This window comes from Rhizobium johnstonii 3841 (genome assembly GCF_000009265.1).
Classification (GTDB): Bacteria; Pseudomonadota; Alphaproteobacteria; order Rhizobiales; family Rhizobiaceae; genus Rhizobium; species Rhizobium acaciae.
Genome location: NC_008379.1, coordinates 287,294 through 344,394 on the forward strand (window position 1 = coordinate 287,294; position 57,101 = coordinate 344,394).

The following is a 57,101-nucleotide window of genomic DNA, read 5'->3' on the forward strand; positions in this document are numbered from 1 at the left end:
GATGATGCGGTCGACGAAGGGAATGTCATTGCCCTTGTTGATCAGCACGATCGGCACGCCCTCGGCGGCGCATTGCTCGCAAATCTCGGTCGGCGGCGCGTCCGAGGTGACGATGACACCCGAGACGGCGTAGTGCAGCAGCTGGCCGATGACCGTCGAGGTATCGGCCTCCGGCGAGGTCGGGAGCAGGATGGGGCGGAAATTGCGGGCAAGCAGCACCCTTGCCAGATTGTCGATCTGCAGCGTGCGGAACGGATTGTCGAGGCCAGCGGCGACGAGGCCGACGAGATCGGAGCGTTTGTTGGTGAGGCTTCGGGCAAGATAATTCACCCGGTAGCCGAGTTCCTTGGCGGCCTGATAGACCTTCTCGCGCGTCTTCGGCGAGACACTGGCATCCGGCGTGAAGGCGCGCGACACGGCCGCGCGCGAGACGCCGGCCACACGCGCCACGTCGAAGGAGGTTACCTTGCGCGGTCCCTTATCCTTGTCTGCCAACTGCTTTTTCCTTGACCGCCGATGGCCGCATCAGATCGGGCAGATCCGTGCAGATGCCGAGAACCGGAAGCTTCATGAGGTCATCGAGAATGGCCGGCCGTTCCTCGTGCCAGAGCACGATCTCGCGGCCCGCATCGAAGGCGCGGTGCATCAGCGCGTCGGTCACCAGATCCTGCGGACGTTCGCCTGCCCTCTCCCAGCACAGATGCAGGATATCGGCGCCGGCCTCGTCGCCGAGCGCGTGCGGATCGTGGCCGACCCGGATCAGCACCGAAAGCGGAAAATCGCAGGCCGCGTCGCTAAGTTCGCGCACCTGCGCCGTATCGAAGGAGCCGAGACAGGCGAAACGCTGATTCATCTTGGCAAGGTGCTGCCAGCAGCGCATGCCGGTCCCAGGTGCCTTCAGCTCGACATAGAGACCGGTCCCGGTCTCGCGGCCGAGCGCGGCCACCTCCGAAAAACTCGGCACGTCGACGCCGTCGAGGCCGGCGAGCTCTGCCGCCGTCATTTCGGAAATGCGGCGGTCGATGCCGAAGACGCGCTCGAGATGGTCGTCATGCGAGACGACGACCACGCCGTCCTTGGTCAGCTGCGTGTCGAGCTCCCACATTTCCGCACCGAGTTCGGTGGCGCGGCGGAAGGCGGCGATCGTGTTCTCGCGTTCATGGCCGCTGGCGCCGCGATGGCCGATGCAGAAGGGAAGCCGGCCCTTGCCCGATGGCCAGCCGTAACGTCCGAAAAATGCCGAGAAATCGCGGGCCATCAGAGCCTCCTGCCATTTTCGTCGAAGATGAACACGCCGCGGCTGTCGATCGCCCAGCGGACCTCGTCGCCCACATGGATATCGCTGCGCACCGGCTGGATCGAGCGCAGCAGCGGTCCGCCGGCAAGAGCCACGTCGTAGAGGTTCTCGCGACCCTGCGTTTCGGCAAATGTCACCTTGCCCGGCACGGCGATGTCGCCTGCCGGCGTAAAATGCTCCGGCCGGACGCCGAGCATCAGCTTCGTGCCGTCGGCGGCACCGACAGAATCCGGCAGCGGCACGCGGATCTCGCTTTGCGGGATGATGAAGGCGCCCTTGTCCACGACGCCGCGCAGGAAGGTGATCGGCGGATTGCCGAGAAAGCCGGCGACGAAGGCGGTCTTCGGATCATTGTACATTTCGGCCGGCGTGGCGATCTGGACGATCTCGCCTTCCTTCATGATGGCGATGCGGTCGCACATGCTCATCGCCTCGACCTGGTCGTGGGTGACGAGAATGGCGGTGATGCCGGTTTCGCGTTGCAGGCGGCGGATTTCCGATCGCATTTCGAGGCGCAGTTTGGCGTCGAGATTGGCGAGCGGCTCGTCGAGCAGCAGCACATCGGGCTTGCGGATCAGCGCGCGGGCCAGGGCCACGCGCTGCTGCTGGCCGCCGGAAAGCTCGGCCGGCCTGCGGCCCATCAGGTTGCCGATCTGAACGAGGGCGGCGATGCGGTCGACTTCCTTGCGGATTTCGGCGGCCGGCATGCCTTTCACCTTCAGCGGAAAGCCGATGTTCTCGGTAACCGTCATGTGCGGATAGAGCGCATAGGACTGGAAAACGACGCCGACATTGCGGGCCTGGCTCGGCAGGTCGGTGACGTCGCGGTCGCCGAAGAGGATGCGCCCGCCGCTCGGCCGGTGGATGCCGCAGACGGAAAACAGCGTCGTCGATTTGCCGCAGCCGGAAGGGCCGAGCAGCGCCAGCATCTCGCCGTTGCCGACTTCGAGCGTCATGTTCTCGATGACCTTGGTGGAGCCGAAGCTCTTCGAAAAATTGTCGAGGAGGATGCGCATCAGCCTTTGCTCCCGCCGCCATAGATGTTCATGAGATATTTGTTGAAGAGCGCGTAAACGATCAGCACCGGAACGAGGTAGAAGACGCCGACCGCTTTGAACATGTTGAAATCATAGTTGTTGTCGTCGGCGAGGAAGGCCGCGAGATAGACCGAAAGCACCTGCACCTGGTTACCAGGCGCCAGCACCTGCGGCAGAATGAACTCGCCCCAGCCGGAGAGGAAAGAGAAGAGGCCGAGCGCCATGATCCCGGGCTTGACCTGCGGCAAGACGAGGCTGCGCCAGACCCGGAAGCGCGAGGCGCCGTCGACGACACCGGCCATTTCGATTTCCCACGGCACCGTGTCGTAGAAGCCCTTCATCAGCCAGATGCCGAGCGGCAGGTCGATCGCCGCCTTCACCAGGATGACGCCGATCAGCGAATTGTAGAGGCCGATCATCTGCAGCACGATGAAGATGGCGATGATCAGCGTCACCGACGGGAAGGCATGCAGCACCATGACGCCGGCAAGGAAGAAGCCGCGCGCCGGCACGTTCAGTCGTGACAGAACATAGCCCGCCATCGACGAGACGATAAGCACGAGGCTGGTGGTGCAGGCCGCAAACAGCAGGGTATTCACAGTCACCTGCCAGATGTTCGCCTTGCCCTCCGTCGTCTGCCAGAGGAATCGCCAGTGACTAAGCGTCAAGCCGGAGGGCAGCAGCGCGTCCGCCTGCTTCACCGTCACGGTGTCGAGGAAGAGATAGACATACATCAGCAGCAGCGGCAGGCTGACGATAGTCAGCGCCGTTATGACAGGCCAGCTGCGGTAATTTGCCGAAGGCTGCGATCGTTCGGCCATGGTCAATCCTCGATCAAGGGCTTGGCGACAAGCGTGCCGTAGTTGAAGACGCGCAGATAGAGGAGCGACAGCATCACGCCGATGACGACGAGCACCAAGGCCATGGCGGCACCCAAGCCGTATTCGAGGTTGCCGGCATAGTTTCTCAGGGCAGTGTGATAGGCCGACAGCGCCCAGACCTCGGTCGCATTGCCCGGTCCGCCATTGGTGGCAAGCAGGATTTCATTGAAGGAGGCAAGCAGCGACAGCGTCTGGTAGCAGGTGACGAAGAGGATCGGCCAGCGCATCTGCGGCAGGATGATGTAGCGGATCTGCTGCCAGCGCGAAGCGCCGTCGACCTCGCTCGCATAGAACTGGCTCTTCGGAATGGCCTTCATCGCCGAGGAAAAGACCAGCATGCCCATCGAGGCGCCGATGAAGCCGTTGATCAGCACGACGAAGAACCAGGCGTTATAGGCGTTGTCGAGAAGATAGTTCTTCGGCGGATAGCCGAACTTGCCCATCAGGATCGAAATGAAGCCGGTGTCCCAGGCGAGCCATTTCCACAACATCACATAGATGACGACAGGGGTGATGCGCGGCAGCAGCCAGATACCACGGAAGATCGAGGCTGGCGTCGGCGGCATGTAATGCGTCCAGATGGCCAGCAGCAGCGCATAACCGACATTGAATAGCATCAGCACCAGCGCGACGTAGAGCACGGTATTCAAGAGCACGCGCGCCATGTCGGGTGAGGTGGTCATGCGCGAGAAATTGTCGGTCGTCCAGACCCAGCCGGTATAAGTGGCCTTGGCGACGGTTTCCTTCTGCTCGGGTGTGAGTTTGAACCCCAGACTGTCCAGCGCAGAAAAGAGCTGTTCCTTGCTGTCGAAACGGGTGTTGAGAACAGAGCGGTTGAACTGTTCGGAAATCTGTTTGACGTCGCGCGTCGAAGGCCGGTCGGCGAGATCCTTGATCATGCGCTCGACGTCGCGGCGCGCCGTGAACACCTCACCTGCATGTTTGGCGCGTAACTCCGTGGCGATCCCAGGCGCAAGCCCGAGAGCCTCGACGGCTTTGAGGCCCGTCTCATCGATCGTGTAGCGCGGTTCGGCCATTTCGGCGGCGATGTCTGGGATTGCCGACTTTAGCGCAATCATGGAGTTGGGTGCGATCTGATAGACACCGCCGGAAATACCGGTCGCCGTCGTCATACTGGTCATCGAAAAGACCGCCGTCAGAACGACCGGCATCAGGAAGAAAAGAACGATCATGATCGCCGCAGGCGCGATCATCACCAGTCCGAGCGTTCTGGACGATTTCATGGAAGCCTCCTCGCGGACCGACCGGGCAGCGTTGCCGCCGCCCGGAAGAGTGCTTCGATTTATCGGATGACGATCTTGTCGCCGAGCGTGCTCTTGAGCTCGCTCTCTGCATCACCGACCGCGGCGTCTACGGTCTTGGCGCCGGTCCAGGATGCCTCGAGGTTCTTCCACATGATGTTCCAATATTTGCCGAAATCGGAATTGTTCGGCATCGCATTGGCATGCGGCAGCAGGCGCTCGGTGGCTTCGCGCGTCCAGCGGTCTGCCGAGTAGAAGTCGACCGTCGATTCCGACTTGGAGATGCCGAGATGGGCCGATTTGACCGCATGCAGCGCGTTGGTGCGCGGCTCGGAAGCGATCTTGACCAGCTGGGCGGCGATCTCGGTGTCTTCCTGGTCGTGACCTGCAGTCAGCAGGTAGACGAGCGGATGGGTCAGCGTGTTGGCCTTGCCGCCCTCACCGGCGGGGATCAGCGTGAAGATCACGTTGCCGAAGAAGTCCTTCAGGCCTTCCTGGTTGACGAGGCGGGCATAGTGCCAGGTGCCGCCGTCCCAGATGCCGGCCTTGCCGGTGGCGACTTCCTTCCACCACTGATCGCCCGGCATGCCGATATGGTTCTTCTTGGTAACACCGGTCTTCACGGCATCGGCGAAGAACTGATAGGTGCGGGTCATCGCGGCCTTGTCGAAAACGAGCTTGCCGCCTTCTTCCATCGTGCCGCCGAAGCTGGTGTAGAACTGCCAGTAATCAGGGCCGTTGCTGGTGCGCGGATAAAAACCGTAGCCGGCCTGGACGAGGCCCTTGTCCTGCATCTTCTTGGCGTCTTCGAGCAGGTTCTTCATGGTGTACTTGCCGTCCTGGACGCTCTGCGGCAGCGCATCCAGATCTGCGTCGCTGTAGCCGATCGCCTTCATGTAAGGCTTCCAGAAGAACATCGGACGGGATTCGGCGTCCTGCGGGATGCCGTAGACGGTGCCGTTATAGGATGCGATCTGCAACAGGTTTTCATAGATGTCGCTGAGCGGCCAAGAGTCGAGATCGACATAATCCTCGATCGGAACGATCAGCCCGGCCTGCGACCAGGGTGCGATGTCTTCATGGCCGCTGACGACGATATTCGGAGCGGTCTTGGCTTCGGCGGCAAGGGTCAGCGCCTGCTTGAAGTCCTCCCAGGCCGAATAGGGCTTCTTCTCGACGGTGATCTTCAGCTCTTCGCCCTTGAGGGCGGCTTCGCGTTGCAGCTGCTGGGCTGCGATCTCGATGGCGTCGAGGCGATAGACGTCGTTCGGGCCGGTACCGCCGGCCCAGACGCTGATGTGAACGTCCTTGGCGAGTGCAATTGCGGAGGTCGAAGCCAGGATCGCGGCTGCGACGGCAAGGGATTTCAGTGTCGGCAAAATGGTCATCTTCTTCGTCTCCCTAGAAGAGCAGTGTGAGGCCTCTTAACGGGTCAGCACTGCTGATGATGACCGCTCCGAAACCCCACGAAAACGTGGCGTATCCCGCTCTAGGGGTTGAACGTAACGGCCGAATGACAAAATTGAGCACGTGTGCAAAATTATTATGACGATGTCCGCACGACTTGCAAGCGGCGGTTTTTGACAGGCGTCTTTTACGCTTCAAATTGCGTATTTCCTGGGCTAGCATCGCGTCATGAGCCTTGAATCCGTCCGCGCCTTCCTCAGCGCCCACGCACCCGATATCGAAATCATCGAAACCGCCGAGAGTTCCTCGACGGTGGCGCTTGCCGCCGAAGCCCATGGCGTCGAGCCGGCCCAGATCGCCAAGACGATCTGTCTGCGTGTCGGCGAGCAGATGATGCTGGTCGTTGCCGGCGGCACGGCACGGCTCGACAATCGCAAGTTCAAGGACACGTTCGGAGGCAAGGGGCGCATGCTCGATGCCGAAGAGGTTGTGGCCGTCACCAGCCATCCGGTCGGCGGCGTCTGCCCCTTCGGCCTGCCTTCGCCGCTGCCTATCTATTGTGACATCTCGCTGAAACGCTTCGATGAAGTCGTGCCGGCCGCCGGCTCGACGAACTCGGCCGTGCGCATCGAAACCGGACGGCTGGCGGAGCTGACCGGCGCCAGCTGGGTCGACGTCTGCCAGTAATGGAGGCGAGGAGCTTCACACGGCGGAAAGAGTCCCTATATTACATCTCGACATGCCGTGATTGCGCATGACAGGAGATCAGGAATGCCGAGTGCCGTTTCGCGTTTTGCCAAGATCGCGGCCATCGCCGCTCTGACGAGCGCTACCGTTTTTGCTTCCCTTGACGATGCCGAGGCGCGCCGCGCCGGCAGCGGCGGTTTCGGCAGCCGCGGCACGCGCACCTTCCAGGCACCGCCTGTCACCAGCACTGCGCCTGGGACCGCAGCACCGATCGAAAGGTCGATGACGCCGCGTTCGCAGACCACGGCACCTGCCACCGCGCAGCAGCCTCTCGGCGCCCAGCGCCCCGGTTTCTTCGGCGGCTTCGGCCGCTCGATGATCGGCGGCCTGATTGCCGGCGGCCTTCTCGGTATGCTGCTCGGTCACGGTTTCGGCGGCGGCTTCGGCTTGCTCGGCATGTTGTTGCAGATCGCGCTCATCGGCGGCGCTGTCATGCTCGCCATGCGTTATTTCGCCAACCGCCGCCAGCCTTCCTACGGCGTCGGAGGCCAGAGCCGGTCCTATAACATGTCGCCCACGAGTAATTCGTCCTTCCAGATCCCGACGATCGGTTCGGGGGGCGGTTTCGGCGGGCAGTCGCGCGGCAATCGGCCGAGCGACGAGATCGGGCTGGCGCAGGCCGATCTCGATCAGTTCGAGGAATTGCTGACCCAAGTGCAGACCGCTTACGGCGCCGAGGATTACGGCACCTTGCGCCGGCTGACGACGCCCGAGGCGATGTCCTATCTCGCCGAGGAGCTTGGCGAAAACGCCACCAACGGTGTGCGCAACAGCGTCTCCGACGTCAAGCTGCTGCAGGGCGATATTGCCGAGGCCTGGCGCGAGGACGGCCAGGAATATGCGACGCTTGCCATGCGTTATTCCTCGATCGACGCGATGGTCGAACGCGACAGCGGCCGCGTCGTTTCCGGCGACGACCGCCGTCCGAGCGAAAGCACCGAGGTTTGGACCTTCGTGCGCAAGTCCGGCGCCGACTGGAAGCTTGCGGCGATCCAGGGTGCCGAGCAGCGCGCCGCCTGAGGCGGCGCGTCACGTCGGCATTCTGTACTAATTCACTTCGACCGGTTTGGAGCGCATGCGGGAAACCGTCTCGCGTTCCGCCCGCTTGCAGCGCATCGGCGGCAGGCCGCGATCCATCAGGTCCATGTCTTCGAGCACCATGTCGCCCATTTTCTTGAAGGCGCTGTCGAGCGCGCCAGCCCTATGCGCCGAGCGGATGAAACCTTTCAGCCTCCGCACCGGATGATCGGGCGGCAGCGGTTCCTCAGGGTATACGTCGCTCGCTGCGACGATATGGCCTGACGAGACCGCCGCCATCAGCGCATCAAAATCGACGACATCGGCGCGGCTGAGCAGGATGAAGGCCGCGCCCCTGCGCATGCGGGCGAACGCCTCGGCACCGAGAAATCTTCTGTTCTCGCTGGTGACGGCGGCGACAACGAAGACGAAATCACTCTTCGTCAGGACGTCCTCCATGCTTGCCGGCTCGACACCGTTTTCCTCAAGGATCGATTGCGGCAGCCAGGGGTCGAATACCCTGATGCGGGCTCTGAAGCCGGAAAGCACCCGGCGCAGCGCCTTGCCGAGATCGCCGAAGCCGACGATGCCGATCTCTGAACCGGCGATCAGCCGCGTATTTGCATTCCCCTCCCCTCCCCAGAGTTCTTTGCCTTGGCGAAACGCGACATCCGCGTCGACGATGCCGCGCGCTAAGGCCAGGGCGAAACCGAGACCGATTTCGGCGACCGGTTCGGCAAAGACCTGCCCCGTCGTCACGACGTGGATACCGCGCTGGAAGAGCACCTCATAAGGCATGTTGTTGAGAAGATTGCTTTCGACGTTGAGGATGGAGCGCAAGGCCGGCATACGTCCCAGGGTTTCCACCGAAAGTGGCGGCTGGCCGATGATGTAACGCGCCTTACCGAGGATTTCGTCGCCGAGACCGGCGATGTTCTCGGGATCGGCCTCGACGATCTCGTATTTGGCGTGCAATTCTGCGCGCGCCTTGTCGCTGAAAATCAGATCGAGCGTGCGCGGCTCGGGCGCGCTGATCGCCAGCGGCCGTTCGGTATTCGTCATGGGCGTCTCCTCCATCGCGGCGGTCTGCACCGTTTCTGCCGGACGATTGATAGCCCCTGTGCGGAGTTGTTTCCAGTGCGATCTTGAGGCGCGGCGCGTCGGGAGAAGCTATCGAAAGCGGCATCTGCCTATCAGATAAGCAGTTGAATTGGCTCGGTATTTCGTGGAGTTTTCGTTGACGGCGCGAATTCTTTGAACTAGCGTGATGCCCGCGACTTGGAACCATGAACGTGTTCGGCGGCCGCGGGATATTCGAAAACTCACGAGGGAATGAGCAATGAAATCAGCACTCAAGAGCGGCCTCCTTGCCTTGGCTGCCGCAGCGCTTCCAGCCGTCGCCTATGCCCATCCCGCCATCGGCGAAGCTGCCGGCTTCAGCCATGGCTTTGCCCATCCGATCTCTGGCCTCGATCATGTTCTTGCCATGGTGATGGTCGGTGTTTTCGCATTTCAGCTCGGCGGCCGCGCCACCTGGCTTGTGCCGACGACCTTCGTTCTGGTGATGGCATTCGGCGGTGCCCTCGGCGCTGCTGGCATCAATGTTCCCTTCGTTGAAACCGGCATCGCGCTTTCCGTCGTCGTCCTCGGCGCCGTCGTCGCGCTTAACGTCAAGGCGCCGCTGGCCGCAGCAGTCGGCCTCGTCGGTCTCTTCGCCATCTTCCACGGTCATGCACATGGCGCCGAAATGCCGGAAAATGCCGCCGGTGTCGCCTATGCCGCCGGCTTCATGATCGCAACCGCACTGCTGCATGTCGCCGGCCTAGCGCTTGGTTACCTCATCGGCCGCGCCGGTGAACGGCAGGGGCGGGGCATATTCGTGACGCGCACGGCCGGCGGCATTGCCGCCATTGCCGGCGTCGGCCTTCTGGCCGGCTTGATTTGAGCCTGACGGCAGTTCTGAGCAAAAACCAGGCGGCGGCCTAGACATCTCAATTCGACAGAACGCCCGGCATGCGTAACGCATCGCCGGGCGCCTTTCGTTGTCGCTGCAAAGCGCTACGGATTTGACCCAAGTCAAATTCAGCCGCGTCGTGTCCGGCTATATCTAGCCAACGATCAACGAAGGGACATCCAAATTGACGCAGGCCAGCCTTGCCGATTGCCGGAGGAACGCGAAGGTCGATATAGTGATTTCAGAAATTTCTGAAATCACAGACGCAACGGAAACGACCATGAACCTTCCGCCCCTCGTCCAGTCCTTCGTTCTCCACTTCGGCGAAATGGGGTCGCGCTGGGGAATCAATCGCACGGTCGGCCAGATCTATGCCCTGCTCTTCGTCTCGCCCGAGCCGATCTGCGCCGAGGAAATCGCCGAGTCGCTCGGCATCTCGCGCTCCAATGTTTCGATGAGCCTGCGCGAACTGCAGGCCTGGAACCTCGTCATCTTAAAACACAAGCCGGACGACCGCCGCGATTTCTTCACCACGCCGGACGATGTCTGGCACATATTGAGGACGCTTGCCGAGGAGCGGAAGAAGCGTGAAGTCGATCCGACGCTGTCGGTTCTGCGCGAAATCCTGATGCAGCGGCCGGCCAGCGACGCCGAGCGCCACGCGCAGGAGCGCATGAGCGAGATGCACACGCTGATCGAGCAGCTGACGCATTGGTATGAAGACGTAAAACAACTTGAAACAGAAAGGCTCGCAACGCTACTCTCGCTGGGCGCGAAAGTGACCAAGCTTCTGGAGGCCAAGGACCGGGTCGTTTCGCTCGGCCGCAGCCGCCGGCCAAATCCTGCGAACAAGAGTTAGCGCCATGGGCATTGCTTTCTTCGACGCGAGGGACGGACGGGGCGCCGAGCCGGTGCCGAACGGTGATACTGTCTCGCCTGTCGCCGGCCCCGATGATGCGAAAGGCGGGCTGCGCAGAGCAGCGATGCTGCAGGCACTGGCCGCCGCCGTCTGGGTCCCGCAGGCCGCATTGTTGGCCGTCTCGGTCGACCGCATCGCCGATGGCGGCGGATTGTATGACGTTCTCTGGCCAGCACTCGGCATCCTTCTTCTCGGATTTGCAAGAAGCTGTCTCGACGCGGCCGGCGGCCGCCTGGCTTTTCAAGCCGCCCGTGCCGAGCTCAGCCGCCGGCGGCAGATCGCCACGGCGGCACTTTCGATGTCGTCACCGGTCGATCGTAGCCGGCCTGCCTCGGGCAAAGCCGCAAGTGTCATTGGCGAACAGGCCGAACTGATCGTGCCCTACCTCGCCCGTTTCCAGCCGGCACGCATGAAGGCGAGCCTCGTGCCGCTCATTATCCTTGCCTTCATCCTGCCGGTCTCCTGGATCGCCGCGCTGGTTTTGCTATTTGCCGCGCCGCTGATCCCGATTTTCATGGCGCTGATCGGCTGGCGTGCTCAGGCGGCCAGCGAAAGGCAACTCGTCGCGACCGGCGGCCTTAACGGCTTCCTGCTCGATCGGCTGCGCGGACTGGCGACCATCCGTGCGCTCGACGCTGTCGATGCAACGGCACTGCGCCTGCGGTCGGAGGCGGAGTCGCTGCGTACGCGCACCATGGCGGTGCTGAAGATCGCTTTTCTGTCCTCGGCGGTGCTCGAGCTTTTCGCCGCGCTCGGCGTGGCGATGATTGCCGTCTATGTCGGTTTCAGCCTGCTCGGCGAGATCCGCTTCGGCACTTGGGTAGGCCGGCTCGACCTGACAGAAGGACTGTTCATCCTGCTGCTCGCACCGGCCTTCTTCGAGCCTCTGCGCGAACTCTCGGCCGTCTGGCATGATCGGGCGGCTGGCGAAGCCGCGCTGAAGGCACTGGACACCCTCGCTGCCGGCGGCCTGTCCATTCGAGGAGCAGCCGACGTCGCGCCTGCGGTATCTGCCGTCGCCGAAGCGCCGCCGATCCGCATTGAGAATGTCGATTTCCGCTACGCCGCCGCCGAGCCGTTGATCCTTGACGGTTTCAACCTCGATATCGCTGCCTGCGAACATCTGGCGCTTCTCGGCGCCAGCGGTTCCGGCAAGTCGACGCTTCTTTCGCTGATTTCAGGACTGGCGCCCTGCACCGGCGGTCGCATCGTCATCGGCGGCATCGAACTTGCCGATGACAGCGCCCACGCCTTGCGCGCCAGCATGGCATGGATCGGCCAACGACCGCATATTTTTGCTGGCACCATCGCCGGCAATATCGCGCTCGGCAGGCCTGGTATCCTGCGCGGCAACCTGATGGATGCGCTCGACGCAGCCAGGCTCGGAAAAGTCGCTGCCGCCTATGGCAACCGGCCGCTCGGCGAAGGCGGGATCGGACTTTCCGGTGGCGAGGCGCTGCGGCTTGCGATCGCGCGGGCCGCCTGCAATCCGCATCTCCGGATTATCCTGGCCGACGAGCCGACCGCACATCTCGACGCCGCCACCGCCGCCGAGGTGACCGAGAGCCTGCTTTCGCTCGCCAGGGGCCGCACTTTGATCGTTGCAACCCACGATCCGCGGCTTGCCGCCCGCATGCATCGTGCCATGTGCGTCGATGCCGGCATCGTTATCAGAGAGGCCGCCGAATGAGCGGATTTGCTGCAGACCTCAAGCCGATCCTGCGTCTGTTCCTTGCCGAGCGCCGGGGTGCGCTGCTGCTCGGCGCAGCACTTTCGGCGGCGACGGTGACGGCGGGCATCGCCCTGCTTGGCCTGTCCGGTTGGTTCATCACCGCCACCTCGCTCGCAGGGCTTTCGGCCGCTGCCATCACCTTCGACGTCTTTGCGCCGTCAGCCGGCATCCGCCTGCTCGCCATCGTTCGTACGGCCGCGCGCTACGGCGAAAGGCTTGCAACCCATGACGCAACGCTCGGCGTGCTCGCCGCCCTGCGCGAACGGCTGTTTCGCAGCTTTGCCGAACCGGGTGCTGCCCGCGCCCTGTTGCATCGTCCCGCGCGGCTGCTCTTCCGGCTGACGGCCGATATCGATGCGCTCGATTCCCTCTACCTGCGCATCCTGGTGCCAGCTGCGGTCGCGATCGGTGCAGCACTGGCGGCAAGCCTCGTGCTGGGGCTGATGCATCCCGTGTTCGGCCTGTGCTTCGGCCTTTTTCTCGCCGGCGCCGGCCTCTGCCTGCCGTTGATCGCGGGGCGGGTGGCGCGCAAACATGCCCGCAGTCGCGCCCATGGCATCGAGGCGCTGCGGTCGCGAACGATCGATCTCGTTGCCGGCCAGACCGATCTGCTGATGGCCGGCCGGCTTGCTGCGCAGAGAAGTGCGATCGCTGCGGCCGATCGTTACGCCGGCCGCGCCGACGATCAGTTGAACCGCGTCGAGACCGGCCTGACATTCGGCTTCGGCCTTGTCTCAACCCTGCTGCTGACGGCATCGCTGCTTGCCGTCGCGGTCCTTGCGGAAACGAAGGTGATTACCGCTCCTGTCGCCGTACTCGGCCTGCTCGTCGCCTTTGCGGCAGTCGAACCCTTCGCGGCGCTGCGCCGCGGTGCCCTGGAACTTGGGCGGACGTTGCTTGCGGCAAGGCGCATCGCGCCACGGCTTGCAGTCGCGGCTGCACCCGAACCATTGGTGGCGCCGTTGCCGAGATGCGCTTTTTCGCTGGCGAAGGTTTCAGCCTTCCATGAAAACTCCGCCGTCCCGGCGCTCGAGGATATCGAACTTGCGCTTCAACAGGGCGAACGCCTCGCCGTCATCGGCAGCAGCGGTGCCGGCAAGTCGAGCCTGCTTGCTCTCCTTTCCGGCGAATTGTCGGCAAGGACGGGAAATGTTGCCGCGATGACAGCGACGCTGCTCACGCAGCGGACAGAACTTTTCGAGGACAGCCTGCGCGGCAACCTGCTCCTTGCAAACCCGGATGCGAACGAGGCCCGTCTTCGCGAAGCGCTCGCCGCCGCCGGCCTGCTTGCCGATATCGAGGCCATGGCGCGGGGGATCGATACCCGGCTCGGCGAAGGCGGACTCGGCCTTTCCGGTGGCCAGTCGCGCCGGCTGGCGCTTGCCCGGCTCTTCCTCCGCGATACGCCGCTCTGGCTGCTCGATGAGCCGACCGAGGGACTTGACGGCGCCACCGCCCGCGACGTGCTCTGCCGTCTGTCGGCAATGGCGACGGGCCGCTCGTTGGTGATCGCCACGCATATCCGCCGGGAGGCGGCGATCGCAGACCGCATCGCCGTCATCGAAGGCGGTCGCATCACAGAAATTTCGCGCCGCGGAGAGGCGGCGTTCGAAAAGGCGCTCGACCGGCTTCGGCCGGACTGAGCGAACTGCATGCCCTCACGCGCCGGTCGGCGCTGAGGAACGCCCTGTACCCCGTGGGACCGTGGGAGAAAGACAATGGAACTAGATATCGTCGCGTTATCGCGCTTCCAATTTGCGCTGACGGCGCTTTACCACTTCCTGTTCGTGCCCTTGACGCTCGGCCTGTCCGTGCTCTTGGCGATCATGGAAACCGTCTATGTCATGACCGGCCGCCAGATCTGGCGGCAGATGACAAAATTCTGGGGCACGCTGTTCGGCATCAATTTCGTGCTCGGCGTCGCCACCGGCATCGTCATGGAATTCCAGTTCGGCATGAACTGGAGCTATTACAGTTATTATGTCGGCGACATCTTCGGCGCTCCTCTGGCGATCGAGGGTCTGATGGCCTTCTTCCTCGAGGCGACCTTCGTCGGGCTGTTCTTCTTCGGCTGGGACAAGCTGTCGAAGGTCGGCCATCTCATGGCCACCTGGGCGGTGGCGATCGGCTCGAACTTCTCAGCCCTCTGGATCCTGATTGCCAATGGCTGGATGCAGAACCCTGTCGGATCGGCGCTCAATCCGCAGACGATGCGCATGGAGATCACAAGCTTCTTCGATGTGGTCTTCAACCCCGTTGCCCAGGCGAAATTCGTCCACACGGTATCGGCAGGCTATGTCTGCGCCTCGATCTTCGTGCTCGGTGTTTCTGCCTGGTATATCCTCAAGGGGCGACATATCGAGCTTGCCAAGCGCTCGATGACAGTCGCCGCCTCCTTCGGCCTCGCCTCGGCGCTTTCAGTGGTCGTGCTTGGCGACGAGAGCGGCTATCTCGCCACCGAGAACCAGAAGATGAAGCTCGCCGCGATCGAGGGCATGTGGAAAACCGAGCCGGCGCCAGCGGCCTTCACCGCCTTCGGCTTCCCCGATCAGGAAGCGCGCGAAACGCATTTTGCCGTGCACATCCCCTGGGTCATGGGCCTGATCGGCACGCGGTCGCTGACCACCGAAATCCCCGGTATCGACAAGCTCGAACAGCAGGCCGAAAGCCGGATCCGCGACGGCATCAAGGCTTACGACGCGCTGATGCAGATCCGCGCAGTACCGGCACAGGGTCAGGTTGCGCAGGAAGTGCGCGCTTCCTTCGAGGATCTCGGCCATGATCTCGGCTACGCTCTTCTTCTGAAGCGCTATGTCGACGATCCACGCCAGGCGAGCGACGAGCAGATCGCTCAGGCTGCGCGTGATACGATCCCGCACGTGCCGACGCTCTTCTGGTCCTTCCGCATCATGGTTGGTCTCGGTATTTTCTTCATCCTGCTGACCGCCACCTTCTTCTGGCTGTCGGCGCGCCGCCATCTCGATAAGTATCCACTGCTTCTCAGAATTGCCGTGCTGGCGATCCCCCTGCCCTGGGTCGCCATCGAGCTCGGCTGGGTCGTCGCGGAGTTCGGCCGCCAGCCCTGGGTGATCGAAGGCGTGCTGCCGACGGCGGCCGCCGTCTCCAGCCTCGGCGCCGGCACCGTGCTTCTGACGATCATCGGTTTTGCGGCACTCTACACGACGCTGATCGTCATCGAGATGGGCCTGATGATCAAAGCGATCAAGCAAGGACCGGAGCCGGACGACGAGCCGGAAGCGATTCTGATTTCCGAAACCCTCGTCCCGGCCGCGGAGTGACCTGCCATGATCCTTCACGAACTCATCGACTATGAAACCCTGCGTGTCATCTGGTGGCTGCTGCTCGGCGTCCTGCTGATCGCTTTTGCGACGACCGGCGGCTTCGATCTCGGTGTCGGCACGCTTCTGCCTTTCGTTGCCCGGACCGATACGGAACGGCGCGTGGCGATCAACACCATCGGCGCCACCTGGGAGGGCAACCAGGTCTGGCTGATCCTCGGCGGCGGCGCCATCTTCGCCGCCTGGCCGCCGCTTTATGCGGTCTCCTTCTCGGGCTTCTATCTGGCGATGTTCGCGATCCTCTTCGCGCTCATCCTGCGCCCGGTCGGTTTCAAATACAGGTCGAAGCGGGAAAGCGCCAATTGGCGCAATGGCTGGGACTGGGCGCTCTTCATCGGCGGCTTCGTGCCGTCGCTGATCTTTGGCGTCGCCGTCGGCAATGTGCTGCAGGGCGTGCCCTTCCGCTTTGCCGACGATATGCGGATCTTCTACGAAGGCTCGTTCTTCGCGCTGCTCAACCCATATGCTCTGCTCTGCGGCCTGCTTTCCCTAGCCATGCTGACGATGCATGGTGCGGCATGGCTGGTGTTGAAGTCGAGTGGTCCGGTCGCGGAGCGCGCCAGAAGCTATGGCAGCATCGCCGCCCTTGCCGTTATTCTGCTTTTCGCACTCGGCGGCCTCTTCCTGTGGATCGGCGACGGTGGCTATCGCATCACCAGCGATATCAGCCCGATCGGCCCTTCCAATCCGCTTTTGAAAACCGTGGCGCTGGAGAAAGGCGCATGGCTTACCAACTACACCGCCCATGCGTGGATGATCATCGCGCCCGTCCTCGGCTTCGCCGGCGCGGCACTGGCCTTCATTGCCATGCGTGCAAGGCGCGAGGTCATGACGCTGCTCTTCAGCAAGGTCGCGATCTTTGGCATCATCTCGACGGTCGGCCTGTCGATGTTCCCGTTCATCCTTCCCTCCTCGCTCGATCCGCGATCGAGCCTGACGGTCTGGGATGCATCCTCCAGCCATATGACGCTGTTCATCATGCTGGTCGTGACGGTCATTTTCCTGCCGATCATCCTTGCCTACACAGCCTGGGTCTACAAGGTTCTGTGGGGCAAGGTCGACGAGAAATCCGTCACCGACAAGAACAGTCACGCCTACTAGAGCGATTCAGTAGAACCGCTCTAACCTTTTGTTTTTACGCAATTCCGGACGGAAAACCGCTTCGCACTTTTCCTGGAATTGCTCTGAGGGAGACGAAATGATGTGGTATTTTGCATGGATCCTCGGCCTGCCGCTGGCCGCCGCCTTCGCTGTCCTCAACGCCATGTGGTACGAACTGATGGACGACGCAGCCAGGAAGAAAGCTTCCGAGCCGCGCAAGTAGAAATGCAGGGGGCGCGGCTCAAACCGCGCCCCTTACCTAAATTTGTCATCGGCGGAATGGGCAGCATCGTCCTTCCCAGAACTTGGTGCCGCTGAAGCATCGCGCTACCGCGAGGCTCAAGGCGTCTTGACTTCGCCTGGGTTTGGGTTACCGTGTAATTCGCTGTATTACGGAGCGATAAATCATGCTGAACAGTGAAAAATCTCAGGTTTCTCTGAGGCTGCCCACGTCCCTGGTTTCGGAGTTCGATCGTATCGCCGCAATTCTCGAACGTGATCGTACCTGGGTAATGCAGAAGGCGCTCAGTCAATATCTTGCAATTGAAGGGGCCGAAATCCTTGCAGATGCTCGAGGTCTCGATGAACTGGATCGAGGGGACAGCGTCGATCTGGAGGACGTGCTTGAGAAGGCTCGCGCAATCGTCGATGCCGCCGAATATCGACGCCGTATGCGGGTGGGTTGATGCCTCGCATTCGCCTTTCCAAAAGTGCAGAACGTTGGTTTTTGAGTAGGATTGCCGAACTCGCAGAGGTTAACCCAGCCGCCGCAAGGAAACTCGTTGAACGCCTGGAAAGGCAAAGAGAGCTTCTTTCATCGTTTCCCCAAATGACCGAAAGGGGAATCCTGGAAGGAACGCGCAAGGTGAGTATGCCTCCCTTCGTGCTGACTATTCGCTCGCGAGACGGCGTTGTTGAAATTGCGGCAATCAGAGATGCACGGCAGAAGGATGCTTACGCTCCAGTCGAGATGCTGTCCGTAGACGACGATGATGAAATCCACCAAGCGAAACACCCCTGATAACCGAGGTTACAAGGGGTGTTGATGAAGCAATGGCTAAGAGGGCTGCCGGCTCGCACCGCGCCCTTTGCCTGTCTCGTCAGCCTTCCAGCCACTTCACCTGCTCAGGCGTCAGCCTGATGTCGAGCGCCGAGAGGCTGTCTTCCAATTCGGCGACGGTGCGTGGCCCGATCAGCGGAATGACCGGGAAAGGCTGGGCGATCACATAGGCGAGCGCGATGTGGATCGGATTGCGGCCGAGTTTGTTGGCAAGCTCGATAGCGCGGTCGCGGCGTCCGAAGTTGCGCTCGGAATACCAGACCCGCACGATCTCCTCGTCATCTCGCTTGTCGCGACCGGCGCGGTCGGTAAAGAAGCCGCGGCCCTGGCTCGACCAGGCAAAGTTCGGGATCTGCTTCTCGTTCAGCCACTTTTTCCAGTCGTCATCGGAAGCGGCAACGCAACCGGCCCAGATCGGATCGAGCATCTCGGCGAGCGAGAAGTTGTTGGAGAGTGCTGCCGGCGCCGTCTTGCCCGTCTTTTCGGCATAGGCGATCGCCTCGTCGAAGCGCGCCCGCGTCCAGTTCGAGCCACCGAATATGCCGCGGATGCGCCCGCGCTTGACCTCGGCATCCATGGCATCGACGAACTCGCCGACGGGCACGCCGGTATTGTCGCGATGCATGAAATAGATGTCGACATAGTCGGTCTTCAGCCGAGAAAGCGACTGGTCGAGCTGCTTTGCGATCATATCGGGATAGCAGAGCGGCGAATGGGCGCCCTTGCCGATCAGCACGATCTCCTCGCGCGGCACCTTGCGGCTCGTGTGCCAGTCGCCGAAGATCGCCTCCGTCTTGCCGCCGCCATAGACATAGGCCGTGTCGAAGGCATTGCCGCCGGCTTCGTAGAAGGCGTCGAGCGTCAGCGAGGCGGAGGCAAAATTCGGGAAGAACTCGAAGCCGAGCGTCACCACCGAGGCCGGCTTGGAAATGCCTGGAATCTGACGCTGCGGAACGCTGTTGCCGCGCGCGACCGTGCCGCCGGCAATGTTTGCCGTGCGCTTGCTGGCTTTTTCCACCCCATATTCAAGACCGACCGAGGCACGCCATTGGTCGAGTACACGCAGGTTTCCGATCGAATCTGCCCAGCTCATGCCGGGAGAACTGAATTCGGTCTTGCCGGCGCGGATGGCATCGCCGGCCGCGTCCGCCTCGAAGGAATAGAGCCAGCGATCCTCCCTGAGTTCGACGGTTTCTCGGCTGCCGCCCTTGAAGATCTCGATCTTGCCGACGCCGCCCTTGTGACCGGAGGCAAACCAGAAGTCCTGGACCTCGATCCGGCCTTCCGAGCCGATGATCCGCAGCACATTGTCCTGCTGCGCCATGATCGAGCAGGAGACTTCGGCGATGATCTCGTTCGGGAACTTGAGCACGGCAGACGCCCATTCATCGACGCCGCTCTCTCCGAGATGAGCGACGCCCGAGACCTTCTCCGGTTCGAGGAAGGCCTTGCCCTCCGCGGCGCCTGATATCAGTCTGGCCATCGAGACCGGATAACCGCCGACATCGAGAATGCCGCCGCCGGCGGTGTCGTTGGCGAAAAGCCGGTGTTCGGGCTTATAGCTGCCCATATTGAAGCCGAAGCTCGAGCGGATGATGCGGACGGTGCCGATGACGCCGCTTTTGACAAGTTCGACCAGCTTCTCCGTCTGCGGATGCACGCGGTACATAAAGGCCTCGCCGGCAAAGACGCCGGCTTTTTTCGCCTCGTAGTAAACTGCCTCGGCATCGTAGGCCGAGAGCGCGATCGGCTTTTCCACCAGGATGTGCTTGCCGGCGCGTGCCGCCTTGATCGCCCATTCGGCATGGCCGGTGTGGGGGACGGCGATATAGATCGCATCGATCTCCTTGTCTGAGAGCAGCGCCTCATAGCCATCGACGATGCGGGCGCCGGGAAAACCTTCGGCAAGGCCCGGCTTCGCGGGATTGCGGGTAGCGATCGCCACCAGTCTGCCGGTGCGCGAATGGGCGACGCCATCGGCAAAGGTGCGGGCGATGGTGCCGGGGCCGATGATGCCCCAGCGGATCGGTTGATCTGAAGTCATGGAAAGTCCTCTTTCGTCTTTCTGTCCTGGGATTTGGTTCAGCGAAGGCGTTTACCGGCGCCGTCGAAAAGGAATGTACGGATTGCCGGAAGGCCGACCGTCAGCGTTTCGCGATTGCCGGCGACGCGTGATTCCGGCCGCTCGATGATCAACTGCTCGGGGCCTATGGTGGCGTAGATGTAACTGGTATTGCCGAGATGTTCGGCGACGTCGATGGTGACGGTGAGGTCGGCATCGCCCGTGCCCGCATCGACGAAATGTTCGGGACGGATGCCGAGCGTCACTTTTGCGCCGGCTTCGATGGGATCGGCGACCGGCAGCGTCAGGCGGGTATTGGCGTCGCTTTCCAGCGCGATCACCGCCCTGCCCGGCTGCGTCTCAGCCACCACGGCCTTGAGAAAATTCATCTTCGGCGAGCCGACGAAGCCGGCGACGAACTGATTGGCGGGATCGTCGTAGAGGTCGAGCGGTGCGCCGATCTGCTCGATATTGCCGGCGCGCAGCACGACGATCCTGTCGGCGAGGGTCATCGCCTCCGTCTGATCATGGGTGACGTAGATCATCGTCGTGCCGAGCTGTTTGTGCAGCCTCGAGATTTCGACGCGCATCTGCACGCGCAGTTCGGCATCGAGGTTCGACAAGGGTTCGTCGAACAGGAAGACCTGTGGTTCGCGGACGATAGCGCGGCCGATTGCGACACGCTGGCGCTGGCCGCCGGAAAGCTGCTTCGGCCGGCGCTTCATCAACTCGGTGATCTGCAGGATCTCGGCGACATGGCGCACGCGCCGCTCGGTGTCGGCTTTCGGATTGCCGTTCATGCGCAGGCCGAAGCTCAAATTTTCCTCGACGGTCAGGTGCGGATAGAGCGCATAGGACTGGAAGACCATGGCGATGCCGCGATCGGCCGGCTCGACGTCGTTAACGACCCTGCCGCCGATCTGAAGCTCGCCTGACGTAATGTCCTCGAGGCCGGCGATCATCCTGAGCAGCGTGGACTTGCCGCAGCCGGAGGGGCCGACGAAGACGACGAATTCGCCGTCCTTCACCTCCAGATTGGCGCCGTGGATGATCTCAAAGCCGCCGAAGCGCTTGACGATGTTGCTGAGTGAAAGCTCTGCCATGCAGCCTCCCGATTATTTAATTGCGCCGGCCGCGATGCCGGCGATGAAATGGCGCTGAAGAGCCACGAAGATGACGAGGATCGGCGCCGTCAGCAGTACCGCGCCGGCCATGATGCCGCCCCAGGAGACCTTGGTGAGGCCGATCAGCGTTCCCAATGCCACAGGCGCCGTCATCATCCCCGGTCTGGAATTGATCAGCAGCGGCCAGAGGTAATTGTTCCACGAGTGCAGGAAGAGAATGATCGCCAATGCCGCCATGGTCGGGCGCGCCAGCGGCAAGGCGATGCGCAGGAAGATCTGCCATTCCTTGACGCCCTCGACCCGGGCCGCATCGAAGAGCTCGCCCGGCATCATCGAGAAGGATTGCCGCATGAACAGCACGCCGAGCGAATTGAACAGCGGCGGCACGATCAGAGCTACCCAGGTGTTTGCCAGCTTGAACTCGCGTGCCACCATGATGAATTGCGGAATGACGACCACGGAGAAGGGAAGCGTGATCGTGCCGAGGATGATGGCGATGACGACGGAGCGGCCGACGAAACGGTAACGTGCCAGTGCCCAGCCGGCCATCGAAGTCAGCAGCACCGAGAGCACTGTATAGATCAGCGCGACGCCGATGGAGATCACCATTGCCCCGATGAAATCGGTATCGGCCTGCAGGTTTTTGAAATTCTCGACGAAGTTGGTCGATGGCCAGAGCACGATGTCAGGGCTGAAGATGCCGTTGTCGGGCATGGTCGAGAAGACAAACATCATCCAGAGCGGAAACAACCAGATGAGAGCAAGGGGCGCCAGTGCAGCGTGCAACGCGATCTGGCGCAGCAGAAGCGATTGGGATTTGGATTTCATTTCGGATCCCTCCCGACCCAGAGATTGAGAAGCGAGATCGACACGGCAAGGGCAGCCATCGTATAGGCGATCGCCGAGGCATAGCCGAAGTTCAGCGAGGTGAAGCCCTGGCGATAAAGCAGCAGGCCGAGGGTCTCGGTGCCGCCGCCGGGACCGCCGCGATTGGTGATGAGGAAGGGCTCGGTGAAGAGCTGCATGGTGCCGATCACCGAGAGCACGACGCAAAATAGGATGATCGGTTTCAGGAGCGGCAGGGTGATGTGGAAGAACTGCTGGACCTTGCTCACCCGGTCGAGCGTCGCCGCCTCGTAGACATCATCGGGAATCGACTGCAGGCCGGCGAGAATGATGATGGCGTTGTAGCCTGCCCAGCGCCATGTGACGGCGAGGATGATCAGCGCCATGGCGGCATTGGCATTGTCGAACCAGGAGACCGGGCTGAGACCGACGGCCGAGATCAGCTTGTTGATGATGCCGAAATCGAGGCTGAACATCAGCCGGAAGACGGCGGCATAGGCGACCTCGCCGACGACGACAGGCGCAAAGAAGGCAAAGCGGAAGAGCGGCCGCGCTTTCAGCAGCGGCGAATTGAGCATGACGGCCATAACGGTCGCAAGCGCGATCATGACAGGCACCTGGATCACCAGGATGATCAGCGTGTTGTAGAGGGCATTGTAGAAGGCCGGGTCGTAGAAGAGCCGGCCCCAATTGGCCTGGAAACTATATTTCCACGGGTTGATGCGGGTGTTCTGAAAGGAAATCAGGAACGAATTGATGATCGGCCAGACCCAGAAGGTGGCAAAGATCAGCAGATAAGGGGCGAGGAACGCATAAGCGCTCCGGGTTCTGAACGGCATCGAGCCTCCTCCTCACAAAAACCAATGAATGGTCGCCCGCCTCGCACGGCGGGGGGAAGCCGGGCGCCTCAAGCGCCCGGCTTCGTCATTCACTGCGCGATCGGAAGGCCGGTCGCCGAAGCGATCTGGTTGGCGGCATCGTCGAGAGCCGCCTTCGCATCGGGATAGCCGCCGGAGAAGAACTTCGTCTGCGTCGCCTTGAAGATGGCTTCGGCATCGCTCTGGAAGGCGGTGCCGCGGCTCGGCACGATCTTCGGCAGCGTCGCCAGGATATCGGCCCAGACCTTCTGACCGCCCCAATAAGGCTGCGGTTCGTTGACGAAGGGATCTTGTACGGCCGAGAGCAACGATGGCACCAGACCGAATTCCTTCAGCATCGTAACCTGACCCTCATTCGTGCCGAGGGCGTAGTTGACGAATTTCCAGGCGGCTTCCTTATTTGCGGAGGTCGCCGAAATAGCGAGCGACGAACCGCCGAGATTGGCGGCATGCGGGCCATCGGCCGTCAGGCTCGGCATTTTGTAGACGCCCCACTTGCCCTTGAGATCGGGCGAGGTCGAGCGGACGGTGCCCTCGTACCAACCGCCATACAGCTGGCTCGCGGCCTTGCCGGCGGTATTGGCCTGGATCTTTTCGTCCCAATTGGCCGCCGTCAGCGTGCCGGCATCCTTCATTTCCTTCACCTTTTGCAGTGAGGAAACGCAGGCCGGCTGGTTGATGGTGATATTCTGGCCGTCGGCCGAGTAATAGCCGCAGCCCTGTTCATTGGCGATCATGCGAAACCATTCGCTGTCGCCATTGAAGTCCGCCTGCGCCATCACGGTGCCGGGGTTGGCGGCGGAAATCTTCTTGCCGGCGGCAATAAAGTCGTCCCAGGTATTGATCGTGCTCGGGTCGACGCCGGCCTTTTCGTAGAAATCGCGGCGATAGAAGACGGCGACAGGGCCGGAATCCCACGGCATGGCATAGGCGACATCGCCGACCTCAAGCTCGGTGCGCTTGAATTCAGGGAATTTCGCCTGAATGTCGGCCGTGTAACCGAGCTCCTTCAGATTGGCGAAGCAATCCGGGAAACGGCTCCAGAAGATCTCGGCCTCGAAGTTTTCGATGGTGACGATGTCGGGCAAGCCGTCGCCGCCGGCGGCGCAGGCAGCCAGCGTCTTATCGAAGACCTGACTGTTGCCAAGATCCTCGACGGTGATCTTGATATCGGGAAACTGTTTGTTGAAGCCTGGAAGCGTGGACTTCAATGCCGACGCGGCGACATTCCAGCTCCAGATGGTGAGATTGGCCGACTGCGCGTATGCGGAGCCGGAAGCAAGCACTGCGACAGCTGCGGTCGCAGTGAGAAGTTTGAAGCGCATTGAAAATCCTCCCTTTTCAATTGCCGATCTTTCACGAACGCGGTTAGACTATCTGTAAGGGAGCGGGTGTCTCCTAAAAAGGGAACATGAATTTGGCGGAAAGTAAGGTCGGCACACGTGCAATCTATCAGCCCGGCGCGAGCAGCATCGAGGGTTTGCCGACAGCGCTGCAGATGTTTCATGCCCATCCGCCTGTTATGGCCATGCCGCACTGGCACGCGCAGGTCGAAGTCAACTACGTGATGCGCGGCACCGTGCACTACCGGATGAGCGATCACGAATTCCGGCTGAACGCCGGCGAAATGTGCCTCTTCTGGGGTGGTCAGCCGCATCAGATGGACGAATCCTCAGACGATTCGCTCTATGCCGGCGCCCATCTGCCGCTCGTCTATTTCTTTCGGCTGCGCCTGCCGATCAGCGTTTCCAGCCGGCTTATGAAGGGTGAGACGCTACTGACCTCGGCAACGGATGCCGCCGACAACGAAAACTTCACCCGCTGGTTCCGCTACGCCAACTCCGGCGATGCCGCCAAGGCCCAGCATGCTGTAGACGAGCTGCTGCTGCGCATCGAACGGATCGCGCTCGAACCCTATTCGATGACGTCGCAGGCCGTCATCAGTCTCGAAGGTGATCACCCGTACCCGCATTCCTCGCGCAGCGTCGCGCGCATGTGTGATTTCATCGCTGCCAATTTCCTGCACGACATCGATTCGGTCGATATCGCCCGCGCCGCCGACCTGCATCCGAAATATGCGATGAACCTGTTCAAGCGATCGACCGGCATGACGCTCAGCAAATACGTGACGCTGCTGCGGCTGTCGCGCGCCCAGGCGATGCTGATGAGCGAGGGCGCCAATGTGCTGCAGGTGGCGATGGACAGCGGCTTCGGCTCGATCAGCGCCTTCAACAAATCCTTCCGCCATATCGCCGGCATGTCGCCGTCGGACTTCCGCCGTGATATCCGGCTGGTGACGACGGTCCCGGCCGGGGCCTTCCGGAACTAGCTCAGATAGAGTTGCAACGCGGCGTTCTGCGTGGTGTGCCTGCTGCTTTTTCACTGGGCAAAAAAGAACCGCCGCCTAAGGTGGCGGCAGAATACGCACATTTTCTGTGCAAGTGCATGCACTATTGTATTTGCCAGGGAATTGATGCCATCTCACTCTCAATAAAATCAATGATTTATAATTTGGCACGCACTTTGCTTCGTTAGTTGCAGAGTTGGTGGCTAGGGTTCCGGCGTCGCAAGACGTGGCTGGTCCGAGAGCTGCCACCGGCAGGGGAGACATCCTGCCGGGTGCACGGCGGGACAAAAGCCCGGGAGACCTCGTAAGCCAAGGGATTGGCGGCACGATGGTCATTGCCGATCCCTTTTGAAGAAAAGCAAAAGGGGAATTTCAATGCAGACTTTTTCGAAGATTCTATCGATGACCGCACTGACGGCGTCCCTGGCGCTCGGGCTCGGCTCCATCGCCAAGGCCGAACAGAAGACCGATTTCAAGGTCGCCTGGTCGATCTATGTCGGCTGGATGCCCTGGGGTTATGCTGCTGATCACGGCATCGTCAAGAAATGGGCCGACAAATACGGCATCAAGATCGAGGTCACCCAGTTCAACGACTACGTCGAATCGATGAACCAGTACACGGCCGGCGCCTTCGACGCCGTGACGCTCACCAATATGGACGGCCTGTCGATCCCGGCCGCCGGCGGCGTCGATACGACAGCCGTCATCGTCGGCGACTTCTCGAACGGCAATGATGCGGTCATCCTGAAGGACAAGGCGAGCCTTGCCGACATCAAGGGCCAGAACGTCAATCTCGTCGAATTTTCCGTCTCGCATTATCTGCTGGCCCGCGCGCTCGAAAGCATCAAGCTGACCGAGCGTGACGTCAAGGTGGTCAACACGTCCGACGCCGACATGGTCGCCGCCTACAAGACGGCAGATGTCACCGCCGTCGTCACCTGGAACCCGCTGGTCTCGACCATCCTCGAGGAGCCCACGGCCAAGAAGGTTTTCGACAGCTCGCAGGTCCCGGGCGAGATCATCGACCTGATGGTCGCCAATTCAGGCGTGCTCAAGGACAATCCGAATTTCGGCAAGGCGCTCGCCGGCATCTGGTATGAAACCGCCGCTCTCCTGACGGCCGACAGCGCCGACGGCAAGGCTGCCCGCGAGGCGATGGGCCAGGCATCCGGCACCGATCTGAAGGGCTACGAATCCCAGTTGGCCGTCACCAAACTTTTCGACAAGCCGGCCGATGCCGTTGCCTTCACGGCCTCGGACGGCCTGCCGAAGACGATGGATCTCGTCCGCAACTTCCTGTTCGAGAAGGGCCTGCTCGGCAATGGCGCGCCGTCGGCCGACGTCATCGGCATCGAAATGCCCAACGGCAAGATCCTCGGCGATAGCGGCAACGTCAAGCTGCGCTTCACCGAGACCTACATGAAGGCGGCCGCCGACGGTTCGCTCTGAGCGATGTCCAAGCAGCGGTGCGGTCCTGACCGCGCCGCCCAATCTTCATCAGCGGAGCTTTCCTCATGCGCTGGATCAACACGAGGCCGAGCCGGGGCGCGCAGCTTGCCTTGACGCTGCTGCCTTTCGTGCTGCTGATCGTTGCCTACACGGTCGGCTCGGCCGCACGGCTGGCGGAAAACGCCAACGACAAGCTGCTGCCCGGTTTTGCCGGTTTTGCCGATGCGATCGACCGCTTTGCCTTCGTCGCCGATCCGCGCACCGGCCAATATCTGCTCTGGTCCGATACGGGCGCGAGCTTGATACGGCTGTTTGCCGGCCTCGGCATCTCCACGATCACCGCGCTTGTCATTGGCATGCTGATCGGCATGCTGCCTTATCTGAGAGCGCTGCTCTCCCCCTTCGTCGCCGTTATCTCGATGGTGCCGCCGCTGGCGTTGCTGCCGATCCTCTTCATTGCCATGGGGCTCGGAGAAGCCTCGAAGATCGCGCTGATCGTCATCGGCGTTGCGCCGACGATGATCCGCGACCTTGCGCTGAAGGCGCTGGAGCTGCCGCGCGAACAGATCGTCAAGGCGGAAACGCTCGGCGGCTCTTCCTGGCAGATCGGCCTTCGTGTCGTGCTGCCGCAGATCCTGCCGCGGCTGATCACCTGCCTCAGGCTTCAGCTCGGTCCGGCCTGGCTGTTCCTGATCGCGGCCGAGGCGATCTCGTCGGATTCCGGCCTCGGCTACCGCATCTTCCTCGTCCGTCGTTATCTCTCGATGGACATCATCTTTCCCTATGTCGTCTGGATCACGCTGCTCGCCGTGATCATGAATTATATCCTCGATCGCATCCGCATTGCTGTCTTCCCCTGGTCTGAGCTGGAGAAGCAGGCATGAGCGAGTTGGTGATCGAAAAGGTCTGGAAAGAGTATGGCGACCAGATCGTCCTCGAAGACGTGTCGCTGACGGTCGCTTCGCGCGCCTTCGTCGCCCTTGTCGGTCCTTCCGGTTGCGGCAAGTCGACGTTCCTGCGCATGCTGCTCGGCCAGGAGCGGCCAACGCGAGGAACGATCCTGCTCGACGGGCAAGCCCTGCCGCAGGAGCCGGGGCCGGATCGCGGCGTCGTCTTCCAACGCTACTCCGTCTTCCCGCATCTGACCGTCCTCGGAAACGTGCTGCTCGGGCGGGAACTCTCGGCGTCCCGCTACAAGGCGAAACTCTTCGGCACCGCCCGCCGCAACGCCATCGACGAAGCCCGGCGGCTGATTGCCGAAGTCGGTCTTTCCGGCGCCGAGGGCAAATATCCGGCGCAACTATCAGGCGGCATGCAGCAGCGCCTGGCGCTGGCGCAGGCCTTGATCATGAAACCGAAAGTGCTGCTCCTCGACGAGCCCTTCGGCGCGCTCGATCCCGGTATCCGCGCCGAAATCCACACATTGATGAAGCGGCTCTGGCACGAAACGCAGATGACCGTCGTCATGGTGACGCACGACATGCGGGAGGCCTTCACGCTGGCAACGCGCGTCGTCGCCTTCGAGCGCAAGCGCGACCGCCCGGAGGAAAAGGAGCGCTACGGCGCGACGATCACCAAGGACATTTCCATCTGGCCGCCGAGGCTCGCCGGCGCGCCCTCCGTCTTCAGCCCCGACCGGGACGGCCCGGTCATTTCTCTGGGCCTTCGCCGGGACGACCCGGCTTCCAGTCCGTCAGGAGAAAAACCATGATGCATGTCAGACGTTCGCCCGAAGAAATTGCCGCTAACCGGCAGCGCTATGAGGAACATCAGAAGAAGGGGCTGGAATTTGCCCCTAAGGCCCTGCCGGCGCCGAGCCCCCTTCCCGCCCCCGCAATCGATGCGGCTGCGATCGTCCATCAGGAAACCATTCCCGGCGGCTGGTACTGGTCGACCGCGCTGAAGCGCGGCGAGGCTCTCCGCATCGATCAGGGTGAAGGCGGATCGACCGTGGCGCTCGTCGCCTGGAACTCTGGCGATACGAGTGAACGGCTCAATCTCGTCGATACGGTCAAGGTGCAGTGGACAACCGGCCTCGGCAAGGGCCGCGTCATCTTCTCGGATATGGGCCGGGTGATGTTTTCGCTGATCGAGGATAGTTCCGGCGCCCATGACTGCCTGATGGGTGGCTCGACGGCAGCTTCGAACGCTGCAAAATATCCTGGCGTCAAGACCCGCAACACCCGCGACAATCTCGTGCTCGTCGCCGGCAAGCTTGGTCTCGAACGACGCGACATTCCTGCGATTCTCAATCTTTTCGCCCCCGTCCGCGTCGACGATGACGGCTGCTTCCACTGGCGCGGCAAGCTCTCCAACAGCGGCGACTATGCCGAGCTGCGCGCCGAGATGGACATGATCGTCGGCTTCTCCAATTGCCCGCATCCGCTCGATCCTGACCCGGTCTATGCGCCGAAGCCGGTGATCGTCACGCGCTTTCGTGCGCCTGCGCCTACAGTCGACGACCTCTCGCACTCGGCAACCGCCGAAGCTCTTCGCGGCTTCGAGAACAACGCCGCCATGTTGGCCTGAGGGGGATGACGATGACCAATTTCATCAATACTTCAGCTTCGCACAGCCTCGAAAACGCCGTGCAGGATCATTTCATCCCGGCCGAAGCGCCATGGTCCGGCATCGTCCGCAAAGGCCAGACCATCCGCATCGAGGACAGCTACGGCCAGCAGGCGATCGATACGCTGTTTTATCGCGCCGATGATTTTGCCGAGCGTTATTCCAACCAGGATACGATGCGGGAGCAGGGTGGCGCCTATATCGGCACCGGCACGAAGATCATCTCGAACGAGGGCAACGTCATGCTTGTCATGACGGCCGACAGCTGCGGCCGGCACGATACATCAGCCGGCGCCTGCTCCTGCGAGAGCAATACCGTGCGCTTCGGCCACGGCACCAAATACCTGCATGCCTGCCGCGACAATTTCGTGATCGAGGTGACAAAGCACGGCATGAGCAAGCGCGACATCGTGCCGAACATCAATTTCTTCATGAATGTGCCGATCAAGCCGAACGGCGAGATGACCATCGTCGACGGCATTTCCGCGCCCGGCGACTATGTCGAACTGGTGGCGGAAATGGACGTGCTCTGCGTCATCTCCAATTGCCCGCAGATCAACAATCCCTGCAACGGCTTCGATCCGACGCCGATCCGGGTGCTGATCTGGGACGGCGAGGACTGATCGATGTTCACCAAGGTCCTTATCGCCAATCGCGGCGAAATCGCCGTCCGGGTTATCCGGACATTGAAGAGGATGGGCATCGCCTCGGTCGCCGTCTATTCCGATGCCGACCGGTTCTCGATGCCGGCGCTGACCGCCGACGAGGCAATGCGCCTCGGACCGGCGCCAGCCGCTGAGAGCTATCTCAACGTCGATGCCGTCATCGCCGCCTGCAAGGCGACGGGAGCACAGGCCGTGCATCCGGGCTATGGCTTTCTCTCAGAGAATATCGGCTTTGCCGAGCGGCTCGCCGCCGAAGGTATCGCTTTCATCGGCCCGCGGCCGGAGCATCTGTCGGCCTTCGGCCTGAAGCACACGGCGCGCGAACTGGCAAAGGCGAGCGGCGTGCCGCTGCTGCCCGGCACCGATCTCTTGCAGAGCGTCGAAGAGGCGCTTTCGGCCGCAGAAACCGTCGGCTATCCCGTCATGCTGAAGAGCACGGCCGGCGGCGGCGGCATCGGCATGCAGCTCTGCGCCGATGCAGCGGGCCTCACGGCCTCTTTCGAAAGCGTGCAACGGACCGCGCGGGCCAGCTTCGGCGATGCGCGCGTCTACATCGAGCGTTTCGTTGCCGAAGCGCGCCATGTCGAGGTGCAGATCTTCGGCGACGGCAAGGGCGGCGTCATCGCGCTCGGCGAACGCGACTGCTCGCTGCAGCGCCGAAACCAGAAGGTGGTCGAGGAAACCCCTGCTCCCGGCCTTTCTGCCGAAACGAGGGCGCGGCTGCACAAGGCGGCGGTCGATCTGGGACGCTCGGTCTCCTATGAATCGGCCGGCACCGTCGAATTCATCTATGATCCTCAGCGCGAGGAATTCTATTTCCTCGAGGTCAATACCCGGCTGCAGGTCGAGCATCCGGTGACGGAAGCCGTCTTCGGCATCGATCTCGTCGAATGGATGATCCGGCAGGCGGCGGGCGAGGACGTGCTTTCGGGTGCGAATGCCCTGACGCCGAAGGGTGCGGCGATCGAGGTGCGGATCTATGCCGAGATGCCGCACGCCGATTTCCGCCCGAGCGCCGGCCTGCTGACCGAGGTCGTCTTCCCGGACAATGCCCGCGTCGACGGCTGGATCGAGACGGGAACCGAGGTGACGCCGTTCTACGACCCGATGCTTGCCAAGCTGATTGTGACGGCGGAAGACCGGCCGGCGGCGATCGAGAAGCTGAAGGCAGCGCTTGCGGCGACATCGATATCGGGCATCGAGACCAATCTCGATTATCTCAGGGTGATCGCCGCTTCCGAACTGCTTGCCGGCGCCAAGGTGGCGACGACGGCGCTCCGCGATTTCGCCTTCGTTCCCGATGTCGTCGAGGTGCTTGCGCCGGGTGCCCAATCGAGCATTCAGGAACTTCCGGGCCGGCTCGGCCTCTGGCATGTCGGCGTGCCGCCGAGTGGTCCGATGGACGAGCGCTCCTTCCGCCATGCCAACCGGCTGGTCGGCAATGCCGACGTGACGGCTGCACTCGAATTGACGGTTTCCGGCCCGACATTGCGGTTTTATGCCGACCAGACGATCGCGCTTGCCGGCGCCCGGATGGCGATGACATGTGACGGCATAAAGTTGCCGCACGATGCGCCAGTACTGATCCGCGCCGGTCAGATTCTATCGATCGGCACCATCGATGGACCGGGGCAGCGCGCCTATCTTGCTGTCGCGGGCGGTTTTGCCGCACCCGTTGTGCTCGGTTCGCGCGCGACCTTCGGCCTCGGCCAGTTCGGCGGTAACGCCACCGGCACGCTGAAGACAGGGCACGTGTTGCATTTTGCCCGGCAGGCGCCAGCCGAACCGGCCAGACCGGCAACGGAGCCGGCCGCCTTGACGCGCGAATGGGATGTCGGCGTGGTCTACGGCCCGCACGGCGCGCCAGATTTCTTCGTGGACAGCGATATCGAGACGCTGTTCTCGACGGCCTACGAAGTGCATTTCAACAGCGCCCGCACCGGCGTTCGCCTCATCGGCCCGGCCCCGGTTTGGGCGCGCCACGATGGCGGCGAGGCGGGGCTGCACCCCTCCAACCTGCACGACAATGCCTATGCGATCGGGGCGATCGATTTCACCGGCGACATGCCGATCATTCTCGGTCCTGACGGTCCGAGCCTTGGCGGCTTCGTCTGCCCGGCGGTGATTGCCCGCGACGAGCAGTGGAAGATGGGCCAGTTCAAGCCCGGCGACCGCATCCGTTTTCATGCAGTCGTGCGGGCGGAAGACCCGATCGCTGGTCCAGCGGTACGGCGGGTCGCGGAAGAGACGGGTTCGCCGATCGTCGGCACCAGCGAGGACGGACCGGTTTCGGTCGTCTATCGCCGCCAGGGCGACGACAACCTGCTCGTCGAATACGGGCCGATGACGCTTGATATCGCGCTTCGGCTGCGGGTGCATCTGCTGATGCAGGCGGTCATCGAGGCTCGCCTTCCCGGCATCGTCGACCTTACCCCCGGCATCCGTTCCCTGCAGATCCATTATGACGGCACGCAGCTGACACGCCGGCGCCTGCTGGGGCTGCTCTGCGAGATCGAGGCGACGCTTCCGGCAGCCCAGGAGGTCACGGTGCCGAGCCGCATCGTGCACCTGCCGCTTTCCTGGAACGATCCGGATGCGGAGCTTGCGATGCGCAAATATCAGGAGCTGGTGCGCCCGAATGCGCCCTGGTGCCCGTCGAATATCGAGTTCATCCGCCGCATCAACGGTCTTCCCGACGAACAGGCCGTCCGCGATATCGTCTTTGATGCCAGCTACCTGGTGCTGGGACTCGGCGATGTCTATCTCGGCGCGCCCGTTGCGACCCCGACCGATCCGCGCCACCGTCTCGTGACGACGAAATACAATCCCGCCCGCACCTGGACCCCGGAAAATGCCGTCGGCATCGGCGGCGCCTATATGTGCATCTATGGCATGGAAGGACCGGGCGGCTACCAGCTCTTTGGCCGTACTATTCAGGTCTGGAACACTTGGCGGGAGACGCCGGCCTTTGCCAAGGGAAAACCTTGGCTGCTGAACTTCTTCGACCAGATCCGTTTCTTCCCGGTCAGCAATCAGGAGCTGACGGAGGCGCGCGCCGCCTTCCCACACGGGGGCTATCCGATCAGGATCGAGGAGACGGAATTCTCCTATGCCGCTTACGAGAAGGAATTGCAGGCGAATTCGGCGTCGATCGGCCGTTTCAAGGCAACGCAGCAGGCCGCCTTCGATACTGAGCGCCAGCGCTGGAAGGAAGCCGGGCTCGACAGCTTCGTCACCGATGAAGGCACGGGCGAAAGTCCGGATTGGGATATTCCCGACGGCTGCTTCGGTGTTGCCAGCGCCGTGCCCGGCAATATCTGGAAATTGCTGGTCGAGCCGGGTGCCTCGGTTGCGGCCGGCGATACACTCGCCATCATCGAATCGATGAAAATGGAAATCAACGTCACCGCCCATGCGGCAGGCCGCGTCCGCGACCTGCGCGCCGGGCCGGGAAGAAACGTCAAAGCCGGCGATATCATCGTCGTTCTGGAGGAATGCTGACATGCTGCCGACCATCCTCGATCTTTCAAGCCTTCGCGCCGCCTATCAATCCGGCCTGACGCCGCTCGACGCCATCGAAGAGGTGATCGCGCGGCGTGCCGCCTCGAAAGATCCGGCAATCTTCATCACCACGGTGCCGGATGAGGAGCTGCGTGCCGCCGCGAAAGCCTTGATGGCACGCGCGCCTGAGGCAAACAGCCTGCCGCTCTGGGGCGTGCCCTTCGCGGTCAAGGACAATATCGATGCCGCCGGCCTGCCGACGACGGCCGCCTGCCCGGCATACGAATATCGGCCGGAAGCGGACGCTACCGTCGTTGCGCGGCTGAAGGCAGCCGGCGCCATCATCATTGGCAAGACCAATCTCGACCAGTTCGCGACCGGCCTCAACGGCACGCGCTCGCCCTATGGCGCGCCGCGTTCGGTCTTCGATGCGGCCTATATCTCCGGCGGCTCGAGCTCCGGTTCTGCCGTCACGGTTGCTTCCGGCCTTGCGGCCTTCGCACTCGGTACCGATACGGCGGGCTCCGGCCGGGTGCCGGCTGCCTTCAACAATCTGGTCGGTATCAAGCCGACGCCGGGTCTCTTGCCGAATACCGGCGCCATACCGGCCTGCAAGAGCGTCGACTGCATCACGATCTTTGCCGCGACCGTCGGCGACGGTGTTGCGATCCGCAAGGTCGCCGAAGGCTTCGATACCGCCGATGCTTTCTCGCGTCGCGCCAAGCCGGCGAACCTGCCGGTATCGGGCTTGCGCATCGGCGTTCTCACCGGCGCCGAGCGGGAATTCTTCGGTGACAAGGAGGTGGAGGCGCTCTACGACCAGGCGATCGAGCGGGCCAAAGCGCTCGGAGCGACGATCGTGCCTTTCGATTACGCGCCATTCCGCGAGGCGGCCGCCCTTCTTTATGAGGGGCCGTGGGTCGCCGAACGCCTGGCGGCGGTCGAGACCTTCCTCGCCGCCAACGCCGCCGATTTCGACCCGACGGTCAGGGGGATTATCGAAGGCGCCAAGGGCAAGACCGCGGTCGAGGCCTTCAACGGCCGCTACCGGCTGGAAGAATTGCGTCGCAAGACCGAGGCCGAATGGGAAAAGGCCGATGTGCTTCTGCTGCCGACCGCACCGACCACCTACACCGTTGCGGACATGCTGGCCAATCCCGTCGTGCTCAACGGCCGCCTCGGCCGCTATACCAATTTCGTCAACCTCCTCGATTGCGCGGCGATCGCCGTTCCGGCCGGCTTCGGCAAAGGTGGGCTGCCGGGCGGCGTTACCGTCATCGCACCTGCCTTCACCGACGATGCGCTGGCGCCGCTTGCCGATGCGCTGCATCGCGCAGCAGGTTCCGGCATGGGCATCGACCGGCAGGCGGCGATCCCCGAAGTAAGCCGTGTTGTCCCTGGCGATGACGGTTTCATCGAAATCGCGGTCGTCGGTGCGCATCTGACCGGCATGCCGCTCAATCACGAACTGGCAGGCTCCGGCGGGCGTCTGGTCAAGACCTGCCGCACGGCCGGCGATTATCGCCTCTTCGTCTTGCCCAATACCACGCCACCGAAACCGGGGCTGCTGCGCGAACCCGGCCATAAGGGTCAGGGGCTGGAGGTCGAGGTCTGGGCACTGCCGGCCGATGCTTTCGGCAGGTTCGTCCAGAAGATTCCGGCACCCCTCGGCATCGGTAAGCTCACGCTCGAAGACGGTTCCAGCGTCTCCGGTTTCGTCTGCGAGGCCCATGCGGTGAAAGGTGCCGAGGAAATCACCGCGCTTGGCGGCTGGCGCAACTATATCAGCGCCAAGCTGGCGAGCTGAGGAGAGTCTTGCATGGCGGCAAAACTCATCCGGCGCCTGATCGATCTGCTGCGGGACGGTCTGACCGCCCGCAGCGAAGCGATCGGCAGCACCTGTGTCAGCCCCGGCGACTCTGAGAGCGTTCGGCAAGCTCGACGATAATGCCGTCGGGATCGCGAACGAAGGCGATCTTGTTCAGCATCTCGGAGTGGACCGCGAAGCGCGGCCGCTCCTTGATCTCGACGCCCGCCTGTTCAAGGCGGGCGAAGGTCTCTTCGACATTGTCGAAACAGAAGGTGAGGTGCCGGACGCCGGCCGTATCGTCAGGCACGTCGACCGCCGTCGACGCGCCGCCGGGCGGCGCAAAGACCTCGAGCATGCCGCCGCCTGCATCGAGGAACGCGACCTGCATGCCATTCGCCATTGTCTTGCGCAGCACGAGGCTGAGGCCGAGCAGGCCACAGTAGAAATCGACGGTGCGGTCCATGTCACTGACCGTCATGCCGACATGCTCGAAGGATTTCAGCATGGGAGAGCCCTTCCCGGTTCAGACGGTGGCCGCAGCACGCCATTCCCCTGCCGGAAGCCAGGAGCGATAGAGCGGATGATCGGCGGCGATCGGCATCGGCGTCGGCTGGCCGGTGCGCTGCGAGAAATAGGCGGCCGTTACCAGTTCCAGCGAATTGCGGGCATCCTGCAATGTCACCGGTGGGTCGGTGTCCTCGACGATCGCCTTGTGGAAGAGCTCGAACTGACGGGTGTAGCCATCCTCGCCAGGCACATAGGCGGCGAGCACTTCGTCGATCCGCGCCTGATGTTCCTCTGTCCCGGCGACGAACGTCCACGGATCACGGCCCATCGTATAGGGTTCGATGATGCTTTCGGCGACGAGGTCGTTGAAGCAGAAGCGCAGCCGCGAGATCTCCTTGCGCGAACCCAGCGTCATCGACAACGTCGCCAGCGAGCCGTTCTGCATCTTCACCGAAAGGGCTGCCGTATCCTCGACCTCAATCGGATTGACCAGCGTGGCGCCATAGGAAAACACCTCGGCGCAGGGACCGTGCACATAATTCAACATGTCATGGGCGTGGATGGCGTGGCCGAGAAGGCCGCCGCCGAGTTCGCTCGCCCATTTGCCGCGCCACGGCACGGCATAATAATCCGGGCCGCGCCACCAGTGGGTTTCGATCGTCGTCAGGAACGGCTTGCCAGCCAGGCCGCGCTCGATCAGCAGTTTCAGTTTCTGCAGGCCGGAGCCGTAGCGGTACTGGAAGATCGGCATGAGCTTTCTGCCGGGGTAACGGGCAAGAATGCGGCCCATCTCGTCGACCTCGGCAATCGAGCCGAACAGCGGCTTCTCGCAGATCACGTGCTTGCCGGATTCGATGCCCTTGCGGCAGAGTTCGAAATGCGAGCTCGGCGGCGTCGAAATGTCGATGATGTCGAGATCGTCACGGGCAAACAGCGCATCCGCATCCTGCGTGTATTCGCCAATGCCGTACTCCTCGCACAGCGCCTTGCCGCGCTCCTCGTCGAGCGAGCAGAGCACGGGGGCCTCGAAAAGCTCCTTGTTCCAGCCGAAGCCGGCCAGATGCCGCGCAGCGATGCCTGCGCCGATGACGCCGACGCGCAATTTCCTGGTCATGATATCCTCCTCAGCGAGCGCCGATGCGCGTGGCTTTCGTCTGGGCTTCCAGCGAAAGACGGCAGACTTCAAAAACGTGATCCTGGGTCATCGCCGTCTGCGTACGGTTGCCGACGTCGGCGGTGAAAGCGTCGAAATAATCAAGCTTTTCGCCGCTGCAATCGATATGGGTCATTTCCTTGCCGTTGACCAGGAAGAGATGATCCTTGCCCGGCCGGCCGGCAATATCGATATATTTACGCAGTTCGATGTAGCCTTCGGTGCCGAGAATGGTGAGGCGCCCGTCGCCCCAGGTCGGCAGTGCCTCCGGCGTGAACCAGTCGACACGGACATAGCCCGCCGCCTTGTCGGAGCGCAGAAGCACCTCGCCGAAATCCTCGAAGGCGGGCTTGTCGGGCATGCCGAAATTGCCGATCGAGCTGGCGATGACCTCGCCTGTGGTCGAGCCGGTATAGAACAGGAACTGGTCGACCTGGTGTGAAGCGATATCGACGATGATGCCACCGAAGGCTTCGGGATCGAAGAACCAGTCCGGCCGGGTTGGCAGTTGCAGCCGATGCGGACCGACGCCGAGCGTCTGGATCACTTTACCGATCGCGCCTTCGGCGACAAGCTTTCCGGCCTTGACGGCGGAGCGCACGCAATGGCGTTCGGAAAAGCAGATCGAAAAGATCTTGCCGGTTTCAGCGACGGTCTTCTTGACGTCCTCGAGCTGGGCGAAGGTCGTCACCCCAGGTTTGTCGGTCATCACGTCCTTGCCAGCCTTCATCGCACGGATGGCGAGACCGGCGCGATCGCGCGGGATCGCCGAGATGCAGATGACATCGATCGACGGATCGTCGAACAGCTTTTCCCGGTCGATCTGCGGCGCGTCAGGATAGGTCTTCTCAAAGGCCTCGCGCAATGCCGGCACCGAGGTCTGCGGGCAATAGCCGACGAATTCGCCGCCTGAAGCAAGCAATCCCTTCACGTGATCGAACGTGTGCCCATGGTCGATTCCGACGACGGCAAATCTCAACATCGCTGCAATATCCTCCTGGGATTTTCGTGTGGCCGGTTAATGCCAGCCTCCTCCATGTTGGGCAAAACAGATAACGAAAGCCCGCTCCTGTCAAGGCGAGATGAAGGGAAAAATCGTCACGGCCTGTATTTAAATATCTGAAATATAACAACTATTTTGTATCTAAATAGTTATTTTGTGAGCTTTTGCGATTGGATTCCCGAGAAAGGCCGCCGCTTGAGCCGATCAGGCAAAGGTCTTTTTCCCCGACGCATCTTGCCCCGTCTCCGTGAATGTGATCGATTTCGGCTGCCGCCGGGCTGGAGGGCGGCAACACCCCGCAATGTTTTTGAAGAGCGCTCCCCGCTCGCCTGTGACGGAAGATCACCATGTCTCAACCTCTGCTCGATGTCGCCGCTTCGGATGGTCTTTTTGTGGGTCGCATCTGGAATCCCGAAGTGCACGGACCGAGCATTGTGATGTTACGCGAGGGTATGCTGGTCGACATCACGTCGCGCGAGGCGCCGACGCTGAGCGCCCTGCTCGAGCGGCAGGATGCCGCCGCCTTCGTCCGTGCCGCAAGCGGCAAGGCGATCGGCTCGCTGGCGGACATCGCCGCTAACAGTACCGGAGCTCCGGATCAAACGCGCCCTTATCTCCTTGCGCCCGTCGACCTGCAGGCAGTCAAGGCCTGCGGCGTCACCTTTGCACAGTCGATGATCGAGCGCGTCATCGAGGAGAAGGCCGCCGGCAGTCCGGAACGCGCCGCCTCGATCCGCGAGCGTGTCAGCACGCTGATCGGCGGCAGCCTCACCAATCTGAAGGCCGGTTCGCCGGAGGCCGCCAAGGTCAAGCAGGCATTGATCGACGAGGGCATGTGGTCGCAATATCTCGAGGTCGGCATCGGGCCGGACGCCGAAGTCTTCACCAAGGCGCCGGTGCTCTCCTCCGTCGGCTGGGGTGCCGATGTCGGCCTGCATCCGATCTCGACCTGGAACAATCCCGAGCCGGAAGTCGTGCTCGCGGTCAACAGCCGCGGCGAAATCAAGGGTGCGACGCTCGGCAACGACGTCAATCTGCGCGACGTCGAGGGCCGCTCGGCGCTGCTGCTCGGCAAGGCCAAGGACAACAACGCATCCTGCTCGATCGGTCCTTTCATCCGCCTGTTCGATGCCGGTTACAGCCTGGATGACGTCCGCAAGGCCGAACTTAACCTGAAAGTCACCGGCCAGGACGGCTTCGTGCTGCACGGCAAGAGTTCGATGTCACAGATCAGCCGCGACCCGACCGATCTCGTCAAGCAGACGGTCGGCTCCCATCACCAATATCCTGATGGTTTCATGCTTTTCCTCGGCACGTTGTTTGCGCCGACGCAGGACCGCGACGCGCCGAAACAGGGTTTTACCCACAAGATCGGCGATGTCGTCGAGATTTCCTCGGCAGGCCTCGGTGCGCTCGTCAACACCGTGCGCCTTTCCACCGAATGCCCGCCCTGGACCTTCGGTATTTCGGCGCTGATGAGCAATCTGGCAAAGCGCGGACTGCTCTAAACTACTGGTTTCGCCGCCTGCCCTGCAACAGATCGAGGACGGAGTTTGCCGCCTCGAGAACGTTTGTCCCCGGGCCAAACACGGCCGCAACGCCGTGTTCGTGCAGGAATTCATAGTCCTGACGCGGGATGACGCCGCCGCAGACGACGATGATATCACCACCGCCCTGTTCCCTCAGCCTGTCGATCAACTGCGGCAGCAGCGTCCTGTGACCGGCCGCCAGTGACGAGACGCCGACGACGTTGACCTTTTCGCTGAGCGCGACGCCGGCGGCTTCCTCCGGTGTCTGGAAGAGGGGACCAGCGAGTACATCGAAGCCGATATCGCCGAAAGCCGAGGCGATCACCTTGGCGCCTCGGTCGTGACCGTCCTGACCGAGCTTGGCGACCATGATCTTCGGCCGGTGACCCATGGCTTCCGTCACCTCCGTCATGCGAGTCTTGAGCACGGCGAGTTCCGGCTCGTTTTCATACGCCTCGCCATAGACGCCCTTGATGACTTCAGGGGTCGCGGCATGATCGCCGAAGGCAGCGCGCATGGCATCCGATATTTCGCCGACCGTGGCCCGGGCGCGCGCCGCCTCGATCGCTGCCTCCAGCAGATTGCCCTTGCCGCTCTGTGCGATCTCTGCCAGGGCCGCCAGCGCCTCGCCCACGGCTCCGCCATCGCGCCGCCGCTTGGTTTCCTCGATACGTCTGATCTGCGCTTTGCGCACCGCGCTATTGTCGATCTCCAGAATGTCGATCGGCTGTTCGTTGTCGAGCCTGTAGCGGTTGACGCCGACGATGACCTCCTCGCCCTTGTCGACGGCTGCCTGGCGCCGCGCGGCCGCTTCCTCGATCAGCCGCTTCGGCAGGCCGTCATTGACGGCCTTCGTCATGCCGCCGAGCGCTTCCACCTCCTCGATCAGCGCCCAGGCCTTATCGGCGAGCTCCTTCGTCAGGCTCTCGACGTAATAGGAGCCCGCCAGCGGATCGACCACCTTGGTGACGCCTGTCTCGTGCTGCAGGATGAGCTGCGTGTTGCGGGCAATGCGAGCGGAAAATTCCGTCGGCAGCGCGATCGCCTCGTCGAAGGAGTTGGTATGCAGCGACTGCGTGCCGCCGAGCACGGCCGACATCGCCTCGAAAGCGGTGCGGATGATGTTGTTATAAGGATCCTGTTCCTGCAACGAGACGCCGGAGGTCTGGCAATGGGTGCGCAGCATCAGCGAGGACGCCTTCTTCGGCTCAAACTCCTCCATGATGCGGGTCCATAGCAGCCGGGCGGCGCGAAGCTTTGCCGCCTCCATGAAGAAATTCATGCCGATCGCGAAGAAAAAGGAGAGCCTGCCGGCGAAATCATCGACATTGAGGCCCTTGGCAATCGCCGCCCTGACATATTCGCGACCGTCGGCCAGGGTGAAGGCAAGTTCCTGCACCAGCGTCGCGCCGGCCTCCTGCATGTGATAGCCGGAGATCGAGATCGAATTGAATTTTGGCATCTCCTTGGCCGTATATTCGATGATGTCGGCAACGATCCGCATCGAGGGTTCGGGCGGATAGATATAGGTGTTGCGGACCATGAACTCCTTGAGGATGTCGTTTTGGATGGTCCCCGAAAGGTCGGCTCGTGGAACGCCTTGCTCCTCGCCGGCCACGATGAAGGAGGCGAGGATCGGGATGACGGCGCCGTTCATTGTCATCGATACCGACATTTCGCCGAGTGGAATGCCGTCGAACAGGATCTTCATGTCCTCGACGCTGTCGATTGCCACACCCGCCTTGCCGACATCGCCCTCGACGCGCGGATGATCGCTGTCATAACCGCGGTGGGTGGCAAGATCGAAGGCGACCGACAAGCCCTTCTGGCCGGCGGCGAGATTGCGGCGATAAAAGGCGTTCGATTCCTCTGCCGTCGAGAAGCCGGCATATTGGCGGATCGTCCAAGGCCGGCCGGCATACATCGTCGCGCGCGGGCCGCGGGTGAAAGGCGAAAAGCCGGGAAGCGAACCAAGGTGCCCGGCGCCGTCGAGATCCTCGGCGGTATAGAGCGGCTTGACGGCAATGCCTTCCGGCGTCTGCCAGGTCAGCGTTTCGGGCGAGGTGCGCAGTTCCTTTTGCGCAAGCTCCGCCCAATCCGACAGCGTCTTCTTCGTCATGCGTTTCCTCCGGCTTTCTTCATCCCCACCCTACCATTTCACAGGCTCCTCGTGCGATAGAGCCCGAAGAGGATGATTTTAGGCCGGGCCGGCTAAAATCTGAATCCTGTTCTACATTATATAGTTAGAGCATGATGTCGTCCGAAAAGCCTCACACTTTTCGGTATCATGCTCCAGGATAATTAATGCGGCAAATCCTTGATTTCTATTGCCGACTTTGGGACCCGCCTCATGAAGACAATGCAGATCTATGCCTTCGACATGAACTGCGTCGGGCACATCAACCACGGCCTGTGGACGCATCCGCGCGACCGCTCAGCGCATTATACCGATCTCGACTACTGGACCGAGTTTGCCAAGACCGCGGAACGCGGCAAGCTTGACGGCATCTTCCTGGCGGACATCGTCGGTGTCTACGATGTCTACAGGGGTAGCCCGTCGCCGGTGATCGAGACGGGCGCGCAGATCCCGGTCAATGATCCGATGATCCCGATTTCGGCGATGGCCTATGTCACGAACCATCTGGGTTTCGGCGTGACCGTCAACACCACCTATGAGCCACCCTTCCTGCTGGCGCGGCGCATGTCGACGCTCGACCATCTGACCAAGGGACGGATCGGCTGGAACATCGTCACCGGTTATCTCGACAGTGCGGCCCGCAGCATGGGTTTCGACAAGCTGCCGGAACATGATGCGCGTTACGACGCAGCCGAAGAATATCTCGAAATTCTCTACAAGCTCTGGGAAGGCAGCTGGGACGACGATGCGGTACTGCGCGACAAGAAAAGGGGCACCTATGCCGATCCCTCCAAAGTCCGCACTGTCCGTCACGACGGCGAATATTATAGGATGGAGGGCATCCATCTTTCCGAGCCCTCGCCGCAGCGCACGCCCCTGCTCTTTCAGGCGGGCGCCTCTGCTCGCGGGCAGGACTTTGCCGCCCGCCACGCTGAATGCGTCTTCATTGCCGGACCGAATCCCAAGGCGGCCAAGCCGACCGTCGATTCGCTGCGGGCGAAGGCGAAGGAGTTCGGCCGCGGCGCCGACGCATTGAAGATCCTGAGCCTGATCACCGTTGTCGTCGGGCGGACGGAGAAGGAAGCCCAGGACAAGCTGGAGGACTATCGCCGCCATGCGAGCGTTGAGGCCTCGCTTGCGCATTACTCCGCTTCGACAGGCATCGACTTTTCGAAATATGGATTGGACGACGTCATCGACCAGAGCTCGACCAACGCCAATCAATCCGCACTTGCGGCCATCACGAAACAGGCGCCGAAGCCGGTGACGCTGCGTGACATCATCGACCAGATGGTGCTCGGCAGCCGGATGAAGCCGATGGTGGGTTCGCCGGAGCAGATCGCCGATCATCTCACGGCATGGATCGAGGAGGGTGGCATCGACGGCTTCAATCTGGCGCGGACAGTGGCGCCGGAAAGCCTGCGCGATTTTGTCGACCTGGTCGTGCCGGTGCTGCAGGAGCGCGGCGTCTTCAAGACGGACTATGCTGCAGGACCCTTGCGGCAGAAGCTTTTCGGCGGTGGGAACGGCAGGTTGCCCTCCGCTCATCCCGCTGCCCAGTTCCGGCGCTGACTTATCGGTGGTCCAACCTGGCGACCAGCCGGTCGCCAAGCCACTGGATACCGCAGACGAGCACGATGAGGACAGCCACCACCGCGATCATCACACTGGTTTCGAAACGCTGATAGCCATAGCGGATGGCGAGATCGCCGAGGCCGCCGGCGCCGATCGCGCCGGCCATGGCCGAGGCGCCGATCAGCGTTACCAGCGTGACGGTGAAACCGGCGACGATGCCCGGCAGCGCTTCAGGCACCAGCACCTCGCGGATGATCGTCCAGCGGTTGCCGCCCATGGCGCGCACGGCGTCGATCAGCCCGCGGTCGACCTCGCGCAGCGATACTTCGGCGATACGGGCGTAGTAGGGCGTTGCAGCGATGGCGAGCGGCACGATGGCCGCCCAAGTGCCGAGCGCCGTGCCGACGATCAGCCGCGTCAGCGGGATCAGCGCCACCAGCAGGATGATGAAAGGCACTGAGCGAAAGCCGTTGATGACTGCGCCGAGCACGCGATTGATCCAGAGGTTTTCGGCGATGCCGCCGCGCGCCGTCGCGACCAGAGCAAGGCCGAGCGGCAGGCCGGCGACGAGCGAGATCACTCCCGAGGCGAGGGTCATCAGGACTGTCTCCCAAAGGGAGCGAATAAGCAGTTCAAGCATGATCGGTGTCATAACCAAGCACCTCCACCCGGGCGGACCGGGCCGTCAGGAATTGTTCGACCTTTCCGGCAAGCGCGGGGTCGCGCGCGGGAACGGCGATGAAGAACCGCGCCACCGGCTGGTTCTGGATATGGTCGATGCCGCCATGGACGAGGCGGAAGGAATGCGGCAATGCTGCCGAGAGTTCGGCAAATAGCGCGCCCTGCGCCTGTGGCCCGGCGAGATCGACGCTGAGGATCGCTTCGCTGCCCGCCGCAGCCGACAGCCGGCCGGCGATATGCTCAGGAAGCTGCGGGCGGATGCCGCAAAGCAGGCTCCCGGTGATTTCAGCCTGCGGATTGGCGAAGACCGACCAGACCTGCCCTTCCTCGACGATCCGCCCGGCATCGATGACCGCGACGCGATCGGCAATGCCGCGGACCACTTCCATCTCGTGGGTGATGAGAAGAATGGTCAGTCCGAGCTTACGGTTGATGTCCTTCAGCAATGCCAGGATCGACCGGGTCGTCTCCGGATCGAGCGCCGATGTCGCCTCGTCGGACAACAGCAGTGCCGGGCGTGCCGCCAGCGCCCGGGCGATGCCGACGCGTTGCTTCTGGCCGCCGGAAAGCGATGCGGGATAAGCCTTCGCCTTGTCTGCAAGGCCGACGAGTTCGAGCAGCTCATGCGCCCGTTTCAGGCGCTCGCTCTTTGCAAGACCCTCGATCTTCAGAGGCAGCGCGACGTTTTCTTCGACGGTTTTGGCAGAAAGCAGATTGAAATGCTGAAAGATCATGCCGATACGGCGGCGCAGCGGCTGCAGCTCTTGTTCTGAAAGTCCGGTGATGTCTCGGCCTTCGATGAGGATCTCGCCGCTATCGGCGCGCTCCAGGCCGTTCAGGCAGCGGATCAGCGTCGATTTGCCGGCGCCACTGCGGCCGATGATGCCGAGGATCTCGCCTCTCTTCACCGTCAGCGAAATACCGTCGAGGGCTGCAGTGGTTCCGAACCGTCGCTTCACGTCGGTCAGTCTCACCACCTCTTCGGAAGCCGCCGCTTGCGACTGTGCCTCGATCGCCGTGGTCGAAACAAGGGAATTCATGTGGTTTTCCTTACAAATAGTGAAGGCGGTCCGGGCAGAGAACGCCCGGACCGCCTCTTGGCAGGCCCTAACCCCAGCCCTGCCTCGGATCAATAGGCGCTGAGACCGGTGCCCTTATAGACCTTGTCGAATTCGGCCTTGACGGTGTCGTTCTGATAAGAAGACACAAGCGTCTTGACCCACTCGGCATCCTTGTTGTCGTCCTTGACGGCGATGAAGTTGCGGTATGGATTATCAGCGATCGGCTCCTGGGCAATGCGTTCGGCCGGCGAAAGACCGCTCTTCAGCGCCCAGTCAGTGTTGACGATACCGGCATCCAGATCGTCGATCGAACGGCCGACGATGCCGGCGTCGAGTTCCTTGATCTCGATCTTCTTTGGATTGTCGGTGACGTCGGCGACGGTCGCGAGAATACCGGTACCCTCCTTCAGTTTGATCAGGCCTTCGCTCTGGAGCACGCGCAGTGCACGGCCTTCGTTCGAGGGATCGTTCGGCACGCCGATGACGGCACCTTCCGGGATCTCGGCGACGGACTTGTATTTCTTGGTGTAAAGGCCGATTGGCCAGACCCCGGTATAACCGACGCGAACGATGTGATAGCCGTGCTGCTGGATCTGGTTGTCGAGATATGGCTGGTGCTGGAAGGCGTTGGCATCGATTTCGCCGCGCTCCAGCGCTTCATTCGGCTGGGTGTAGTCGTTGAAAATGACGGTCTCGATCTTGAGACCCTTCTTGCCCGCCTCGCTTGCGACCACGCGCCAGATATCCTCCTCCTCGCCGGCCATGATGCCGACCTTGATCGACTTGTCCTCGGCAAAGGAAGGCGCGGGTGCGGCAAAGGAAAAGACTGCGGCCGCGGAAACGGCGACGGCGGCAAGAGCCGCCCGGCGCGAAAGGTGGAAGCCGTGAAGATTTTTGTTCTTGGTCATTGTATATCCCGTCTGACTGAATGAGGCCGAACGCCCCGAGCAGGCCGATCATGGCAAATGCGCAGATCGCGAGCGAAGCACGAAAGTCTGATGTGGAGGAAGGGTCGGAAAAACTCTTGCCCTGCCATTGATATCGGCAGGATAAATTTCCACCAGATTTATGGATTAATTGCGGCTTGAGAGCATGCGCCAAAAATGAAAGCGGCGCCTTCGTGGCGCCGTTTCAAGCTTATCCCGACGCTCTTTACTCGGCAGCGATCAGCGCCTGATTCCGGCTGGGAAAGAACGCCTCGAGCTCGCCGACGACTTCCCCGATCCGCTTGGAAAGTGGATCGGATGAGACGCGGTAATCGGTGAAGTCGCGGTCGGATGCATAAACCGCGGTCGGCAGCGTGTGAGACATGAAAAAACCGAAGAGCGGGCGGAGCTGGTGCTCGACCATCAGCGCATGGCGGTCACCGCCGCCGGTCGCAGTGATGATGATGGGCTTGGCGCGCAGCTCATGCGGGTCGATCAGGTCGATCAGATGCTTGAAGAGGCCTGGATAGCTGCCCTTGTAGGTCGGCGCTCCGATGACCAGAACATCGGCATTGACGATGTCGTCGATGACTTCCCTGGCGCGACTGTCGAGATCGTCACGGCGCAGCGCCTGGCCAAGCGAGGGGCCGACATCGGTCAGGTCGTAGATGGTGTTGTCGAAGCCGTATTTCTCACCGGCGAGACCGGCAATGTTTTCGACAAGCGCAAAGGTCTTCGAGGGGCGGTTGAAGCTACCCGCAAGGCCGACCAGTTTGTGAGCAGACATGCCATTTCCTTCCAATATCGTGCCGAGACCGACGTCATTATTCTCACGAATATTATCTATAAAAATAGTGGATTAAAGGAATGGTGATCCCTCTTCCCCATAGGAGGAGAAAAATACGTTCGGGCCTATGGGCGACGGCGACGTGCGAAACTGCATGATGAATCGGCCGGAGTGTCGGTGACATTCCGGCTCGATCGATTGTCCGTAAGCGATGTCGCCTCAGACTGGTTTCTGCTTGGGAATACGCGGCAGGAAGACCGTGAGAAGACCGAGCAGCGGCAGGTAGGAGCAGATGCGGTAGACGAAATCGATGCCATGGGTGTCGGCGAAACTGCCGAGCAGGGCTGCACCAAGCCCCCCTGCCCCGAATGCGAAGCCGAAGAAGACCCCGGCAATCAGCCCGACGCGCCCGGGCACCAATTCCTGCGCGAAGACGACGATTGCAGAGAAGGCCGAAGCGAAGATCAGGCCGATGACGACGCTAAGCACACCCGTCCAGAAGAGGTTGGCATAGGGAAGCAGGAGCGCGAAGGGAATGACGCCGAGGATCGAGAACCAGATGACGAAACGCGCGCCGAAGCGGTCACCGATCGGCCCGCCGAGGAAGGTGCCGACGGCAACCGAGCCGAGGAACAGGAAGAGCATCAGCTGTGCCTGCTGCACGCTGAGTTCGAACTTGTCGATGACATAGAAGGTGAAGTAGCTCGATACGCTCGCCATGTAGACATTCTTCGTTGCCGTCAGCAGCACGAGAATCAGCAGCGCCCAGATGACCCGGTTCTGCGGCAGCGGCAGGGTCCGGCTTATTGCCGGCTTACTGGCATTCTGGCGCCTGTGGCTGATGTACCAGTTGCCGACCCAACTCAGCACGACCATGCCGACCATGGCGATGGCGGCGAACCAGGAGACGCTGTGCTGGCCGAGCGGCAGCACGATGAAGGCGGCAAGCAGCGGACCGATCGCCTGGCCGGCATTGCCGCCGACCTGGAAGAAGGATTGCGCGAAACCGTGGCGACCGCCCGAAGCAAGACGGGCAACGCGCGAAGATTCCGGGTGGAAGACCGCCGAGCCGAAGCCGATCAGGCTGGCGGCAACCAGCAGCAGAGTGAAACTGCCGGCATTGCCGAGCAGAATGAGGCCGCAAAAGGTGCTCGCCATGCCGACCGGCAGCGAATAGGGCATCGGCCAGCGGTCGGTGACGATGCCGACGAGCGGCTGCAGCAGCGAAGCCGTGACCTGGAAAGTCATGGTGAGGAGACCGATCTGCACGAAATCGAGATCGTAGTTCGCCTTGAACAGCGGATAAAGCGAGGCGAGCAGCGACTGCATGATGTCGTTCAGCATGTGGCAGAAGCTGACCGCCATGAGGATAGACATCGTCGTCTTTTCGAAACGAGGCGGGCTCTCGGCAACGGTTGCCATCAATACTTCTCCTGCACAGGCACGGCCGGTGCCATGCCACGTCGCTTTTGTTCGATGGATTTTCGGGCGATCGGGGCTGGGAAGACTCTCGTGCGACGGTCGCTGAACTGCATTTAGCGTAAGCCGGGACGCAATTACAGCCCAGTTTTATCCGTATTGGTACGGCTTTTGTTCGATTTGCGCTTCCGCCGAGTGATTTCTGCGTGATTTCACGTCTTTCCGGGCGAGGGCTTTCATATCACAGTCAGCCGCGATGATCACATATCCAGTGGGCTATGTGAAAACAACCATGGAAAAGCCATGCAGGGGATACTACAGCTGCACCGATTGAAAATGCGATCGAGGCTGAAAACACGCGATGAATGTCAAGACAGCGAATGCGATAGACAGCTATGTCGGAGCGCGCATCAGAATGCGCCGGCAGTTGCTCGGGATGAGCCAGGAACGGCTTGCCGAGCAGATCGGCGTGACCTTTCAGCAGGTTCAGAAATACGAGAAGGGCATCAACCGCATCGGCGCGAGCCGGCTGCAGCGGATCGCCGAGGTGCTACACACGTCGCCGAGCTTCTTCTTCGAACAGGAGAATTCCGAGCCCTTGACGCTGCAAGGGCTGGATCTACCCGCGAATATGGATCCGGTCGCCGAATTCCTGCGAACGAAAGAGGGATTGGTGCTCAATCGCGCCTTTCTAAAGATCGCCGACAGCAATATCCGCGAAACGGTCATCGCGCTGGTGAAGGCGATGGCGCAGGCGGAAAGTCGCGGTCTGACATTGGGGACCTCCAAAGCGGATATCACTCATCCGCTCGGAGAGTAGTCAGGCACACCGACAGGCGATAGCCGCATGGAGCTCGGGCTCGCGTTGTTTGGCGAGTTGCGGCTGATCGACCCGGATGCGCGAGCTTCCTCCACGAAAGCGCCCGCGACGGTTCCTTACCTGGCAACGCGGCAATCAATGACACTGACTGGCGGGGTGCTTTGCCACTATGGCTCGAAACGCATCTTGCGAGGACTTTCGCACGATGAAGTGGTTGCTCACTCTGGCGCGCTTCTGCATCCCCTCTTGTCAGCAGACTTTTACAACGGCCAGATCCAGCAGCTTTCCAAGCTTCTCGATGCGCCCGGCAATATGTCCGACGCCAACGGCGCAATGCTGTGCGGGTCCCTGTGCGTTCCACGCCTCGACAAAGCGCCGGGCTCCAAGTGGAAATCGATAACGGCTGTTGGTGTTGCCGATTTCGAGGATCGGGCCGGCCACAGAGGCGCCTTCGGTGCAGAGCAGCTTGATGGTGCCGGCGTCTTCGACGATTGAGAGCAGCGTGACCGGTCCCTGATGAACCGACATTTCAACGCTGACGCCGGAGCCGACCTTGCCGTGAAAAGCGTTGAGGGGCTGGATCTTCATACGGCCCTGAGCAATTTTAGTATGCCGCGGCCCGTCCGCTCGACGGAAGACATTGGCGATTTCGGGGACGGGGCAGGCAGAGCAATGCGCCAGCCATTCGCCGGTCATCGGTATCCGATCGCCAAGGGCGTTGAAAGTGGCATAGTCGATGGCTACGGTCGGCTGCAGATTGAGGATGATCACCGGCCGTGGGGCTGTACGGCCACCTCCACTGGGTACACCGAGATCGGTTCGAATTCCAATTACCCACCGAGTCGTCATCCGGACGACCACCATTTCAGCAGGTCGCGATCGCCGGCGGCTCGATTTTCCTGCTCTTTCCCGGCGTATGGCACCGCATTGACGTTCACACTTCTCCGATTTGGCGATACGAACCAGGCTTGGCCGGCTCGCACCGTTCGGGAGGAGCTACCTGTGAGACGTAGCAGCTAATAGCCGGTCATTTCAAGATATCCAACACCTGACGTGGAGCCTGTGAAGTTGATCGGCCCCTCCCAATAGGGCGTAGAGGTCGCCATCCAGGACTGCTCGTTCAGCGGTTTCGTCGTAATATCAAGTGACTTACCCGGTACGCGTATACGCCACTCTACCGGCATCCGGCGCCCATCGACCGTTGCCTTCCGCGTCGGCTCCAGTTGAACGTCGTCTTTCGACAGAGGTGTCGTCCGTCCATCCGCGGATATCCAGTTCGCGGAGATGAACCCGTCCTTGTCATCACGAAGGCGAAAAGCCATCAGCTTATCGCCGGAATTCAGATGCAGCGAGAACCAGTCCCAGCCGGTCTGATTAGACGCAAGCGGCTGCGACGACCACTCCCGATCCAGCCAGGCCTTGCCGGTGACCTTGATCGGCGCTCCGAACGTCGTGATCGTTCCCGCCACCTTATAGAAAGGCTGTGAGTAATAGTAGCTCGCCTGTCCGTTCGCCGACTTCAAGGAGAAACCGTTGTCTCCCTGAAGAACGAGCGGGCCGTCGGCCTTGAGGTCTAAGGTGTAGCTGAAGTCCGGCCCGCCGGCGGAGACAGAAAGGTTGCCAAAGGCGTCCGAGCCGGTCGGCTCGCTACCCTCCATCCGCCAGTCGTCTAACCACGCCCGAAATGGTGCCGCAGCAACGCCCGCCTGCCCGACGCCTCCCCGCCCTAAGCGCTCTGCGACATACTGATGGTCCTGAGTGGTGATCGCTGCGTGCCCGATCCAGATCTGCGGATCCGCGAAACCTGCCCTGTCTCCCGGAGCCAGCGCCGAGCGAAACAGCGTCCACTGCGCTCCATATTGCTTGCCATCCTCATCCTTGAGATTGGCGGTCACATACCACCACTCAATGCGATAATCAGGATGAGCGCCATGATCGGTGGGGAAAGAAAGAGCCGTGCCCCGCTCCGGGATCGCAAAACCTTGCGCATCCGATCCCAATCCGGCGAAGCCTTGCGCAAATGTCTGATCACTCGCACAGATCATAGCCGCCGCTATCAGGACAGATGCCGACTTTCTACCGTTCATTGGCGAAAATCCTCAGCAGGTCCGCAGGATTGATCGAGGCCAGACGTCGAACCGGAACCAGCACCGACAACAATGCAGCAATAAGAGCGATTGCTCCTAGCCAAAGCCAATCCATTGGAAACACCATCATCGGCAATCGCCAACCAAAGGCCTCCACGTTCACGATCGCAAGCAGGACCCACGCCAGGGCAAGACCGACCGGGATCGCAGCCACAAATGTTGCCAGCCAGAGTGCAAGTGTCCGGGCAACTTCGTAGAGCGCCAGATCCCGTCGCCGTATACCCATTGCCCACACCGGCGCGAGCTGTGGAAGGCGAATACCAGACAGCGTCAGTAGACTTGAGAACATGGCAAATCCTGCCACACCAAGGGTGAGGACGTTCAACGCGCCGGTCACCTTGAATGTCTGATCGAAGATGGCTCTCGATTGCCGCTTAAGCGAAGCCTGGTCAACAATCGCGCTATCCGGAAGACCAAACTCCTCGATTAACCGACGCTTGAGTTCCTGGGCTTGCTCGGGAACAACGCGGACACCGTAGCGAAGTTTCGGGACATCGGGGTAATGATCGACCAGCGATTTGATCCCGATTATCGCTTGCCCATTCGGATTTCCATAGTCCGAGTATACGCCGACCACGGTTGCGCTCCAGCCTCCAGGCATGAACAACGGCTGGCCGATCTTGGCTTCGCCGCGACGCCACATCTGTTCATTGATGAGAGCGCCCTGACCGGCAGCGATCTTATCCCAAACGTCATTGTCGGAAGCGATTAAGGGCCAGTGCTCCCGGTAGGTCGAATCGTCCGCGACACCAAAGATCTGGATCTGTTCGCCAAGCACCTCGCCGTCGACGCTCCAGATGGGCAAGACCGCCCTCGAGCGTTGTGGAAGCCAGACTCTAAGCCGTGCAGCTTCCTTCTCATCCTTGGCAGTCACGTAAAGCTCGGCGGCGAGGCGTTGATCGAGCCATCCGATGAAAGTCAGCCGGAAGCTCGATACCATCGTGCCGACGCCGATGTTCGCCGACAATGCCAGCAGCAGAGCCATTAAAGCCAACGACAGGCCGGGAATCTGAATGCGGGTGTCGGCCCAGAACCATTCCATGAGGGCGCTCCGTGCCAATCGCTGCGCTTTGGTCACGATGATGGCAAGAAGTCCAGGTAGCACCAGAGCTGTTCCGAGAAGCAGGCAGCCAAGTACCGCAAAACCCGCCACCAGCCCGGACGCAGCAGTCGCCAGGACAGCAGCCAAGATCAGCAGAATTCCACCCGTTCCGGCTTGAAAAGCAAGCGATCTGGCCGACTCTCTTGCCCACGCTCGCGGCTGGGCGGCGGCCAAAATCGGCAGCTTCCAAACCCGCCACAGGCTCTGAGCTGACGAGACAGCGGTTCCTCCGAGAGCAATCGCCAGTCCAGCCAGCCACCACTCCGGCCGAATGGATAGCGAGCCTGACACATCGGCGCCGTAGAGGCCCCTGAGGGTCGCGGCGACACCCGGCATCAGGAGCCATGCTATGACGTAGCCGAGTATGACGCCGATCAAGCCGGCTATCAGCGCCAGCATCGAAAGCTCGATCAGGAGCATAGTGGTCAAGGCTCGAAGCGAGACACCAAGCGATCTGAGTGTACGAAAAGTGCCTCGACGCTGTTCGAAGGTCAGGCCCGTGGCGGAATACACGATGAAGAGCCCGACGATGAACGAAAGGAAGCCGAAGGCGGTCAAGTTGAGGTGGAAGCTGTCTGTGAGGCGAGCGACGTCTGGTTGTTCAGCCGGTTCGCGGATCGTCAATCCCGCCTGATCGATTGCTTCGGCGGAAATCTTTTGATCGGCTGCGACCACCAGGCGGTCAATCTTCCCGTGCTTGTCGAGCAATCGATCAGCGACCGATATGTCGACGAAGGCAGCACCGTCGGGAACCTTACCATCGACTTTGATGTTCATGTCCGTGGCGCCACGGAGCCGCTCGGCAGTGGCGCTCGACACAAGCAACTGTCCGCTGCCTGAAAAGAAGCCGGATAGGTCTGGACGGCTGGCGACGGTCTCGTTCCGGGTGTCCGTTGGCATTGTCAGAGGTTCGATACCAACCAATCTGATCCTTGTGCTTCCGAAGCGGTAGTTGCCTTCAATCACGGGCGAAACATTCAGACCCGCTCGACGCAGGCTGCCATAGACCTCAGTCGCTATGCCATCACCGTCCTTGGCGACGATCTGCCGGAGGTTGCCTTGCTCCAGGACCGAAGCCGCCCGGGCATAGCTCGCCCTCGCCTCGGCGTTGATAGCCTGAACGCCGGACCAGAGAGCCGTCGCAAGCGCAATCCCCATGACCAGCGTCAGAAGCTGGAGAGGTCTCCGACGCCAGTGTGACAGCAAGGCTGCGAATGCAACGAAGTTCATTCGGCAATCTTCCCACCGCGAAGGACCACCGTTCGGTCCAGACGAGCTGCGAGCCTGGTGGAGTGAGTGACGAGAAGCAGAGCCGATCCCACTGTCCGGGCCAGGCTGAGCATCAGATCGAGGACCGCATCGCCTGTTTGCTCATCCAGGTTGCCCGTTGGCTCGTCCGCAAGGATAAGAGGAGGTCGAGCAGCCAAGGTTCGGCCGATTGCAACGCGCTGCTGTTGGCCTCCGGAAAGCTGCTCGGGATATCGGGCGGTGTATTCTTCCAGCCCCAGTTTCTCGACCAACTGCGCTTCCCAAGCGTGATCGTACCGGTTTGCAAGCTTAGCGTGGAACGAGATGTTAGCTGCGACGCTCAGGGATGGGATGAGATTAAACTGTTGAAAAACAAGGCCGACCCTGGTTCTCCGGTATCGGGCCCGTTCGTTTTCTGCAAATAGCGCCAGATCGCTGCCATCCATCACGACCGAGCCGCTGTCTGCCCGGTCGAGCCCGCCTGCCAGATGCAGCAATGTGCTTTTGCCACTACCGGACTCACCGGTTAGCGCAACACTTTCTCCCGCAGCGACTTCCAGATCGACGCCCTTCAGGATTTCGATCGGGCCCTCGGCAGTGGAATAGGATTTTCTAACGCCTCCGAGGGTCAGGATCATGTCGGCCTTCTCGAACACGGAGTTGCAGAATGCAAAAACCTCCGGTGACCTAAGAACTTTCGAGAGGGATCGCAAGATCCGTGCGGCAGCACAAGAACAGGAGATTGCGTATCATTGCTCGATCACTGGCCAGTACAAGCCTGAAACTTGGACCTTGCGAGAACCAAACCACCGGAGGCTTAGCCAAGATGGGGCAATCGGCTTCGTGCCCCATCTCCACCGATCGGAAAGGAAGGTGCTGCGCTCCGAGTTGATGATAAAACGTGGCGAAACAGTCACAAGCATCAGAAAGAGAAAGCGCAGCCATGAAACATCACGCCGGCCTCGACGTCTCTGTCAAAGAAACCAGCGATTGTATTCTCGATGCAGGCGGGACGATCTGCCGCGAGAAGAGGCAGTGGCTCACCCGGAAGATTTGGTCGCCATCCTAGGTGATCCCGCAGTGGCCCTGACAAGCTCGGAAATCTCGCGGAACGACTGCGGCTGCCTTCTAAGCCCCGGACCGATTATGAAAGCCTCGGGGCTGATCCCCTTCTGTCCGGGTCCTATGTCGATCGCACCCGTGACCCGATGGGCAGCGCACCTCGGAAACAACCCATCTCAGTTGAGCGCCTGGATTGCCGCGTTCAATGCGGAAGCATAGCACAGCCAGACAAGATACGGTGCGAAACACCAGAACGCCCACCGGTCACGAGCCTTGGCCATAAAAAATATAGCAACCGTCGACAAGCTCAGGATCGTTACCAGGCCAAGCGAGATAGAATGAGCACCAAAGAAGATCGGGGTCCACGCCCAATTCAGGACCATCTGCAATCCCCAAAGACGGAACGCTGCCGAGCTGAAACCTTCGCTCAACGCTACGCGCCAGCCCGCTATCGCGATCAGCACATATACGACTGTCCACACTGGACCGAACACCCAGTTTGGAGGAGTAAAGAACGGCTTTTCAAGCGACTCGTACCACGCGCCCGGCCTGATGGTTAGACCGATCGCGAATCCGACACCCACGACGCCGATGACAAAAAACGCCAGAAGAGGCGGCCGAACCTTGATACTGCTCACTAGCCTGAGCCTCCATGCTTGATGTCTTCAGCGGTTATTTTCCCAAATAAATCGCTGTGCAAGTGCGATCAGGATCCGGTGGCGGATTTTCGAGCGGCGGTACATACGGCGGTGGGAGATTGAAATGAGGGTTCTCCTCGGTTCAACCGAACGCCAAACACTTCGCGCGGGTCCGGCCGTCACCTTTGTGCGCGGTAGGAGACTTCGCTTCGTTCAGCTCACTTCAGCCAAGAGCTGCTCGGCTTTTCTAACGTCCGCCGTCTCCATTCCTTCAACAAAGTGATCGACAACAGGTTGAAGCACTTCCCGAGCGGCGCCATGGTTTCCACTTTTGCTCATCATGCTTGCAAAGTCAGTCGCCGCCCTCAGTTCCCAGCCGCGTGCACCCTGAAGACGGCTCATGTCGATTGAGCGTTGGAAGCATGCCTGCGCTTCGTCGCGTAGTTCTGGTACGGCTAGAAGAACGTTTCCCTTCACCCGGAGAAGCTCCGGCATGTAGAGGTCATCGCCGTTGGTGTCTATATTTCGAATGGTGCGCTCCATCAGTTCCCTGGCTTCGGTCACCCGGCCGACTGCATGCAGTCCTCGACTGAGCGAGATATTGAACTCAGTCGTCAGCACTTCGTAACCGATCGATTGAATTGTCGCCAAACCGGCTCGCAACTCGAGGATCCCCGCTATTGCTGCGCCTCGAAGAATGGCGAGTTCACCGCGGCGAGCCCGCCCCGCGGCGATGAACGGTCCCAGCGAATTGGTCTCGGCCTGATACACGAGCGCTTCGACGTGTTCCTGAGCGTTCTCCCAATCGCCGTTCCAAATAAAAACGGAGACGGCCCACCCCAAGGCGACTACCAAAGCGGCGGCCCGGTCGGTCCGCACCGCGCTCTCGATAACCTTATGGGCGCATTCCGCTGCCTGATCGGGAAACCCACGCAGCCATAGGTTTCTCGCCATCGTCACTTCACTGGGGAAATGCAGTTCATGAGACAGATAGATCGTTGTACGACCTGCTCGCGACCAGTCGACCAGGCTTGCCTCAAGCTCGACATGTGCGGCCGCCAAGTCGCCAGCCAGGTGGAGCGATCGTCCTAGGATTGATCGCGCTTGTGCCGAGGCAGCGAAATCCCGGATCGTGTCGGCTACAGTCTTGCAGCGGCGCGCGTATACGTAGGCCGTCCTGAAGTCGCCGCTTCGGAAGTAGTAGGTCCGTAACATGCTCAGGAGTCCGACCTGATTGACGACGTCGTCCATCTTCTCGGCGATCTCCAGCCCCCGGCTCAAGGCGATCAGCGCAGCGTCGATCTTTCCGTGGAGATGCGTTGCCGCAATGCCGAACACTGCTTGGAGGTGCATCTCATCAACGCCTCCCCGCGTGCTGTCGTCGAGTGCCAGGATGGCACGTTGCGACCAGCGAAAGGCTTCGGGCATCAATGACATCGCAAGCAAGGCGGGGCCGGCCGCAGCCGCGAGCCTCACGCCGACTTCGATTTCGCCTTTGTCGCCGAAACACCACTCAAGAGCCGCGCGAACGTTATTCAGTGCGGCGAAATAGGACGCGCGTTCGGAACCTGTCTTCCTAGTTGCCCAGTCTCCGGCACTCTGGCCAAGCCAGCGCCCGAAATAGACGGCGTGTCGAACCGCGAGATCCGCATGTTCGTCAATCTCGAGCGGGATCGCCAAGGCATAGGCTCGCGTCGTGTCGAGGAGCCGGTAGCGCAGCATCGCCCCGATGGGACGAGCCGCGACCATCGACTTTGCGACAAGGCTGTCGATCGCTCCGAACACGTCGGAACGCGCTAGGCCATCGCCCGCCACGACTTCCACCGCGGCGTCGAGGGTGAAATGGCCCGTGAATACCGCAAGTCGTCGAAGCACGGTGCGCTCAAGGGGAGCGAGGAGGTCATAGCTCCAGTCGAGGGTGGCCTGAAGCGTCCTGTGCCGCGGCTGCGCGGTGCGGGCACCCGTCCATTGGAGCGCCAGGTGCTGATCGATGAGTTCGGCCGTCTGCCGAAGACCAAAGGCTTCAACTCGCCTAGCGGTCAGTTCTATCGCCAGGGCGACCCCACCGAGCTTGCGGCAAATGTCCGCAACGATGGGCGCCTCCATCTCGTCGATATCGAGATGGGCGTCGTTGGCCACCGCGCGCTCGATGAACAACCGGGTGGCGGGAAATTGCCGGACCGTCTCCGCCGAGGCCATACGATCATCAGGCGGGCAGGCAAGAGGTTCGAGACGGTAGACTCTTTCACATTCAACCTGGAGGGCTTCGCGACTGGTCGCGAG

The 57,101-nt window shown here is 61.6% G+C and carries 48 protein-coding genes, 2 pseudogenes and 1 riboswitch (2 of these 51 running past the window's edge); of the genes and pseudogenes, 23 read left to right on the forward strand and 27 right to left on the reverse strand.

Annotated elements, in window-relative coordinates:
* The 6 genes in view from RL_RS27155 to RL_RS27180 are tightly spaced (at most 59 nt apart) and all read right to left on the reverse strand, a layout consistent with a single transcriptional unit that may run on beyond the window.
* Positions 1-495 carry the beginning of a LacI family DNA-binding transcriptional regulator gene (locus RL_RS27155; RefSeq protein ID WP_011649781.1) on the reverse strand. Its footprint begins 510 nt before the window's first position, so the window shows 495 of its 1,005 coding nt (coding positions 1-495); it begins with the start codon at positions 493-495; its stop codon lies off the left edge, out of view.
* A complete protein-coding gene (locus tag RL_RS27160) occupies positions 479-1,258 on the reverse strand; it encodes a glycerophosphodiester phosphodiesterase (protein ID WP_011649782.1) in 780 nt (259 codons plus the stop codon). Before RL_RS27160 ends, RL_RS27155 begins: the two co-directional genes overlap by 17 nt.
* Entirely contained in the window at positions 1,258-2,313 is a 1,056-nt protein-coding gene (locus RL_RS27165; protein WP_011649783.1) for an ABC transporter ATP-binding protein, read from the reverse strand. The genes RL_RS27160 and RL_RS27165 overlap by 1 nt, the downstream gene beginning before the upstream one ends.
* Complete coding sequence (locus RL_RS27170; protein WP_003549234.1) at positions 2,313-3,155, reverse strand: carbohydrate ABC transporter permease; 843 nt, start codon at positions 3,153-3,155, stop codon at positions 2,313-2,315. The genes RL_RS27165 and RL_RS27170 overlap by 1 nt, the downstream gene beginning before the upstream one ends.
* 2 nt (positions 3,156-3,157) lie before the next feature.
* A complete protein-coding gene (locus RL_RS27175) occupies positions 3,158-4,459 on the reverse strand; it encodes an ABC transporter permease subunit (protein WP_011649785.1) in 1,302 nt (433 codons plus the stop codon).
* Positions 4,460-4,518: 59 nt separating this feature from the next.
* Positions 4,519-5,865 (reverse strand): extracellular solute-binding protein, encoded by a 1,347-nt coding sequence (locus RL_RS27180; protein WP_011649786.1) that lies wholly within the window; start codon positions 5,863-5,865, stop codon positions 4,519-4,521.
* Between the two features lie 247 nt (positions 5,866-6,112).
* On the opposite strand from RL_RS27180, the gene RL_RS27185 reads away from it, so the two are divergent.
* Complete coding sequence (locus tag RL_RS27185) at positions 6,113-6,571, forward strand: YbaK/EbsC family protein (RefSeq protein WP_011649787.1); 459 nt, start codon at positions 6,113-6,115, stop codon at positions 6,569-6,571.
* Positions 6,572-6,655: 84 nt separating this feature from the next.
* Positions 6,656-7,651: a Tim44 domain-containing protein gene (locus RL_RS27190; RefSeq protein ID WP_011649788.1), complete on the forward strand. Its 996-nt coding sequence runs from the start codon at positions 6,656-6,658 to the stop codon at positions 7,649-7,651.
* Between the two features lie 27 nt (positions 7,652-7,678).
* Here the strand turns inward: RL_RS27190 and RL_RS27195 are convergent, their stop codons facing one another.
* Positions 7,679-8,710, reverse strand: a complete 1,032-nt coding sequence (locus tag RL_RS27195) for a hydroxyacid dehydrogenase (RefSeq protein WP_041936792.1) — start codon at positions 8,708-8,710, stop codon at positions 7,679-7,681.
* 277 nt (positions 8,711-8,987) lie between these two features.
* On the opposite strand from RL_RS27195, the gene RL_RS27200 reads away from it, so the two are divergent.
* The 9 genes from RL_RS27200 to RL_RS27240 all read left to right on the forward strand — a co-directional run bounded on the left by RL_RS27200 (position 8,988) and on the right by RL_RS27240 (position 17,734).
* Positions 8,988-9,593: a HupE/UreJ family protein gene (locus tag RL_RS27200; protein ID WP_011649790.1), complete on the forward strand. Its 606-nt coding sequence runs from the start codon at positions 8,988-8,990 to the stop codon at positions 9,591-9,593.
* Positions 9,594-9,882: 289 nt separating this feature from the next.
* Positions 9,883-10,461 carry a GbsR/MarR family transcriptional regulator gene (locus RL_RS27205; protein WP_041936794.1) on the forward strand — a complete coding sequence of 193 codons (579 nt, stop codon included), beginning with the start codon at positions 9,883-9,885 and terminating at the stop codon, positions 10,459-10,461.
* 4 nt (positions 10,462-10,465) lie between these two features.
* Entirely contained in the window at positions 10,466-12,211 is a 1,746-nt protein-coding gene (cydD, locus tag RL_RS27210) for a thiol reductant ABC exporter subunit CydD (RefSeq protein ID WP_011649792.1), read from the forward strand.
* The gene (locus RL_RS27215; RefSeq protein WP_011649793.1) at positions 12,208-13,896 is read left to right on the forward strand and encodes an amino acid ABC transporter ATP-binding/permease protein; all 1,689 of its coding nucleotides are present in this window, start codon (positions 12,208-12,210) and stop codon (positions 13,894-13,896) included. The genes cydD and RL_RS27215 overlap by 4 nt, the downstream gene beginning before the upstream one ends.
* A gap of 75 nt (positions 13,897-13,971) precedes the next feature.
* A complete protein-coding gene (locus RL_RS27220; RefSeq protein ID WP_011649794.1) occupies positions 13,972-15,552 on the forward strand; it encodes a cytochrome ubiquinol oxidase subunit I in 1,581 nt (526 codons plus the stop codon).
* 6 nt (positions 15,553-15,558) lie between these two features.
* Positions 15,559-16,713 carry a cytochrome d ubiquinol oxidase subunit II gene (gene cydB / locus RL_RS27225; protein ID WP_011649795.1) on the forward strand — a complete coding sequence of 385 codons (1,155 nt, stop codon included), beginning with the start codon at positions 15,559-15,561 and terminating at the stop codon, positions 16,711-16,713.
* A 100-nt stretch (positions 16,714-16,813) separates the two neighbouring features.
* Positions 16,814-16,936: a cytochrome bd-I oxidase subunit CydX gene (cydX, locus tag RL_RS37070; RefSeq protein WP_017957645.1), complete on the forward strand. Its 123-nt coding sequence runs from the start codon at positions 16,814-16,816 to the stop codon at positions 16,934-16,936.
* Between the two features lie 184 nt (positions 16,937-17,120).
* Positions 17,121-17,399, forward strand: coding sequence for a CopG family ribbon-helix-helix protein (locus RL_RS27235; protein ID WP_011649796.1), 279 nt, complete (start codon positions 17,121-17,123; stop codon positions 17,397-17,399).
* Positions 17,399-17,734, forward strand: coding sequence for a type II toxin-antitoxin system RelE/ParE family toxin (locus tag RL_RS27240; RefSeq protein WP_011649797.1), 336 nt, complete (start codon positions 17,399-17,401; stop codon positions 17,732-17,734). Before RL_RS27235 ends, RL_RS27240 begins: the two co-directional genes overlap by 1 nt.
* A 79-nt stretch (positions 17,735-17,813) precedes the next feature.
* Here the strand turns inward: RL_RS27240 and RL_RS27245 are convergent, their stop codons facing one another.
* From RL_RS27245 to RL_RS27265, 5 genes are all read right to left on the reverse strand, one after another.
* Positions 17,814-19,817: an aldo/keto reductase gene (locus RL_RS27245; protein ID WP_011649798.1), complete on the reverse strand. Its 2,004-nt coding sequence runs from the start codon at positions 19,815-19,817 to the stop codon at positions 17,814-17,816.
* A gap of 38 nt (positions 19,818-19,855) precedes the next feature.
* Entirely contained in the window at positions 19,856-20,938 is a 1,083-nt protein-coding gene (locus tag RL_RS27250; RefSeq protein ID WP_011649799.1) for an ABC transporter ATP-binding protein, read from the reverse strand.
* 12 nt (positions 20,939-20,950) lie between these two features.
* Complete coding sequence (locus RL_RS27255) at positions 20,951-21,787, reverse strand: carbohydrate ABC transporter permease (protein WP_011649800.1); 837 nt, start codon at positions 21,785-21,787, stop codon at positions 20,951-20,953.
* A complete protein-coding gene (locus tag RL_RS27260; RefSeq protein WP_011649801.1) occupies positions 21,784-22,644 on the reverse strand; it encodes a carbohydrate ABC transporter permease in 861 nt (286 codons plus the stop codon). The genes RL_RS27255 and RL_RS27260 overlap by 4 nt, the downstream gene beginning before the upstream one ends.
* An 89-nt stretch (positions 22,645-22,733) precedes the next feature.
* Positions 22,734-24,008 (reverse strand): extracellular solute-binding protein, encoded by a 1,275-nt coding sequence (locus tag RL_RS27265; protein WP_011649802.1) that lies wholly within the window; start codon positions 24,006-24,008, stop codon positions 22,734-22,736.
* Between the two features lie 86 nt (positions 24,009-24,094).
* Here RL_RS27265 and RL_RS27270 point away from each other — a divergent pair, with 86 nt between their 5' ends.
* From RL_RS27270 to atzF, 8 genes are all read left to right on the forward strand, one after another.
* Positions 24,095-25,012, forward strand: coding sequence for a helix-turn-helix domain-containing protein (locus tag RL_RS27270; RefSeq protein WP_028743461.1), 918 nt, complete (start codon positions 24,095-24,097; stop codon positions 25,010-25,012).
* Positions 25,013-25,222: 210 nt separating this feature from the next.
* Positions 25,223-25,331, forward strand: a riboswitch (guanidine-I (ykkC/yxkD leader).
* Between the two features lie 74 nt (positions 25,332-25,405).
* Positions 25,406-26,479 carry a putative urea ABC transporter substrate-binding protein gene (locus RL_RS27275; protein ID WP_011649804.1) on the forward strand — a complete coding sequence of 358 codons (1,074 nt, stop codon included), beginning with the start codon at positions 25,406-25,408 and terminating at the stop codon, positions 26,477-26,479.
* Positions 26,480-26,544: 65 nt separating this feature from the next.
* Positions 26,545-27,363 carry an ABC transporter permease gene (locus RL_RS27280; RefSeq protein WP_011649805.1) on the forward strand — a complete coding sequence of 273 codons (819 nt, stop codon included), beginning with the start codon at positions 26,545-26,547 and terminating at the stop codon, positions 27,361-27,363.
* Positions 27,360-28,190, forward strand: a complete 831-nt coding sequence (locus RL_RS27285) for an ABC transporter ATP-binding protein (RefSeq protein WP_011649806.1) — start codon at positions 27,360-27,362, stop codon at positions 28,188-28,190. The genes RL_RS27280 and RL_RS27285 overlap by 4 nt, the downstream gene beginning before the upstream one ends.
* Entirely contained in the window at positions 28,187-29,008 is an 822-nt protein-coding gene (locus tag RL_RS27290; RefSeq protein WP_011649807.1) for an urea amidolyase associated protein UAAP1, read from the forward strand. Before RL_RS27285 ends, RL_RS27290 begins: the two co-directional genes overlap by 4 nt.
* Positions 29,009-29,019: 11 nt before the next feature.
* A complete protein-coding gene (locus RL_RS27295; RefSeq protein ID WP_011649808.1) occupies positions 29,020-29,670 on the forward strand; it encodes an urea amidolyase associated protein UAAP2 in 651 nt (216 codons plus the stop codon).
* A 3-nt stretch (positions 29,671-29,673) separates the two neighbouring features.
* Positions 29,674-33,213, forward strand: a complete 3,540-nt coding sequence (gene uca / locus RL_RS27300; protein ID WP_011649809.1) for an urea carboxylase — start codon at positions 29,674-29,676, stop codon at positions 33,211-33,213.
* A gap of 1 nt (position 33,214) precedes the next feature.
* Positions 33,215-35,020, forward strand: a complete 1,806-nt coding sequence (atzF, locus tag RL_RS27305; protein WP_011649810.1) for an allophanate hydrolase — start codon at positions 33,215-33,217, stop codon at positions 35,018-35,020.
* Positions 35,021-35,117: 97 nt separating this feature from the next.
* Here atzF and RL_RS27310 read toward each other — a convergent pair whose 3' ends face one another.
* Genes RL_RS27310 through RL_RS27320 form a run of 3 tightly spaced genes read right to left on the reverse strand, consistent with a single transcriptional unit; the run spans position 35,118 to position 37,665 of the window.
* On the reverse strand, positions 35,118-35,528 hold the full coding sequence (locus tag RL_RS27310) for a VOC family protein (RefSeq protein WP_041936800.1): 411 nt from the start codon (positions 35,526-35,528) through the stop codon (positions 35,118-35,120).
* Between the two features lie 18 nt (positions 35,529-35,546).
* Positions 35,547-36,644: a Gfo/Idh/MocA family protein gene (locus RL_RS27315; protein ID WP_011649812.1), complete on the reverse strand. Its 1,098-nt coding sequence runs from the start codon at positions 36,642-36,644 to the stop codon at positions 35,547-35,549.
* Between the two features lie 10 nt (positions 36,645-36,654).
* Positions 36,655-37,665, reverse strand: coding sequence for a Gfo/Idh/MocA family protein (locus RL_RS27320; protein WP_011649813.1), 1,011 nt, complete (start codon positions 37,663-37,665; stop codon positions 36,655-36,657).
* 368 nt (positions 37,666-38,033) lie between these two features.
* Between RL_RS27320 and RL_RS27325 the strand changes: the two genes are divergently transcribed.
* Positions 38,034-39,194 (forward strand): fumarylacetoacetate hydrolase family protein, encoded by a 1,161-nt coding sequence (locus tag RL_RS27325; protein ID WP_011649814.1) that lies wholly within the window; start codon positions 38,034-38,036, stop codon positions 39,192-39,194.
* 1 nt (position 39,195) lies between these two features.
* On the opposite strand, the gene scpA is transcribed toward RL_RS27325, so the two are convergent.
* Positions 39,196-41,334, reverse strand: coding sequence for a methylmalonyl-CoA mutase (gene scpA / locus RL_RS27330; protein ID WP_011649815.1), 2,139 nt, complete (start codon positions 41,332-41,334; stop codon positions 39,196-39,198).
* A gap of 231 nt (positions 41,335-41,565) precedes the next feature.
* On the opposite strand from scpA, the gene RL_RS27335 reads away from it, so the two are divergent.
* Positions 41,566-42,924 carry an LLM class flavin-dependent oxidoreductase gene (locus tag RL_RS27335; protein ID WP_011649816.1) on the forward strand — a complete coding sequence of 453 codons (1,359 nt, stop codon included), beginning with the start codon at positions 41,566-41,568 and terminating at the stop codon, positions 42,922-42,924.
* A 1-nt stretch (position 42,925) separates the two neighbouring features.
* Here RL_RS27335 and RL_RS27340 read toward each other — a convergent pair whose 3' ends face one another.
* The 5 genes from RL_RS27340 to RL_RS27360 all read right to left on the reverse strand — a co-directional run bounded on the left by RL_RS27340 (position 42,926) and on the right by RL_RS27360 (position 47,804).
* Complete coding sequence (locus RL_RS27340; protein WP_041936802.1) at positions 42,926-43,579, reverse strand: methionine ABC transporter permease; 654 nt, start codon at positions 43,577-43,579, stop codon at positions 42,926-42,928.
* Positions 43,560-44,648 (reverse strand): methionine ABC transporter ATP-binding protein, encoded by a 1,089-nt coding sequence (locus RL_RS27345; protein WP_041936805.1) that lies wholly within the window; start codon positions 44,646-44,648, stop codon positions 43,560-43,562. Before RL_RS27345 ends, RL_RS27340 begins: the two co-directional genes overlap by 20 nt.
* 89 nt (positions 44,649-44,737) lie before the next feature.
* The gene (locus RL_RS27350; RefSeq protein ID WP_011649819.1) at positions 44,738-45,577 is read right to left on the reverse strand and encodes a MetQ/NlpA family lipoprotein; all 840 of its coding nucleotides are present in this window, start codon (positions 45,575-45,577) and stop codon (positions 44,738-44,740) included.
* Between the two features lie 244 nt (positions 45,578-45,821).
* Entirely contained in the window at positions 45,822-46,382 is a 561-nt protein-coding gene (msuE, locus tag RL_RS27355) for an FMN reductase (RefSeq protein WP_011649820.1), read from the reverse strand.
* A gap of 219 nt (positions 46,383-46,601) precedes the next feature.
* Positions 46,602-47,804, reverse strand: a complete 1,203-nt coding sequence (locus RL_RS27360; RefSeq protein ID WP_041936806.1) for an MFS transporter — start codon at positions 47,802-47,804, stop codon at positions 46,602-46,604.
* A gap of 358 nt (positions 47,805-48,162) precedes the next feature.
* Here RL_RS27360 and RL_RS27365 point away from each other — a divergent pair, with 358 nt between their 5' ends.
* Positions 48,163-48,621 (forward strand): helix-turn-helix domain-containing protein, encoded by a 459-nt coding sequence (locus RL_RS27365; RefSeq protein ID WP_011649822.1) that lies wholly within the window; start codon positions 48,163-48,165, stop codon positions 48,619-48,621.
* Positions 48,622-48,870: 249 nt separating this feature from the next.
* Here RL_RS27365 and RL_RS27370 read toward each other — a convergent pair.
* The 4 genes and pseudogenes from RL_RS27370 to RL_RS27385 form a co-directional block, all read right to left on the reverse strand.
* Positions 48,871-49,395, reverse strand: a pseudogene (locus RL_RS27370) (arabinose isomerase); the annotation flags it as partial.
* A gap of 242 nt (positions 49,396-49,637) precedes the next feature.
* Positions 49,638-50,708: a lipocalin-like domain-containing protein gene (locus RL_RS27375; RefSeq protein ID WP_011649823.1), complete on the reverse strand. Its 1,071-nt coding sequence runs from the start codon at positions 50,706-50,708 to the stop codon at positions 49,638-49,640.
* Complete coding sequence (locus RL_RS27380) at positions 50,698-53,100, reverse strand: FtsX-like permease family protein (RefSeq protein ID WP_011649824.1); 2,403 nt, start codon at positions 53,098-53,100, stop codon at positions 50,698-50,700. Before RL_RS27380 ends, RL_RS27375 begins: the two co-directional genes overlap by 11 nt.
* Positions 53,097-53,756: an ABC transporter ATP-binding protein gene (locus RL_RS27385; protein WP_028744096.1), complete on the reverse strand. Its 660-nt coding sequence runs from the start codon at positions 53,754-53,756 to the stop codon at positions 53,097-53,099. Before RL_RS27385 ends, RL_RS27380 begins: the two co-directional genes overlap by 4 nt.
* Before the next feature lie 305 nt (positions 53,757-54,061).
* Between RL_RS27385 and RL_RS40765 the strand changes: the two are divergent.
* A pseudogene (locus RL_RS40765) lies at positions 54,062-54,198 on the forward strand (IS110 family transposase); the annotation flags it as partial.
* A 158-nt stretch (positions 54,199-54,356) separates the two neighbouring features.
* On the opposite strand, the gene RL_RS27390 reads toward RL_RS40765, so the two are convergent.
* Together RL_RS27390 and RL_RS27395 are read right to left on the reverse strand one after the other, a co-directional pair.
* Positions 54,357-54,818 (reverse strand): TspO/MBR family protein, encoded by a 462-nt coding sequence (locus RL_RS27390; RefSeq protein WP_011649826.1) that lies wholly within the window; start codon positions 54,816-54,818, stop codon positions 54,357-54,359.
* 213 nt (positions 54,819-55,031) lie between these two features.
* Positions 55,032-57,101, reverse strand: the 3' portion of a protein-coding gene (locus RL_RS27395; protein WP_011649827.1) for an ATP-binding protein. The gene runs 783 nt beyond the window's last position; 2,070 of the gene's 2,853 nt are visible here — the last part of the coding sequence; the start codon falls outside the window, past its right edge; it ends in the stop codon at positions 55,032-55,034.

Excerpts from the sequence above, each read along its gene's own strand:
- RL_RS27220 (WP_011649794.1), top strand. The coding sequence starts at position 13,972 with ATGGAACTAGATATCGTCGCGTTATCGCGCTTCCAATTTGCGCTGACG.
- RL_RS27265 (WP_011649802.1), bottom strand. The coding sequence starts at position 24,008 with ATGCGCTTCAAACTTCTCACTGCGACCGCAGCTGTCGCAGTGCTTGCT.
- RL_RS27250 (WP_011649799.1), bottom strand. The coding sequence starts at position 20,938 with ATGGCAGAGCTTTCACTCAGCAACATCGTCAAGCGCTTCGGCGGCTTT.
- RL_RS27235 (WP_011649796.1), top strand. The coding sequence starts at position 17,121 with ATGCTGAACAGTGAAAAATCTCAGGTTTCTCTGAGGCTGCCCACGTCC.
- RL_RS27295 (WP_011649808.1), top strand. The coding sequence starts at position 29,020 with ATGACCAATTTCATCAATACTTCAGCTTCGCACAGCCTCGAAAACGCC.
- cydX (WP_017957645.1), top strand. The coding sequence starts at position 16,814 with ATGTGGTATTTTGCATGGATCCTCGGCCTGCCGCTGGCCGCCGCCTTC.
- RL_RS27275 (WP_011649804.1), top strand. The coding sequence starts at position 25,406 with ATGCAGACTTTTTCGAAGATTCTATCGATGACCGCACTGACGGCGTCC.
- msuE (WP_011649820.1), bottom strand. The coding sequence starts at position 46,382 with ATGTCTGCTCACAAACTGGTCGGCCTTGCGGGTAGCTTCAACCGCCCC.
- RL_RS27325 (WP_011649814.1), top strand. The coding sequence starts at position 38,034 with ATGTCTCAACCTCTGCTCGATGTCGCCGCTTCGGATGGTCTTTTTGTG.
- scpA (WP_011649815.1), bottom strand. The coding sequence starts at position 41,334 with ATGACGAAGAAGACGCTGTCGGATTGGGCGGAGCTTGCGCAAAAGGAA.
- RL_RS27245 (WP_011649798.1), bottom strand. The coding sequence starts at position 19,817 with ATGACTTCAGATCAACCGATCCGCTGGGGCATCATCGGCCCCGGCACC.
- RL_RS27335 (WP_011649816.1), top strand. The coding sequence starts at position 41,566 with ATGAAGACAATGCAGATCTATGCCTTCGACATGAACTGCGTCGGGCAC.
- RL_RS27170 (WP_003549234.1), bottom strand. The coding sequence starts at position 3,155 with ATGGCCGAACGATCGCAGCCTTCGGCAAATTACCGCAGCTGGCCTGTC.
- RL_RS27165 (WP_011649783.1), bottom strand. The coding sequence starts at position 2,313 with ATGCGCATCCTCCTCGACAATTTTTCGAAGAGCTTCGGCTCCACCAAG.
- RL_RS27175 (WP_011649785.1), bottom strand. The coding sequence starts at position 4,459 with ATGAAATCGTCCAGAACGCTCGGACTGGTGATGATCGCGCCTGCGGCG.
- cydD (WP_011649792.1), top strand. The coding sequence starts at position 10,466 with ATGGGCATTGCTTTCTTCGACGCGAGGGACGGACGGGGCGCCGAGCCG.
- RL_RS27200 (WP_011649790.1), top strand. The coding sequence starts at position 8,988 with ATGAAATCAGCACTCAAGAGCGGCCTCCTTGCCTTGGCTGCCGCAGCG.
- RL_RS27345 (WP_041936805.1), bottom strand. The coding sequence starts at position 44,648 with ATGAATTCCCTTGTTTCGACCACGGCGATCGAGGCACAGTCGCAAGCG.
- RL_RS27360 (WP_041936806.1), bottom strand. The coding sequence starts at position 47,804 with ATGGCAACCGTTGCCGAGAGCCCGCCTCGTTTCGAAAAGACGACGATG.
- RL_RS27290 (WP_011649807.1), top strand. The coding sequence starts at position 28,187 with ATGATGCATGTCAGACGTTCGCCCGAAGAAATTGCCGCTAACCGGCAG.
- RL_RS27185 (WP_011649787.1), top strand. The coding sequence starts at position 6,113 with ATGAGCCTTGAATCCGTCCGCGCCTTCCTCAGCGCCCACGCACCCGAT.
- RL_RS27375 (WP_011649823.1), bottom strand. The coding sequence starts at position 50,708 with ATGAACGGTAGAAAGTCGGCATCTGTCCTGATAGCGGCGGCTATGATC.
- RL_RS27160 (WP_011649782.1), bottom strand. The coding sequence starts at position 1,258 with ATGGCCCGCGATTTCTCGGCATTTTTCGGACGTTACGGCTGGCCATCG.
- RL_RS27320 (WP_011649813.1), bottom strand. The coding sequence starts at position 37,665 with ATGTTGAGATTTGCCGTCGTCGGAATCGACCATGGGCACACGTTCGAT.
- RL_RS27240 (WP_011649797.1), top strand. The coding sequence starts at position 17,399 with ATGCCTCGCATTCGCCTTTCCAAAAGTGCAGAACGTTGGTTTTTGAGT.
- RL_RS27310 (WP_041936800.1), bottom strand. The coding sequence starts at position 35,528 with ATGCTGAAATCCTTCGAGCATGTCGGCATGACGGTCAGTGACATGGAC.
- cydB (WP_011649795.1), top strand. The coding sequence starts at position 15,559 with ATGATCCTTCACGAACTCATCGACTATGAAACCCTGCGTGTCATCTGG.
- RL_RS27205 (WP_041936794.1), top strand. The coding sequence starts at position 9,883 with ATGAACCTTCCGCCCCTCGTCCAGTCCTTCGTTCTCCACTTCGGCGAA.
- RL_RS27350 (WP_011649819.1), bottom strand. The coding sequence starts at position 45,577 with ATGACCAAGAACAAAAATCTTCACGGCTTCCACCTTTCGCGCCGGGCG.
- RL_RS27365 (WP_011649822.1), top strand. The coding sequence starts at position 48,163 with ATGAATGTCAAGACAGCGAATGCGATAGACAGCTATGTCGGAGCGCGC.
- RL_RS27285 (WP_011649806.1), top strand. The coding sequence starts at position 27,360 with ATGAGCGAGTTGGTGATCGAAAAGGTCTGGAAAGAGTATGGCGACCAG.
- RL_RS27380 (WP_011649824.1), bottom strand. The coding sequence starts at position 53,100 with ATGAACTTCGTTGCATTCGCAGCCTTGCTGTCACACTGGCGTCGGAGA.
- RL_RS27260 (WP_011649801.1), bottom strand. The coding sequence starts at position 22,644 with ATGCCGTTCAGAACCCGGAGCGCTTATGCGTTCCTCGCCCCTTATCTG.
- RL_RS27190 (WP_011649788.1), top strand. The coding sequence starts at position 6,656 with ATGCCGAGTGCCGTTTCGCGTTTTGCCAAGATCGCGGCCATCGCCGCT.
- RL_RS27270 (WP_028743461.1), top strand. The coding sequence starts at position 24,095 with ATGAATTTGGCGGAAAGTAAGGTCGGCACACGTGCAATCTATCAGCCC.
- RL_RS27315 (WP_011649812.1), bottom strand. The coding sequence starts at position 36,644 with ATGACCAGGAAATTGCGCGTCGGCGTCATCGGCGCAGGCATCGCTGCG.
- atzF (WP_011649810.1), top strand. The coding sequence starts at position 33,215 with ATGCTGCCGACCATCCTCGATCTTTCAAGCCTTCGCGCCGCCTATCAA.
- RL_RS27195 (WP_041936792.1), bottom strand. The coding sequence starts at position 8,710 with ATGACGAATACCGAACGGCCGCTGGCGATCAGCGCGCCCGAGCCGCGC.
- RL_RS27385 (WP_028744096.1), bottom strand. The coding sequence starts at position 53,756 with ATGATCCTGACCCTCGGAGGCGTTAGAAAATCCTATTCCACTGCCGAG.
- uca (WP_011649809.1), top strand. The coding sequence starts at position 29,674 with ATGTTCACCAAGGTCCTTATCGCCAATCGCGGCGAAATCGCCGTCCGG.
- RL_RS27340 (WP_041936802.1), bottom strand. The coding sequence starts at position 43,579 with ATGACACCGATCATGCTTGAACTGCTTATTCGCTCCCTTTGGGAGACA.
- RL_RS27215 (WP_011649793.1), top strand. The coding sequence starts at position 12,208 with ATGAGCGGATTTGCTGCAGACCTCAAGCCGATCCTGCGTCTGTTCCTT.
- RL_RS27180 (WP_011649786.1), bottom strand. The coding sequence starts at position 5,865 with ATGACCATTTTGCCGACACTGAAATCCCTTGCCGTCGCAGCCGCGATC.
- RL_RS27280 (WP_011649805.1), top strand. The coding sequence starts at position 26,545 with ATGCGCTGGATCAACACGAGGCCGAGCCGGGGCGCGCAGCTTGCCTTG.
- RL_RS27255 (WP_011649800.1), bottom strand. The coding sequence starts at position 21,787 with ATGAAATCCAAATCCCAATCGCTTCTGCTGCGCCAGATCGCGTTGCAC.